This is a genomic window from Microbacterium trichothecenolyticum (assembly GCF_041938625.1).
GTDB classification, from domain to species: Bacteria; Actinomycetota; Actinomycetes; order Actinomycetales; family Microbacteriaceae; genus Microbacterium; species Microbacterium trichothecenolyticum_D.
In genome coordinates, this window is sequence record NZ_CP169427.1 from 3,582,923 (window position 1) to 3,639,372 (window position 56,450).

At 71.1% G+C, this 56,450-nt stretch carries 54 protein-coding genes (1 of these 54 cut by a window edge); 21 read left to right on the forward strand and 33 right to left on the reverse strand.

Translation table 11 applies throughout. The features are described from left to right. Positions 1-11: 11 nt before the first annotated feature. Complete coding sequence (locus tag ACEYYH_RS16675) at positions 12-710, reverse strand: GAF and ANTAR domain-containing protein (RefSeq protein WP_374975429.1); 699 nt, start codon at positions 708-710, stop codon at positions 12-14. Between the two features lie 120 nt (positions 711-830). Between ACEYYH_RS16675 and ACEYYH_RS16680 the strand changes: the two genes are divergently transcribed. Next, complete coding sequence (locus ACEYYH_RS16680; protein WP_191173235.1) at positions 831-995, forward strand: hypothetical protein; 165 nt, start codon at positions 831-833, stop codon at positions 993-995. Positions 996-1,005: 10 nt separating this feature from the next. On the opposite strand, the gene ACEYYH_RS16685 is transcribed toward ACEYYH_RS16680, so the two are convergent. Continuing rightward, positions 1,006-2,007 (reverse strand): diacylglycerol/lipid kinase family protein, encoded by a 1,002-nt coding sequence (locus ACEYYH_RS16685; protein WP_374975430.1) that lies wholly within the window; start codon positions 2,005-2,007, stop codon positions 1,006-1,008. A gap of 37 nt (positions 2,008-2,044) precedes the next feature. Next, positions 2,045-2,593, reverse strand: a complete 549-nt coding sequence (locus ACEYYH_RS16690; RefSeq protein ID WP_018170312.1) for a hypothetical protein — start codon at positions 2,591-2,593, stop codon at positions 2,045-2,047. A 716-nt stretch (positions 2,594-3,309) separates the two neighbouring features. Between ACEYYH_RS16690 and ACEYYH_RS16695 the strand changes: the two genes are divergently transcribed. Further along, positions 3,310-3,846: an AhpC/TSA family protein gene (locus tag ACEYYH_RS16695; RefSeq protein ID WP_374975431.1), complete on the forward strand. Its 537-nt coding sequence runs from the start codon at positions 3,310-3,312 to the stop codon at positions 3,844-3,846. Positions 3,847-4,063: 217 nt separating this feature from the next. Here ACEYYH_RS16695 and ACEYYH_RS16700 read toward each other — a convergent pair whose 3' ends face one another. Then, a complete protein-coding gene (locus ACEYYH_RS16700) occupies positions 4,064-5,242 on the reverse strand; it encodes a MalY/PatB family protein (RefSeq protein WP_374975432.1) in 1,179 nt (392 codons plus the stop codon). 47 nt (positions 5,243-5,289) lie between these two features. On the opposite strand from ACEYYH_RS16700, the gene ACEYYH_RS16705 reads away from it, so the two are divergent. Continuing rightward, positions 5,290-5,766 (forward strand): hypothetical protein, encoded by a 477-nt coding sequence (locus ACEYYH_RS16705; protein ID WP_374975433.1) that lies wholly within the window; start codon positions 5,290-5,292, stop codon positions 5,764-5,766. Positions 5,767-5,951: 185 nt separating this feature from the next. Here ACEYYH_RS16705 and ACEYYH_RS16710 read toward each other — a convergent pair whose 3' ends face one another. The 5 genes from ACEYYH_RS16710 to ACEYYH_RS16730 form a co-directional block, all read right to left on the reverse strand. Continuing rightward, complete coding sequence (locus tag ACEYYH_RS16710; RefSeq protein ID WP_374975434.1) at positions 5,952-7,046, reverse strand: alpha/beta hydrolase; 1,095 nt, start codon at positions 7,044-7,046, stop codon at positions 5,952-5,954. Between the two features lie 33 nt (positions 7,047-7,079). Beyond that, positions 7,080-8,462: an FAD-dependent oxidoreductase gene (locus ACEYYH_RS16715; RefSeq protein ID WP_374975435.1), complete on the reverse strand. Its 1,383-nt coding sequence runs from the start codon at positions 8,460-8,462 to the stop codon at positions 7,080-7,082. Positions 8,463-8,536: 74 nt separating this feature from the next. Continuing rightward, positions 8,537-9,592: a polyprenyl synthetase family protein gene (locus ACEYYH_RS16720; protein ID WP_374975436.1), complete on the reverse strand. Its 1,056-nt coding sequence runs from the start codon at positions 9,590-9,592 to the stop codon at positions 8,537-8,539. 55 nt (positions 9,593-9,647) lie between these two features. After that, a complete protein-coding gene (locus tag ACEYYH_RS16725) occupies positions 9,648-10,388 on the reverse strand; it encodes a demethylmenaquinone methyltransferase (RefSeq protein ID WP_374975437.1) in 741 nt (246 codons plus the stop codon). A 10-nt stretch (positions 10,389-10,398) separates the two neighbouring features. After that, positions 10,399-11,037: a DUF402 domain-containing protein gene (locus tag ACEYYH_RS16730; RefSeq protein ID WP_374975438.1), complete on the reverse strand. Its 639-nt coding sequence runs from the start codon at positions 11,035-11,037 to the stop codon at positions 10,399-10,401. A gap of 92 nt (positions 11,038-11,129) precedes the next feature. Here ACEYYH_RS16730 and ACEYYH_RS16735 point away from each other — a divergent pair, with 92 nt between their 5' ends. From ACEYYH_RS16735 to ACEYYH_RS16750, 4 genes are read left to right on the forward strand one after another with little or no spacing between them, the layout of a single operon-like run. Further along, entirely contained in the window at positions 11,130-12,887 is a 1,758-nt protein-coding gene (locus tag ACEYYH_RS16735; protein WP_374975439.1) for a S8 family serine peptidase, read from the forward strand. Further along, the gene (locus ACEYYH_RS16740; protein WP_374975440.1) at positions 12,884-13,951 is read left to right on the forward strand and encodes a phosphotransferase family protein; all 1,068 of its coding nucleotides are present in this window, start codon (positions 12,884-12,886) and stop codon (positions 13,949-13,951) included. The genes ACEYYH_RS16735 and ACEYYH_RS16740 overlap by 4 nt, the downstream gene beginning before the upstream one ends. Next, a complete protein-coding gene (locus ACEYYH_RS16745; protein ID WP_374975441.1) occupies positions 13,936-14,937 on the forward strand; it encodes a T3SS effector HopA1 family protein in 1,002 nt (333 codons plus the stop codon). Before ACEYYH_RS16740 ends, ACEYYH_RS16745 begins: the two co-directional genes overlap by 16 nt. Next, on the forward strand, positions 14,934-16,244 hold the full coding sequence (locus tag ACEYYH_RS16750) for a lanthionine synthetase LanC family protein (RefSeq protein ID WP_374975442.1): 1,311 nt from the start codon (positions 14,934-14,936) through the stop codon (positions 16,242-16,244). Before ACEYYH_RS16745 ends, ACEYYH_RS16750 begins: the two co-directional genes overlap by 4 nt. A 1-nt stretch (position 16,245) precedes the next feature. Here ACEYYH_RS16750 and ACEYYH_RS16755 read toward each other — a convergent pair whose 3' ends face one another. Next, complete coding sequence (locus tag ACEYYH_RS16755) at positions 16,246-16,554, reverse strand: hypothetical protein (RefSeq protein WP_374975443.1); 309 nt, start codon at positions 16,552-16,554, stop codon at positions 16,246-16,248. Positions 16,555-16,640: 86 nt separating this feature from the next. Here ACEYYH_RS16755 and ACEYYH_RS16760 point away from each other — a divergent pair, with 86 nt between their 5' ends. Then, on the forward strand, positions 16,641-17,939 hold the full coding sequence (locus ACEYYH_RS16760) for an isochorismate synthase MenF (protein WP_374975444.1): 1,299 nt from the start codon (positions 16,641-16,643) through the stop codon (positions 17,937-17,939). A gap of 46 nt (positions 17,940-17,985) precedes the next feature. Here ACEYYH_RS16760 and ACEYYH_RS16765 read toward each other — a convergent pair whose 3' ends face one another. From ACEYYH_RS16765 to ACEYYH_RS16775, 3 genes are read right to left on the reverse strand one after another with little or no spacing between them, the layout of a single operon-like run. Then, entirely contained in the window at positions 17,986-18,849 is an 864-nt protein-coding gene (locus tag ACEYYH_RS16765) for a PPK2 family polyphosphate kinase (protein WP_374975445.1), read from the reverse strand. Between the two features lie 27 nt (positions 18,850-18,876). After that, positions 18,877-20,700 (reverse strand): 2-succinyl-5-enolpyruvyl-6-hydroxy-3-cyclohexene-1-carboxylic-acid synthase, encoded by a 1,824-nt coding sequence (menD, locus tag ACEYYH_RS16770; protein WP_374975446.1) that lies wholly within the window; start codon positions 20,698-20,700, stop codon positions 18,877-18,879. Between the two features lies 1 nt (position 20,701). Further along, complete coding sequence (locus ACEYYH_RS16775; protein WP_374975447.1) at positions 20,702-21,196, reverse strand: PLDc N-terminal domain-containing protein; 495 nt, start codon at positions 21,194-21,196, stop codon at positions 20,702-20,704. Positions 21,197-21,297: 101 nt separating this feature from the next. On the opposite strand from ACEYYH_RS16775, the gene ACEYYH_RS16780 reads away from it, so the two are divergent. Continuing rightward, the gene (locus ACEYYH_RS16780; protein WP_374975448.1) at positions 21,298-21,606 is read left to right on the forward strand and encodes a DUF4229 domain-containing protein; all 309 of its coding nucleotides are present in this window, start codon (positions 21,298-21,300) and stop codon (positions 21,604-21,606) included. Positions 21,607-22,342: 736 nt separating this feature from the next. Here ACEYYH_RS16780 and ACEYYH_RS16785 read toward each other — a convergent pair. Further along, a complete protein-coding gene (locus ACEYYH_RS16785) occupies positions 22,343-23,326 on the reverse strand; it encodes a 1,4-dihydroxy-2-naphthoate polyprenyltransferase (protein ID WP_374975449.1) in 984 nt (327 codons plus the stop codon). An 89-nt stretch (positions 23,327-23,415) separates the two neighbouring features. On the opposite strand from ACEYYH_RS16785, the gene ACEYYH_RS16790 reads away from it, so the two are divergent. Further along, entirely contained in the window at positions 23,416-23,799 is a 384-nt protein-coding gene (locus tag ACEYYH_RS16790) for a VOC family protein (RefSeq protein ID WP_374975450.1), read from the forward strand. An 18-nt stretch (positions 23,800-23,817) separates the two neighbouring features. On the opposite strand, the gene ACEYYH_RS16795 is transcribed toward ACEYYH_RS16790, so the two are convergent. Further along, on the reverse strand, positions 23,818-24,972 hold the full coding sequence (locus ACEYYH_RS16795; RefSeq protein ID WP_374975451.1) for an AMP-binding protein: 1,155 nt from the start codon (positions 24,970-24,972) through the stop codon (positions 23,818-23,820). A 91-nt stretch (positions 24,973-25,063) separates the two neighbouring features. Continuing rightward, positions 25,064-25,978 carry a 1,4-dihydroxy-2-naphthoyl-CoA synthase gene (locus ACEYYH_RS16800; RefSeq protein WP_374975452.1) on the reverse strand — a complete coding sequence of 305 codons (915 nt, stop codon included), beginning with the start codon at positions 25,976-25,978 and terminating at the stop codon, positions 25,064-25,066. A gap of 76 nt (positions 25,979-26,054) precedes the next feature. Here ACEYYH_RS16800 and ACEYYH_RS16805 point away from each other — a divergent pair, with 76 nt between their 5' ends. From ACEYYH_RS16805 to ACEYYH_RS16815, 3 genes are read left to right on the forward strand one after another with little or no spacing between them, the layout of a single operon-like run. Beyond that, the gene (locus ACEYYH_RS16805) at positions 26,055-26,600 is read left to right on the forward strand and encodes a hypothetical protein (protein ID WP_374975453.1); all 546 of its coding nucleotides are present in this window, start codon (positions 26,055-26,057) and stop codon (positions 26,598-26,600) included. 1 nt (position 26,601) lies between these two features. After that, positions 26,602-29,505 carry an ATP-binding cassette domain-containing protein gene (locus tag ACEYYH_RS16810; RefSeq protein ID WP_374975454.1) on the forward strand — a complete coding sequence of 968 codons (2,904 nt, stop codon included), beginning with the start codon at positions 26,602-26,604 and terminating at the stop codon, positions 29,503-29,505. A 25-nt stretch (positions 29,506-29,530) separates the two neighbouring features. Beyond that, a complete protein-coding gene (locus tag ACEYYH_RS16815; protein WP_374975455.1) occupies positions 29,531-29,959 on the forward strand; it encodes a hypothetical protein in 429 nt (142 codons plus the stop codon). Positions 29,960-29,984: 25 nt separating this feature from the next. On the opposite strand, the gene metH is transcribed toward ACEYYH_RS16815, so the two are convergent. The 4 genes from metH to ACEYYH_RS16835 all read right to left on the reverse strand — a co-directional run bounded on the left by metH (position 29,985) and on the right by ACEYYH_RS16835 (position 36,098). Next, positions 29,985-33,617: a methionine synthase gene (gene metH / locus ACEYYH_RS16820; protein ID WP_374975456.1), complete on the reverse strand. Its 3,633-nt coding sequence runs from the start codon at positions 33,615-33,617 to the stop codon at positions 29,985-29,987. 226 nt (positions 33,618-33,843) lie between these two features. Further along, the gene (locus ACEYYH_RS16825; RefSeq protein WP_374975457.1) at positions 33,844-34,641 is read right to left on the reverse strand and encodes an LLM class F420-dependent oxidoreductase; all 798 of its coding nucleotides are present in this window, start codon (positions 34,639-34,641) and stop codon (positions 33,844-33,846) included. A 145-nt stretch (positions 34,642-34,786) separates the two neighbouring features. Continuing rightward, a complete protein-coding gene (locus tag ACEYYH_RS16830; protein ID WP_374975458.1) occupies positions 34,787-35,743 on the reverse strand; it encodes a permease prefix domain 1-containing protein in 957 nt (318 codons plus the stop codon). 1 nt (position 35,744) lies between these two features. Next, positions 35,745-36,098 carry a PadR family transcriptional regulator gene (locus ACEYYH_RS16835; RefSeq protein WP_374975459.1) on the reverse strand — a complete coding sequence of 118 codons (354 nt, stop codon included), beginning with the start codon at positions 36,096-36,098 and terminating at the stop codon, positions 35,745-35,747. A 135-nt stretch (positions 36,099-36,233) separates the two neighbouring features. Between ACEYYH_RS16835 and ACEYYH_RS16840 the strand changes: the two genes are divergently transcribed. Beyond that, positions 36,234-37,235: an o-succinylbenzoate synthase gene (locus tag ACEYYH_RS16840; protein WP_374975460.1), complete on the forward strand. Its 1,002-nt coding sequence runs from the start codon at positions 36,234-36,236 to the stop codon at positions 37,233-37,235. A gap of 85 nt (positions 37,236-37,320) precedes the next feature. Here the strand turns inward: ACEYYH_RS16840 and ACEYYH_RS16845 are convergent, their stop codons facing one another. After that, positions 37,321-37,959 (reverse strand): TetR/AcrR family transcriptional regulator, encoded by a 639-nt coding sequence (locus tag ACEYYH_RS16845; RefSeq protein ID WP_374975461.1) that lies wholly within the window; start codon positions 37,957-37,959, stop codon positions 37,321-37,323. Positions 37,960-38,094: 135 nt separating this feature from the next. On the opposite strand from ACEYYH_RS16845, the gene ACEYYH_RS16850 reads away from it, so the two are divergent. From ACEYYH_RS16850 to ACEYYH_RS16865, 4 genes are all read left to right on the forward strand, one after another. Next, positions 38,095-41,013 carry an MMPL family transporter gene (locus ACEYYH_RS16850; protein WP_374975462.1) on the forward strand — a complete coding sequence of 973 codons (2,919 nt, stop codon included), beginning with the start codon at positions 38,095-38,097 and terminating at the stop codon, positions 41,011-41,013. Next, entirely contained in the window at positions 41,010-43,025 is a 2,016-nt protein-coding gene (locus ACEYYH_RS16855) for a YhgE/Pip family protein (RefSeq protein WP_374975463.1), read from the forward strand. The genes ACEYYH_RS16850 and ACEYYH_RS16855 overlap by 4 nt, the downstream gene beginning before the upstream one ends. Before the next feature lie 160 nt (positions 43,026-43,185). Continuing rightward, a complete protein-coding gene (locus ACEYYH_RS16860; protein WP_374975464.1) occupies positions 43,186-43,692 on the forward strand; it encodes a nitroreductase/quinone reductase family protein in 507 nt (168 codons plus the stop codon). A gap of 154 nt (positions 43,693-43,846) precedes the next feature. Then, positions 43,847-44,785 (forward strand): hypothetical protein, encoded by a 939-nt coding sequence (locus ACEYYH_RS16865; protein ID WP_374975465.1) that lies wholly within the window; start codon positions 43,847-43,849, stop codon positions 44,783-44,785. Positions 44,786-44,794: 9 nt separating this feature from the next. Here ACEYYH_RS16865 and ccsB read toward each other — a convergent pair whose 3' ends face one another. The 7 genes from ccsB to ACEYYH_RS16900 form a co-directional block, all read right to left on the reverse strand. Then, positions 44,795-45,886: a c-type cytochrome biogenesis protein CcsB gene (gene ccsB, locus ACEYYH_RS16870; protein WP_374975466.1), complete on the reverse strand. Its 1,092-nt coding sequence runs from the start codon at positions 45,884-45,886 to the stop codon at positions 44,795-44,797. Positions 45,887-45,891: 5 nt separating this feature from the next. Next, entirely contained in the window at positions 45,892-47,610 is a 1,719-nt protein-coding gene (locus ACEYYH_RS16875; RefSeq protein ID WP_374975467.1) for a cytochrome c biogenesis protein ResB, read from the reverse strand. A 28-nt stretch (positions 47,611-47,638) separates the two neighbouring features. After that, positions 47,639-48,520 carry a cytochrome c biogenesis CcdA family protein gene (locus ACEYYH_RS16880; RefSeq protein ID WP_374975468.1) on the reverse strand — a complete coding sequence of 294 codons (882 nt, stop codon included), beginning with the start codon at positions 48,518-48,520 and terminating at the stop codon, positions 47,639-47,641. Then, positions 48,517-49,128 (reverse strand): TlpA family protein disulfide reductase, encoded by a 612-nt coding sequence (locus ACEYYH_RS16885; RefSeq protein WP_374975469.1) that lies wholly within the window; start codon positions 49,126-49,128, stop codon positions 48,517-48,519. Before ACEYYH_RS16885 ends, ACEYYH_RS16880 begins: the two co-directional genes overlap by 4 nt. Continuing rightward, entirely contained in the window at positions 49,125-49,754 is a 630-nt protein-coding gene (locus ACEYYH_RS16890; RefSeq protein WP_374975470.1) for a histidine phosphatase family protein, read from the reverse strand. The genes ACEYYH_RS16885 and ACEYYH_RS16890 overlap by 4 nt, the downstream gene beginning before the upstream one ends. Positions 49,755-49,821: 67 nt before the next feature. Continuing rightward, positions 49,822-50,499: a DedA family protein gene (locus ACEYYH_RS16895; RefSeq protein ID WP_374975471.1), complete on the reverse strand. Its 678-nt coding sequence runs from the start codon at positions 50,497-50,499 to the stop codon at positions 49,822-49,824. Positions 50,500-50,644: 145 nt separating this feature from the next. After that, entirely contained in the window at positions 50,645-51,097 is a 453-nt protein-coding gene (locus tag ACEYYH_RS16900) for a DUF6264 family protein (protein ID WP_374975472.1), read from the reverse strand. A gap of 72 nt (positions 51,098-51,169) precedes the next feature. Between ACEYYH_RS16900 and aspS the strand changes: the two genes are divergently transcribed. Next, positions 51,170-52,510 carry an aspartate--tRNA(Asn) ligase gene (gene aspS, locus ACEYYH_RS16905; protein WP_374975473.1) on the forward strand — a complete coding sequence of 447 codons (1,341 nt, stop codon included), beginning with the start codon at positions 51,170-51,172 and terminating at the stop codon, positions 52,508-52,510. A gap of 76 nt (positions 52,511-52,586) precedes the next feature. On the opposite strand, the gene ACEYYH_RS16910 is transcribed toward aspS, so the two are convergent. The 5 genes from ACEYYH_RS16910 to ACEYYH_RS16930 all read right to left on the reverse strand — a co-directional run bounded on the left by ACEYYH_RS16910 (position 52,587) and on the right by ACEYYH_RS16930 (position 54,632). Beyond that, entirely contained in the window at positions 52,587-52,832 is a 246-nt protein-coding gene (locus tag ACEYYH_RS16910; RefSeq protein WP_374975474.1) for a glutaredoxin family protein, read from the reverse strand. Positions 52,833-52,840: 8 nt separating this feature from the next. Next, positions 52,841-53,134, reverse strand: a complete 294-nt coding sequence (locus tag ACEYYH_RS16915) for a rhodanese-like domain-containing protein (RefSeq protein ID WP_374975475.1) — start codon at positions 53,132-53,134, stop codon at positions 52,841-52,843. Between the two features lie 88 nt (positions 53,135-53,222). Continuing rightward, complete coding sequence (locus tag ACEYYH_RS16920) at positions 53,223-53,321, reverse strand: 30S ribosomal protein bS22 (RefSeq protein WP_003792170.1); 99 nt, start codon at positions 53,319-53,321, stop codon at positions 53,223-53,225. Positions 53,322-53,402: 81 nt separating this feature from the next. Next, positions 53,403-53,594: a helix-turn-helix domain-containing protein gene (locus ACEYYH_RS16925; protein WP_019182077.1), complete on the reverse strand. Its 192-nt coding sequence runs from the start codon at positions 53,592-53,594 to the stop codon at positions 53,403-53,405. Positions 53,595-53,702: 108 nt separating this feature from the next. Continuing rightward, entirely contained in the window at positions 53,703-54,632 is a 930-nt protein-coding gene (locus ACEYYH_RS16930) for a TetR/AcrR family transcriptional regulator (RefSeq protein ID WP_374975476.1), read from the reverse strand. A gap of 105 nt (positions 54,633-54,737) precedes the next feature. Here ACEYYH_RS16930 and ACEYYH_RS16935 point away from each other — a divergent pair, with 105 nt between their 5' ends. Beyond that, complete coding sequence (locus ACEYYH_RS16935; RefSeq protein WP_374975477.1) at positions 54,738-55,667, forward strand: ATP-binding cassette domain-containing protein; 930 nt, start codon at positions 54,738-54,740, stop codon at positions 55,665-55,667. Then, positions 55,664-56,450, forward strand: the 5' portion of a protein-coding gene (locus tag ACEYYH_RS16940) for an ABC transporter permease (protein ID WP_374975478.1). It continues 11 nt past the right edge of the window; the window shows 787 of its 798 coding nt (coding positions 1-787); its start codon is at positions 55,664-55,666; its stop codon lies beyond the right edge, outside the window. Before ACEYYH_RS16935 ends, ACEYYH_RS16940 begins: the two co-directional genes overlap by 4 nt.

Consider the following 56,450-nt stretch of genomic DNA (forward strand, 5'->3'; position numbering starts at 1 on the left):
AAGCCTTGGGATCACAGTCTCAGGTCGAGCCGGCGTGCGATGACGTCCGCCGCGACGTCGCGCACCGGACGCCCCGCCGCGAACGCGTGGCCGCGGAGGAGCAGAAGGGCGTCGTCCACGCCGATGCTGTTCCGTGCTGCGACCATTCCGGTCGCCTGGTGAACCTCACGACGAGAGTACGGTTCGTCCCGCGCACCGTCGTCCGGCGCATCGAGACGGTTCAGCGCCCTCCTCAGGAGAGTGCTCGAGACGATGGCCGCCAGGCGGCTCATCCGTTCGATGTCAGCATCGGACAACTCGCGGGCGGTCATCGAGTAGAGGGCGATCGAGCCGATGCTGAGCGTGCTGACATACAGCGGGAACGCGAAGAGCGCTCCCACATCGAGCTCTCGCAGGGCGGCCCATGTGCCGGGCCACAACGCCCCGCCATCGACCTGCAGGTCGGACGCCGTGACAGGAAGCCTCGTGCGGAGAGCTTCCCAGGACGGCCCCTCGCCGAGGTCGATCTGGATCTCGTCGATCCGTGCGCCGAGCTTCGTGCTGGCGCACACCGTCTCTGAGCCCATCGGCGAGCCGAGTGTCGACACCACCGCGCCGGGCATCGCGACAGCCGCTCGCAACGGCGAGCACAGGTCGTCGCCGCCGGCCACGAGCGCGGCCACGGCGATCTCGAGGGCATCACCCGGCTGGTGGTCGGGACTCGTGGACATCGCTTGCGCCACCGTTCATCTCAGAATGACCAGGCGCGGGGTCTCGGTGCCCTGCTCATGAGCGTACGCGCACGGGCGGAGCTCTGTCTTCGGTCGGGCGAGGAGCGTACCGTGAGGAACATGTGGACAGTCCTTCTCATCCTGCTGGTTGCCTGGGTCGTGCTGTCGATCGTCGGTTTCGTCTTCGACGGCCTGATGTGGCTGGGCATCATCGGGATCGTGCTCTTCGTCGGCACCCTCATCTTCGGGATCCTCCGCCAGCGCGCCCGGCGCCCCAAGCCCTGAGCGAGCAGGATCACGACGCCGTCGACGGCGGGGCCACGACGCGGACGTGCAGCGCACCCGGTGCGACGCTGATGCGCGCACGGACGACGTGCCCGAAGGGGTCACCGTCCAGCTCCACCGCGTGAGGGGTTTCGAAGCGCACCTCGAACTGCCTGCCCTGGACGTAGCCGAGCGCGTGAAGGTCCGGCGACCGTGAGAGCCATCGCCGGGTGAACGGGGAGCGGCGAGCAGCGCTCTGGAGCGTCAGCCTCGTTCCGATCTGCGCCCAGCCGAACGGACCCGCCGGCCGCATGATGACGACATCCAGGAGTCCGTCGTCGATGACGGCGGCCGGGATCAGCAGCATATTGCCCGTGAGGGTTCCGCAGTTGCCCACGATGACGGTGTGCGCACGGGTGGATCTGCTGCGTCCGCCGTCGATGCGGTACGTCAGGTGGAAGAGCCGATTCGCGACGATCGATCGTGCGATCGGTGTGACGTACGCGAACCACCCGAGGCGCTTCTTCGCGACCGCGCTGGTCTCCTGCGCCATCTGGGCGTCCAGTCCGATCCCCGCCATCACCATGAACACGTGCGCCTGCCGGACGCCATCCTCGTCCTCGACCTCCGCGACACCGACATCGACCGTGCGATCGACCCCGGTGAAGGCCACCGAGACGCTGGCGGGAATGTCGTTGAGGGGTGTGCCGAGGTCGCGGGCGAGCAGGTTCCCCGTGCCTGAGGGGACCAGCGCAATCGGGATGCCCGTGTCGCGCAACTCCGCGGCCGCGGCGCGGACGGTGCCGTCTCCGCCGGCCACGATCACGACCGCCGGGTCGCCCGCGGCAGCCTGCGCCACGGCAGCTCGTCCGGCATCCTCGCTCGCGGTTTCGTACCACCGGGTCGGCTCCCACTCCATACGACGCTCATGCTCGGCAACCGCCGTGCGGATGCGTTCGACCGGCGCCTTCGTCGGGTTGTATACGACCGCCGCGTGCGGATGCCCTCCGTTCCTCTGCTCCGATCTGCTCATCTGCCGGTCCGGATAGTACCGGGCACCTGCATCGTGCTCAGCGGCTGTGCCCGCCCTCGGTTCCCCAACTATCGATCTGCTCTTGATCGGTCGCGGCCCCTGCCGTCTGATCGCCCGCAGATCCGGGCGCCTTCGCCGACGCGGATGCCTGGAAGGTGATGGACTCAGCGAGCGCCGCCACCGCGGCCGCGCGAGCCTGCTCGGTCTCCGCTGCATCGTGGAACTTCATTGCAGCGGCATCCTGGCGCGCGCGAACACCCGCACTGATCTCAGCCAGTCGATCCGCCAGGACCGCCGCGAGCCCGTCCCTGAGTTCTTCCAGATTCGTGTTCGAGATCTCCAGCCGACGGTCCGAGACCGTCACCTCGACGGTGGGGTACCCGGCCCGCGCGAGCCGGTCCCGAGTCTCGATCCCCAGGATCTCCGTGACCTCGTCGCGTTCAGGGCGACGGGTGAATACCGCCTCCACCGTGTAACGCTCCGGGGCGTGGTCTGTCAGCAGCGCAGCAGGCAACGACCCCACCAGCACTGATCCCAGGCCCAGCGCAGCGACATCGATGCCGCTCGTTCGTGTCTGTGTCTCCATGATCGAACGGTACGCCTCCTAGATGTGTAGCTCACAGGTTCGTGAACAGTCGACTATCAGCGGACCCCGCGACACGTCGTATCAGAGATGTCCTCCCGATCCGGACTGGGAACGAGAGTTGCTTGACGCCTCCAACCGCATAGCGCTGGCGCGCGCGGGCATCCACGATGAAGAGGCGTTGCAAGCCGCAGTCGAAGCCCGCGCGAGCGGGCCGGCGGCGCGGCGGAACACCGGTGAGTCGTATTACTGGGAGTTGCGCGCGAGGGTCCACCGGAATACGCCAGCAGCGGCTTAGCGAGGAAGCCATCGCCGAGGGGGCCGTGCCGGCCCCACGTACGCGGCCGAGCTCGTCCGTAGGCGGTCCGTGAACGTGCGGCAGAGTGACCACACCGGAGCGCTCGACAGGCGAAGTCACCACGGCGCCCGAATCGCCCGCCCGCGAGCATGCACGCGGACGCGCCTCAAACGAACGCGAATGTCACCGACGATGCGTCGCCCCGTTTCGATGACGACGAGCCAGGTGAGAGAGGCGAGACCGAAGAGAGAAGCGAAGCGGAAGAGAGAGGCAAGACGGAAGAGAGAGACGAGAGACGAGAGAGAAGAGAGAAGAGGAGAGAGGTGTCGGCGACAGGAGGAGAGAGGAGAGAGAGAGGACAGTAAGGACCCGGGGCGGACGCCGCCTGGGACCCGGTGACCGCGTCGGCCCGCTTTCGCTCGTGACGATCGCCGGTGACCGGCTCCGTCTTCCGAACGGTGAGGACCTTATCCACGTTCACCTCCTGCGCTTCGCGGGCTGCCCGGTGTGCACCCTTCATGTGCACGCATTCGCCGGACGGCACGCCGAGATCGAGCGTGCCGGCGTGCGCACCCTCCTCGTCTACCCGTCCACGCGACAGGAGCTCGCCCGCTACCAACCGGAGCTACCCTTCGACGTCGTCGCCGACCCGGAGAGATCTCTGTTCCGGCGCATGGGGGCGGAATCATCTGCGCGCGCCCTGCTCGACCCACGCGCTTGGGGACCGAGTGCGACTGCGATCGTTCACGCGATAGCCACGGCCACTCACCGCCGATTGGTCGCCCCGCTCAGACCGAACGGCGGCAGCCTTGGACTTCCTGCCGACCTCCTGATAGCACCTGGAGGCGAGGTCGTTGCCTCGAAGTACGGTGAGCACGCCGCGGATCACTGGACGGTCGACGATGTGATCATCGAAGCCGCAACCTGGCGCCTGGGGACGCACCGCCCGATCACCTAGGTCGGCTACCCCTGACGCGAGCCACTCGGCTTCTGGTTTCGGTCCCGAGAGGCGGACATGCGTGCGGCCGGCGCGCTGCGGGGCCGCGGGACCAGGCGCGGATCACACGCGGGAGCAGCGCTCGTCGCAGACGTCGAACACAACGGCCACGAGGAGCACTGGCCCCTTCACGACCCGCTGCCACTCGATGCCGTGCCCATGATCGAGATGTCGTCGTTCAGGACGCCTGATGATCGGTCGGCAGCGATGCGGCGGCGAGCCGCCGCACCGCCTCGGTGATGGTCTCGGGAGAGCAGGCGAGGTTCATCCGCGCATACCCCCCGCCCTGCCGGCCGAACGCGGGGCCGTTCGACAAGGCGACGCGCGCCCGCTGTTCGGCGATGACGGCGGGGTCGTCCCCCCAGCCCAGGGCCGACATATCCAGCCACGCCAGATAGCTCGCCGATGGGCGACGGAGCCGCACCGCAGGCAGATGTGCCTCGAGCTCGGCCTGCAGATGGTCGACGTTGGCCTGCACGGCGGCGACCGTGCCGGCGAGCCACTCCCGGCCGTGGGCGAACCCCTCCCGCGTCGCGATCAGCCCGAACTGGCCGGTCCGGAAGGCGACCTCCTCCGGCAGCGAGCGGATGAGGTCGGTCATGCGGTCCGACGCTGACACGAACAGCGCGGTCTTCAGCCCCGCGAGGTTGAACGCCTTGCTGCCCGACTGGGCGGCGATGCCGTGCGCCCGCGCCTCGTCCGAGACGGCGAGGTAAGGGGTGAACGCCACGCCGTGATGGGTGAGCGGCGCGTGGATCTCGTCCGCGACGACGAACCCGTCGTTCGTGGCCACGATGCGGGAGAGTTCTTCGAGCGTCGCCCGGTCGTGGACGAGTCCGACGGGGTTGTGCGGGCTGCACAGCAGCACGCCCTGGGCACCCGCGGCCAGCGCCCGGTCGATGCCGTCGAGGTCGAGCGCGTACGAGGATCCGTCGTCACGCAGCGGCACCTCGACCACCACCCCGCCGGCCTCGGGGATGAGGTCGTAGAACGGCGGATAGATCGGAGGCGTGATCACGACCCCGTCGCCGGGTTCGATCAGCCGGCGCAACGACTCCACGATGACGACGCTGACATCGGTCGTGGTGCCCATCCGCTCGACATCCGGCTCCCATCCCCACGCGGCCGCGGCGTAATCGCGGAACGCCTCCCGGGCGCCGGGATCCAGAGGATTCACGTAGCCGGTGTCGCCGAGGTCGATCGCCTCGTGCAATGCCCTCTGGATCGCCGGCGCGAGCGGGAAATCCATCTCGGCGACGAACATCGGCAGCACGTCGTCGGCGTAGACGCCCCACTTCTCGCTGGTGCGCCGGCGGAGAGTCGTCATGGCATCGGCCGACGTGGGGATGATGGGCATCGTCGTTGCTCCTCGGTCGCGGTGGAATCCGACCCTACACTCGGGCCATGCGCTTCCTCCGGGCCGTGTTCTCGGCCGTCGTCGCGACGCTGCCGGTCCTGGTCGTCCTGCTCGTCCCCTCGCTCGTGCGCAGCGACGTCGACGGGGGCTCGGCCGTCGGGGTCGGCACCGCGATCCTCAACGCCGCGTTCATCGCGGCGATCATCCTCATCCCGAAGGTGAACGGGTGGCTCGACCCTGAGGTGCCGGACTGGACGTCGTCGACCGCGATGGCCGTGACCGGCCGGGTGTGGCGCAGCCGCATCTGGCTCGCGCTGCTCGCCGTGCTGGCGCTGCTGGCGATCCTCGCCGCCGGGCAGACGGCGGCGTTCCTGATGGGTCAGAGCTCCCCCGCGGTCGTCGACGGGGTGCTCGACTACAGCCGCTTCCTCGCTCAGGAGCTCGTGGTGTACCTCGTCGGGTACGTGCTGTCGCTCACCACGTACGTACTCCTCTTCCGTGTCTTCGCCCGCACGGCTGAGTGAGCGGACGGGCCGCCTGAGCCGCAGCCTGCACCTCGCGCCAACGATAAGAGGCCCCGGGTGCTGGGGACACCCGGGGCCTGTCGTCGTCTGCTCTCGCATCACCAACCCCCCGGTTAGCGGCGCGTGACGACGGATGGGAAGGATTCTTGGGGAGGGCCTTCCCTGAGATGCTGGGGACATCTCCCCTACAGCTTAACCCGACTGTCTACAAGAGCGGTGTCCCCTCTTCGGGGGACATTTTCGTCCGGGACGACATACGCGCGAGCCCATCGGTCGAGAGCATCGTATGCGATCGCGCGAGCGGCAGGGCGCGAGAGGAAGACGTCGTGGATGGCGCCGTCGACCCGGGCGATCGTGACGAGCTCCCCGATCCTGGTGGACGCCCGGGCGATGTCGTCGACCACGAGCACGGAGTCCGTCGACGTCATGGACTCCTTCCACGACAGCGGCGTCGTCGATCCGGCCGACAGCAGCACCATCGCCGGGCAGCCGACGTCGACGCCGGCTGCCACGCGGCGGTGCCCCTCCATCACGGCCGACAGCCACCCCGGAGCGGTCGGAAATCCGCGTTCCGGCCGCCAGAGCGCACGGTGCGCGTCCTGCGGCAGCGTGCCGATCTCATCCTGTGCCCGCGTGTAGTACCCGAAGTCCACGGCGGGCTGTGCGCCGCGCGGATCCAGCCTCGCCCGCATGTCGACGAGCGGCGCCAGCGCCTGCCTGCCGAGGGTACCCAGCTGAAGCTCGAGCCAGGGGCTGTTGAGCACGACCGCGTGCGCGCGGCCGGGGTGTCGCGCGGCCCACAGGGTGAGCGTGAGGCCGCCGGTCGAGTGACCCATGAGGACCAGCTTGCGACCTCGGGAACGCGAGTCCGGTTCGCCCGACCCAGATCGTCCGGCCGGGTACGGCGCGTGCCCCATCGCCCGCAGCGCCGCCGCGATGTCGACGTCGTAGTCCTCGAGGGAGTCGATGTACCCGGGCGTCTCCCCGTCGCGCAGGCTCCGGCCGTAGCGGCGCAGGTCGAGCGCGTAGAACCGCGCGCCGCGCGCCGTCCAGAAGCGCGCGAGGTCGCGCTGGAAGAAGTAGTCCGACCAGCCGTGCACATAGAGCACATCGACGTCGCGCAGCGGCGCGAACAGCGTCGTCAGGAACGGATTCGGGATGCTGCGCACCAGCGTGGCGACGAGCGGCCCCTGCTCGCCGTCCACGCCGAGCGGCAGCGTCAGCTGCTCGAACGGCTTCCCGAGGATGTCGGGGACCCACGTGAGGGATGGCCCGGCCATGCCGCTCAGCCTAAGGGCGGCGTTTCGACAGGCTCAACGAGCGGGGGTGCCGCGGGAGATCGTCACCATCTCGTCGCGCGGCACGACCTTGATGCGCGCCCGCTCGTGGGGTGCGCCCAGCGCCATCTCGTGCTCGTCGAGGCGGTGCCAGCCGTCGAGGTCGGTCCAGGCCACGCCACGCTCGGCGAGGAGAGCCGGGATGGCGGCCTCCGACGGGTCGGCCGGCTGCCACCAGGTGCCCTGGTCGTTGATGAGGTGACGGACCGTCTCCATCGCGTCGGACTTGGTGTGGCCGATGAGGCCCACCGGTCCGCGCTTGATCCAGCCGGTGGCGTAGACGCCGTTGACGCGCTGGTTGGAGTCCTTGCTCAGCACCTGGCCCTCGCGATTGGGGATGACCCCGTGCCGGTCGTCGAACGGCACGCCGTCCAGCGGCGATCCGAAGTAGCCGACGGCCCGGTACAGCGCCTGGATCGGCACCTCGCGCAGCTCGCCGGTGCCGACGACCCCGCCCTCCCCGTCGGGACGGGTGCGCTCGTAGACGAGTGCGGACACGCGGCCGTCAGCATCCGTCTTCACTTCCAGCGGCTTGGCGTAGAAGTGCAGGTGCAGGCGGCGCGACGCCGTGCCGCCGTTGTTGTTGACCGAGTCGCGCGTGCGCCACGACTGCAGCACGCGGTCGATCACCATGACCTGCTTGTTGCTCGCGATGGCGGCGCGGGCCGCGTCGTCGTAGTCGAAGTCCTCGTCGTAGACGACCATGTCGACGTCGCGCAGCTCGCCGAGCTCGCGAAGCTCGAGGGGGGTGAACTTGACGTTCGCGGGACCGCGACGGCCGAAGACGTGCACGTCGGTCACGTTCGAGGCGGCCAGACCCTGGTGCACGTTGTCGGGGATCTCGGTCGGCAGCAGGTCCTCGGCGTGCTTGGCCAGCATGCGCGACACATCGAGTGCGACGTTGCCGTTGCCGATGACGGCGACGGATGCTGCGTCCAGCGGCCATTCCCGCGGCACATCCGGGTGCCCGTCGAACCAGCTCACGAAGTCGGCCGCGCCGTAGGATCCGACGGCGTCGATGCCGGGGATGTCGAGGTCCGTGTCGCGGATCGCGCCGGTGGCGAAGATGACCGCGTTGTAGTGGTGCTTGAGGTCGTCGAGGGTGATGTCCTCGCCGAAGCGCACGTTGCCGAAGAGGCGGATGTCGCCGCGGTCGAGCACCTCGCGCAGGGCCGTGATGATGCCCTTGATGCGAGGGTGGTCGGGGGCGACGCCGTAGCGGACCAGGCCGTAGGGGGCGGGCAGCTGCTCGAACAGGTCGATCGACACGTCGAACTTGCGCTCGGCCTTGAGCAGGATGTCGGCGGCGTAGATGCCCGCCGGTCCTGCGCCGACGATCGCCAGCCGGAGCTTGGTCATGGTGGTCCTTTCGGATTCCGGACTCGCCTCGGCCCCGGTCGTCGAACGAGCGAGGGAGACGAAACGTGTGAGGTCTAGCTGGAGCGGTCGGCGACGGCCTGGGCGAACCGGGTGAGGGCTTCCCGCACCGGGCCATCCGGCAGCGGCGCGAGCGCCTCGATCGCCTCGGTCGACCACGCATTGGCGAGGTCGAGGGTCGCCTGCGTGGCCTCGTGGTCGCGCAGCTGCGCGAGCGGCTCATCGAGGATCGCGGGGTCGGCGCCGTCGGCGATGCGCGCCACACCGTCGTCGATGCGTTCGCGCAGCTCGAGGGACGCAGCATCCGTCCGCTGTCCGAGCACGAGGTACGGCATCGTCGGAACGCCCGCGCGGAGGTCGGTGCCGGGAACCTTGCCGGTCTCGTCGGGGTCGGCCGACAGGTCGATGACGTCGTCGAGCAGCTGGAACGCGACACCGGCCTTCTCGCCGAACGTCACCATCGGCTGCTCGAACTCCGTGGGCCCGTTCGAGAAGACGATGCCCGACTGCGCGGCGGCCGCGATGAGCGAGCCCGTCTTGTCGGAGAGCACCTGCAGGTAGAACGCGACACGGTCGTCGCCGTCCTGTGGCCCGACGGTCTCGTGCATCTGCCCGAGCACGAGCCGCTCGAACGTGTCGGCCTGGAGCTGGATCGCCTCGTCGCCGTGACGCGCCATGATCTGGCTCGCCCGCGAGAACAGCAGGTCGCCCGTGAGGATCGCGATGCTGTTGCCCCACACGGCGTGCGCACTGGGGACGCCGCGGCGCTTGTCGGCGGCATCCATCACGTCGTCGTGGTACAGCGATCCGAGATGCGTCATCTCGAGTGCCGTCGCGGCGTCGATCACCTCGTCCGTCGCGCCGTCGCCGAGCTGGGCGGTCAGCAGCGCCAGCATCGGGCGGATCCGCTTGCCACCGGCGTCGTAGAGGTAGCGGCTCGTCACGTTGGCCAGCGTGTCTGCCACCCGCAGCTCACGCTCGAGGGCGCTGTCGACGCGCTTGAGCCCCGCCTCGACGGTCTTGAGCAGGCCGCGCGATCGCGCGCCCGCGAAGATGCGGTCGGTGAGGCCCAGCTTGCCCGCGATATGCGAGCCCGGCGCTGTCGGTGTCACGCGTCCAGCCTACCGGGGGCGCGTTTCGTCGCGGTCCGCCGCCCGTCGATGGCCGCTAGGCCTGGGGTTTCGTGGCGCGGTGCAGCGCGACGATGCCCATCGAGAGGTTGCGGTGCGCGACATCCGTCCATCCGGCCTGACGGATCCATGCCGAGAGCGTGCGCTGGTCGGGCCAGTCGCGGATCGACTCGTTCAGGTAGTCGTAGGCCTCGGCGTTCGAGCTCACGGTCTTCGCGACGACCGGCAGCACGCGGTCGTTGTAGAAGCGATACAGGCCGTTGAACGCCTTCGACGGCGGGTGCGAGAACTCGCACACGACGAGTCGGCCGCCGGGCTTCGTGACGCGCAGCAGCTCGCTCAGCGCCTTCTTGGGCTCGTGGACGTTGCGCAGCCCGAACGACATCGTGACCGTGTCGAACTCGTGGTCGCCGAAGGGCAGGGCGGTGGCGTCGGCCTGCACGAAGGACAGATTCCGGATGCTGCGGTGCCGGCGCTCACCCTCGGCGATCATGCCGGGCGAGAAGTCGGCGGCGACGACCGTGGCGCCCCGGCCCGCGAGCGCGACGCTGGAGGCGCCCGTGCCCGCGGCGAGGTCGAGGATGCGCTGGCCCGGCCGGGGGTCGACCGCGCGCGTCGTCGCCGCACGCCAGAACCGGTCGTTGCCCATGCTCAGCACGGTGTTGGTGCGGTCGTAGCCGGCCGCGACCTGGTCGAACATGCCGCTCACGCGCGACGGGTCCTTGTGGAGGTCGGCGCGGTTCGGCTCGTGATCGGAGGGGTGGGATTGGGATGCCACGGCTTCGAGTCTAGGCGGCGGTTCCGCCCGTGCCGGGGCCGGCGTCGCTCGCGCTCGCGAACGAGACCGGTGGCGGCGGCGCCACTCCGTCGTAGGAGGCGAGACGGCTGAGCCACCCGTTCGGGGTCGCATCGTCGAACGGCGCCTCCGCCGCCGCGACGCGTCGCTCGAGATCGACGGCGAGCGCCTCGAGCCGGTCGACGAGGTCGAGCGGGTAGCCATAGGCGACCCGATGCTCGTCCCATTCATCGCGGTCGTCGATGAACAGCCCGCGCCCGTCGATCGCCTTCACGACGTCGAGGTCCATGTCGATGCCGCGCGGCTCGCGCCGGTCCCAGCGGATGTCCCACGCGACGTCGATGTAGATGCGCACTCGTCGCGGGGCGCCGTGCACGGTCATCGCGTAGTCGCCGCTCGGCGGGATGAGCGTGACGTTGGGACCGTCTGCGAGGAACTCGAGCCCCGGGCGGACGTTCCGCCAGCCGGAGGGCTGGCCGACCCAGTCGCCCCAGCGGTCGCTGCCCAGGTAGATGCAGTCGTTGACCCAGTGCGGCCCGCCGTCCCACTTGCGCCAGCGGAACTGGAGCGGGGCTCCGGGCACGGGGCGGTCGGAATTCAGGTTGCCTGGGCGCTGCGTCGGGGTCGGCACCCGGCCCAGTGTAGGGCTGTATCAGCCCCTTCCCGCCACCCCTCCTCCACGGTGGCCGCAACCTCGCGGCCCTTGACGAGAGAAGTTCGAAAATGGCTGCAACATCCGGCGGCTCGTCGCGAAAGCGCACGCCCGCTCCTCGGGCGGAACTTGGTGCGTCCGCTCCGCTTTACATCGACGGCGACGACGTCATCCCCGGCGAGGTCATCATCACGCTCAGATCCGACGCCGCCGACGTGATGACGGCATCGGTGCCCATCCATCCCGGCGGTCTCGGCCTGTCGCTCGCCGACGCGCTCGGGGTGTCGGGGGTCGACGCCGTGCTCGCCCGCCTGGGTGCGCACGACATCACGCGCCTCGCCCCGCCGTCGCAGGGCATCGCGCGCTCCGTCATGGCGCTGGACGGCGTGCCCGAACCCGAGGAGTCGATCCTCGGCCGGTCGTTCCGCGTGCGCATCGACACGCAGATCGCCCCCGACAAGGCGGCGGCCGAGCTCGCCGGACTCGACGAGGTCGAGATCGCCGAGCCCAACCGGTGGCGGGAGGCCAGCGTCATCCCGAACGACCCGCAGTTCGCGGCGCAGTGGGGGCTCACGAAGATCAACGCCCCCGACGCATGGGATGTCACGAAGGGGTCCGCGAGCGTCGTCGTGGCGGTCATCGACTCGGGCGTGGATCTCGATCACCCCGAGCTGGCGCCGCTGCTCGTCCCGGGATTCGACATGGTCGACCTGGGTCCGAACCCGACGCCGAACCCGGGGTGGCGCTTCGAAGGCGACTTCGCCGGGCGCGACCCCATCCCCGAGGACGAGGTGGGCCACGGCACGCACGTCGCGGGCACCATCGCCGCCGTGTCGAACAACGCGGTCGGCGTCGCGGGCGTCGGCTGGGAGACGCGGATCATGCCGATCAAGGCCCTCACCAGGGTCGTGCGGATCAGCGACGGCCGCGTGAGCGGCACGGGCTCGTCCGCCGACGTCGCGGCGGCCATCCGGTACGCGGCCGACAACGGCGCCCATGTCATCAACATGAGCCTCGGCAGCCCGTCGTCGACCTCTGTCGAGGCGAGTGCGGTGGCATACGCGGTGAGCAAGGGCGTGGTCGTCGTGGCCGCGATGGGCAACGACGGCAGCTCGTCACCGAGCTTCCCTGCGGCTTATCCCGACGTCATCGCGGTCGCCGCGATCCAGTCGAACGAGTCGCGCGCGGCGTTCTCGCAGACCGGACCGCACATCGACATCTCGGGGCCGGGCGTGGGCATCCTGTCGACGTACCTCGCCGGCGGCCTCGCGACGCTGTCGGGCACGTCGATGGCCACCCCGCACGTCGCGGGTGTCGCGGCGCTCGTCAAGGCGGTCAAGCCGAGCCTGACGTCGGCCGAGGTCGGCGACATCCTCCGCTCGACGGCGAAGCCGCTCCGCGACGTCGCGAGCGACCCCGTGCCGAACGACCGGTACGGCTGGGGACTCGTCGACGCCAGTGCGGCGGTGCTGAAGGCGCGGGGACCGATCGTCCTCAAGCCGACGATCACGGTCAAGCTGCGGACTCCGGTGGTGGCGTGCCTGCCCAAGACGATCAGCCTGCCGGAGTGCGGGACGATCAAGACGGTCATCCCGCTGCAGTGCAAGGTGATCAAATCGGTCCAGATCGCCTGCCCCGTGACGCCGACGATCACCAAGAAGACGACGACGATCGTGACAGGACCCGGACCGCAGCCCGGCGGCGCCGACCCGTTCGGCGTCGAGCAGGGCGGTTACGAGGCCGGCTTCGCGGCCGGCTATGCCGCAGCGATCGAGGAGCTCCAGTCCGGCGGCGGCGACGCCTACGGCGAGGGGCTGTTCGACGAGTGATCGCCGACGCGACCATGGTGCGGACGGATGCGGGCACCACCCCGCATCCGTCCGTCAGCGCTCTGCGCGCGGTGGGGCTGCTCGGTCCCACTGAGCTGCTGCGCGCCGAGCCGACCGACCTGTCCCGCGCCCACGGCGTGTGGGCCGTGCACCTTCCCGACGATCGCCGCGTGGTCGTGAAGTCCGGCGTGTTCACCGCAACCGACACGGGAACGACGGGCGCTGCGCAGGAAGGCCTCGGCGCGGAGCTGTTCGTCCAGCGCATGGCACGGTGGTGCCTCCCTCTGCAGGCGGCGATCCCGTCGTCCGCGGCCGTCGACGAGGAGCACGGCATCCTCGTCGTGGAGGATCTCGGGGCGGGGCATCCGGCGTCTCTCGCCCTCGTCTCCGACACGATCGGCGATCCCGACGCCTTCTTCCGTCTTCTCGGCGCCCGCGTGGGCGCCGTGCATCGCGCGACCGCCGGGCTGCCGCTGCCGCCGGCGCGTCCGCCCCTCGTGCTCCACGTGCTGCGCCCCGGCGAACGCACGGACGCCGCGACGGTCGGCCTCGACCTCGCCGAGGCGACGCGCGCGCTCATCGCACTCCTCCGTGCGCAGCCGGCCCTGATGGCCGCCGCCGCGCGCCTGCGCACACCGGCCGGGCGTGCGCTCGTGCACCACGACCTCAAGTGGGACAACGTCGCGGTCGCGCCCGGCCCGTCCCCCGTCCTCGTCGACTGGGAGCTCGCGGGGGCCGGCGACCCCGCATGGGACCTTGGATGCCTCGTCGCCGAGCATCTCCTGCGCGACGCGTCGACCGCGGTCGGGTTGCCGTCGCCGGGCGGCGCCCTCGTGCGAGGCTACGGCGAGGCTGCGCGGATCTCGTCGCGCGCGGCGGGCCTCTTCGCAGAGCGGGTGGCGCTGGCCTCGGTGCTGCGCCTCGCGCAGTTCGCGCTCGAGGTCGCCGAGCGGAGCGAGGGCGGCGACGAGGAGCAGGCGCACGGGGTCGTCGCGCTCGCGATCGCACGCCAGGACCACCTCGCCGTTCTCACGGAGGAGCTGCGCTCATGCCTCGCACGATGACCTCGGAGGCCTCGGCTGAAGCGTCCGCCTCGCGCGGCGAGCGCACCGCCGCGGCGACGCTGCGCGAGCTGGGCCGGGCGCTCGCGCTCGTCGAGGACTCGGACGAAGCGCGCGCACTGCGCGCGGACGCCCCGACCGGAGTCGAGATCGAGAGTCCGCTCGCGGAGTGGCTCTATGCGAACTGGTGGACCGGTCAGCCACGCGACGCGGTCGCTCCACCGGCGCGCGCCCTCGTCGCTCCGCCGATGTTCCCCCGCATCGGCCTGTTGGAGACGATGCGACGCCGCACTGCGGGCACCTCGGCGGCCTGGATCGTGCTCGCCGTGAGCGACGCGACGGTCACGGTCGTCGCATCCCAGCCTCCCTCCTCCGCCCCGCCCGGCCACCTCCGCATCGCGACGGATCGCATCGTCTCGTCCTCGCGACCGGGCTGCACCCCGGCGCCGGGCGACCTCGTGACGATCGCCCGCGGATCGTCGGGATGGGACCAGGCGTCGGGATGGTGGTGGGCGCACTCCGGCGAAGGCGTGCCCGACGGCCCGCTCGACCGCTGGTACGCGCACGCCCGCTCCCCCGAGGACTCCGCGGCCCTGCTGCCCCCGCTGATGGGCGCGTTCGCGGACGCCGGGAGCGCGTTCTCCCTCAAGTGCCTGCCGACGCCCGCCGGCTACGGCCGCCCCGACGTGCTCGTCGTCTACACGCCGCGAGCCGCCCGCGCCCGCGTGGCCGCGAGCGTCCGCCGCCGGGCCCGCGACATCGCACCGTACGTGGAGGCGTCGTTTCCGCCGACCACGCGTCGCGTCGCAGCGGGCATCGGGATGTCGGAGGACCCCGCCGACGGCACCAGCTTCGGTCAGCAGCGAACCGCACAGGTCGCCGCGATCGCCGCCCTCATCACGGACACGGATGCTGCGCCCCACCGTCTGCGCACGGCCGCGAGCACCGTCGGCCTCGATGTGACGCGCCCCTGGAAGGCACGACCATGACCGCCGTCCAGCTGGACTCTCGTACCCCGGCGACGGCGGTCCGGTCGCCCGCCGAGCTGGGAGCGGCGGCCGTCACCCTCGCCCGCCGTCTCGCCGCCGACGTCGTCGTCGACGGCCGCGGGGCGCCCCAGTGGATGGGTGACGAGATCGACCTGGCTGCGGGCGCTGACGGGTCCGCCCTGAGAACCGGCTCCGTCGACGACGGCCTCCTCACCGGACGGGCGGGCATCGCCCTCGCCCTCGCCGCGGCCGCGCGGCACGCGGGCGACGAGTCCCTTGCGCAGCTCGCGCAGGCGACGCTCGCCGACGTGCTGGACTCCCGCCGCACCGTCCGGCGCGGGCAGCTGGGCTGGCAGAGCGGCGACCTGGGGATCGCGATCGCCGCTGAACGGATCGCGGATCTGCTGGGCCGACCGGACCTCGCGGGCCGGGGCCGCGGGCTCGCAGCCCGCGCGGTCGCGGCGCTCGCGACCGCGGACGACTCGTGGCTCCCCGGGTACGCGGACCTTCTCGACGGCGCGGCGGGCCATCTGCTCGCCGTGCTGGCGGCTGCGCTGCCGCTGAGCGCGGAGCCGCACCGCGCGGCGGCGGCCGAGCGCCTCGTGTGCGACCTGCGGAACCGAGCCGTCGTCGACGTCTGCGGCGCACGGTGGCCGATGGCCGACGGCGATCGCGCCGTCACCGGCCTCGCGCACGGCTCGTCGGGAATCGGGCTGGCGCTGCTGGCCGCCCACGCAGCGGGCATCTCGGCTGCGGATCGCACGCTCACCGACGCCGCGTGGACCTGGGAAGACGCGGGCTATGGCGCCGAGGACGGCGGTTGGTACGACCTGCGCCTCGACGAGCCGATGATCGGCCTCGCCTGGTGCCATGGGGCTCCGGGGATCGGGATCGCGGCGGCGCTCCGCTCCCGCATCGGCGAGGTCGATCGGGCCGGAACCGAGGAGACGTACCTCCGGGCGCTGTGCTCGATCGAGCGCGCGCGGCGCGAGCTCCCCGACGATCCGGGCGACGACGCCACCCTCTGCCACGGTCGCTCGGGCGTCGTCGAGCTGCACCTGGCCGGGGCCGAGGCGGCGTGGTCCACCGATGCCGCCGCCCGCGAGGAGCACCGGCGCGCGGCGCGGTACGAGGCATCCGTCATCGCTTCGGGAATCGAGGCCGACGGCACCGCAAGGTGGCGCCACGGCGTGCGGGAAGGCCGGTCGCCGGCGGTCCTCGACGGCACCGCGGGCGTCGTGCTGACGCTGCTGCGCTGCGCCGGTCCTCTGGCGAGCGTCGCGCACCCGCCGCTGCGGCTGCGCTGACTCAGCGTCCGTCGTCGGCGGGCCGCTCTTCGGGCAGGTCCTCGGCGGGCATGAGACCGATGTCGCGCTGCTCCGCGTCGGCTTCTCCCCCGAAGCCGACCCACGCGTCGGGCTCGGCGACCCTCACCCCGGACACCGCCTGCGCACGGTCGGCATAGTCGGCGACCGACTCGTCGACCGTGGCGATGAACACGTCGGGCAGCTCGGGCGCGGGCGCCGCGACCGACTCGGCGCCGGCGTCGCGCAGGCCTGCCTCGACCGCGCCCTGGTCGGCATCGGGGTCGACGGTGATCAGGTAGCGCACGCTCACGGGGCCATCCTCACCCGGCGTCGCGACGGGCACAAGGGCGGCCGCGACCGGCGCCCACGCCGGATGGGCGAGTCTAGGCTGGAGTCGTGACATCTTCGCGCCGTCCGCCTGAGCTGGTGGTCGAGACCCGCGAGATCGAGCACGTCGACGACCTCCTCGCCTACGCCTCTCCCGACGAGCCTCTCGCCTGGCTGCGCCGCGGCGACGGCATCGTCGGCATCGGCTCGGCCGGCGGCTACGTGCGCGATCCCCGCGCCGTGGTCGGGATCGATCCGGCGACCCTGCCGTCGCCCGCCGATCAGTGGCGGCACCTCGCGGCCGCCGCAGAGGTCGACGACCCGGTGGGCCTGCCGGGCACCGGCCTCGTCGCGTTCGGCACCCTCGTCTTCGACGAGCGGTCGTCGGCGACGAGCCTCCTCACCATCCCCCAGGCGGTCATCGGCCGGCACCACGGGCGATCGTGGGTCACGCGCATCCGCCAGAGGTACGTCGATCGCCCCGACCCGGCGGTCGAGCCCACGCCGTACGGTCCGTATTGGTCGGCCACGCTCGGCCCGGGCACGCTCAACCCCGCCGGCTATCAGGCCGCGGTGCGCGAGGCGGTCGACGCGATCGTGCGCGGCGAGCTCGAGAAGGTCGTGCTGGCGCGCGACCTCGTCGGCACGATCCCCGCCGGCGCCGACCTGCGCCGACTCGTCCGCGCCCTCGCCGACGACTACCCCGACACGTGGACCTTCGCGGTCGACGGCCTCATCGGCGCGAGCCCCGAGACGCTGGTGACCGCCTCTCGCGGCGTGGTGACCGCACGAGTGCTCGCCGGGACGATCCCGCGCGGAACCGACGCACACGACGACACCGAGGCATCCACCGCCCTCGCGCACAGCACGAAGGACCTCGACGAGCACCGGTACGCCGTGCAGAGCGTGCTCGCGACGCTGGGCCCGCACGTCAGCCACCTGCGCGCCGACCCCGAGCCGTTCACGCTGAAGCTCCCGAACCTGTGGCACCTCGCGACCGACGTCGCGGGCGACCTCGCCGACCACGCGTCGGCCCTCGACCTGGTCGCGGCACTGCACCCCACCGCGGCGGTCGCGGGGACACCCACGGATGCTGCGCTCGACCTGATCCGCCGGCTCGAGCCATTCGACCGTGGCCGCTACGCGGGCCCGGTGGGCTGGGTCGACGGCGACGGCAACGGCGAGTGGGCCATCGCCCTGCGCTGCGCGCAGATCGGCGCGCCGCCGCCGCGCGACGACGCGACCCACAGCGCGACGATCCCGGTCGTCGCCCACGCGGGCGCCGGCATCGTCGCGCAGAGCAACCCCGACAAGGAGCTGCTCGAGACCCGGGTCAAGTTCCGCCCCATCGTCGACGCGCTCGCCTGAGCCGCGCCCCGACGACCGGACGGATCGGCAGGGGGGTCGCCGGGGATCAGGTGGCGGCGAGGCGCCGCTTCTCGACGTCGACGTCGAACGTCGCCTTCGGCCACTGCGGGTCGATGTCCTCGAGTGCCTCCAGCAGCAGATTCTGGACGGCGAGGCGGCCGTACCACTTGTGGTCGGCGGGCACGACGAACCAGGGCGCGTGCGTGGTCGACGTGCGCTCGAACACGGTCTGGTACGCCGCCATGTACTGCGGCCACAGCTCGCGCTCGTCGACGTCGGTCGGGTTGTACTTCCAGTGCTTGTCGAGGCGGTTGAGCCGCCGCATCAGCCGCTTCTTCTGCTCGTCCGGCGAGATGTGGAGCATGACCTTGACCACCCTCGTGCCGGAATCGGTCAGCTGACGCTCGAAGTCGTTGATGGCCGCGTAGCGACGCTCGATCTCCTGCTCGGGGGCGAGGCGCCTGACCCGGCCGATGAGCACGTCCTCGTAGTGCGAGCGGTCGAAGACGCCGATCATGCCCGAGACGGGAAGCCGCTGCTTGACCCGCCACAGGAAGTCGTGCTTCAGCTCTTCCTCCGTGGGCTTCTTGAACGCCGACAGCACGATGCCCTGCGGGTCGACGGAGCCCACCACGTGACGGATGATGCCGCCCTTGCCGGCGGAGTCCATCGCCTGCAGCACCAGCAGCACGGAGGCGTTCGTGGCGTCGACGCGGCTGCGGGCGTAGAGACGCTCCTGATACTCGTCGAGCTCGTCGGCACCCGCTTGCAGGTCCTCGGCCGCGTGCGCCTTGTCCTTCTCATATCCCGGCGTCGAGCGGGTGTCGACGTCGGCGAGGACGAAGCCCTCGCCCACGCGGAGGAGATCGGCGACGTCGCCGCTCCAGTGCTTCTGACTCGAGGCGATCATGGAGCCATCATGGCGGATGCCGCAGGGTCAGCGCTCGAGCGGAACCTCGATGAGCTGCCGCCCGCCGACGGGCGACGTGAGCGCCTGGTCGAGGGCCGTGCGCGTCGTCACGCGGCGGTACTCCCAGCCGAACGCGAGCGCCAGCTGCTCGAGGCGCACGGTGTGCGGGGTCAGCAGCACCCGATCCATGACGTCGGCGCCCGCGACGGCCGCCACCTCGAGTCCGTCGAAGATCGTGCCGCCGCCGTCGTTGCCCACGATGAGCTGGATGCGCGGCTCGTCCTCCTGCGGTGGCAGCAGCATCGCTCCGGCGTCGTGCAGCAGCGCGAGGTCGCCCAGGATCACGCGCGTGACGCCCGCGCCTCCGCCGGACTGGCTCGCCAGCGCGACGCCGGTCGCCGTCGCGATCGTGCCGTCGATGCCGGCGAGCCCGCGGTTGGCGTGCACCGGCACCTTCTTGCCCGCAAGCACCTGGTCGGCGACGCGCACGAGCCGCGACGAGCCGAACACCAGGCGATCGTGGGGCCACGTCGCGCGCCACACGGCGTCGACGAGCGCGGCACGGTCGACGGGCGCGCGGATCACACCGAGCTCCGCCGCGATCGCACCGAGCCGCTCCCCCGGCACCGCCGACGACAGGCCGTCGGCGTCGGGAGCCGGCGGAGTGAGGTCGACGGATGCTGCGCGCGAAGCCTGCAGCCACTCCCCGAGCCACTCGCGATCGGGGTCGCCGGTCGCGACGGCGACGCTGTCGGCCGCGATCGTCGCGCCGTTGAGGTTGAGCGGCTCGCCCGGACCCCGGACCGCGATGACCTCGATGCCGGGGTCGGAGAGCAGCGCTGCCGTCTCGCGGGCGAGGGTCGGATGCCCCAGTACCACCACGCGTTCGATGCGGCCGCCGAGCTGCGGGTCACGCAGCAGCGCGCGGTACCCGTGAACGAGGTGCCGACCGAAGCGCGCACCGCTCACGATCTCGGCGATGAGCGGCCAGGTGCCCACGTGGGCGAGCTCCTCGGCGTCGGGGCCGGCGTCGGCACCCGCCAGCACGATGGTGCGTGGGCCGCGCTCGAGCACGAGCGGCGCTTCTTCGGGCTCGGCCGGGAGGTCGGCCTCGCCGATGCCGCCACCGCCCTGATAGAGCGCACCGGATGCGTCGTCCTCGGCGTCGACCGCCACAGGGGGCCCGTCGGGGTCGTCGACGATCGCCGTGTCGAGCTCGGCGGCGGGCACGCCCATCCACACGGGGAGGGAGCCCGACAGCGGCTCGCGGTACGGCAGGTTCAGGTGCACGGGACCCGGCGATCGCGTGCCTGCGCCGAGCGCGGCGGCGACCGCATCCTCGGCGAGCAGCCGCAGCATCGCGCTCTGCTCATGCGTGCCGTCGGGGTCGTGGGCCTCGGGCACCGGCACGTCGGCCTCGAGCCGCACCGTAGGCGCGAACATGCCGGGCTGGCGCGTCGTCTGGTTCGCGCCGACGCCGCGCAGCTCCGGCGGGCGGTCGGCGGTGAGCAGCAGCAGCGGCACGCCGGCGTGATGGGCCTCGAGTGCGGCGGGCAGCAGGTTCGCGACCGCGGTGCCCGACGTGCAGACGACGGCCGCCGGCATCCCGGTCTCTCGTCCGATGCCGAGGGCGGTGAAGCCCGCGACGCGTTCGTCGATGCGCACGTGCAGGCGGATGGCGCCGCGCCGTTCGAGTTCAGCGGCGACCAGGGCGAGAGCCTGCGAGCGCGAGCCCGGGCTCAGCACGACGTGGCGCACCCCCAGCTCGACGAGGCGGCTCAGCAGCGCCGCGGCGGCGTCGGTCGCGGGCGCGGGCGCGAGCACGCCCCCGGCGCTGTCGGAGTCGGTCACGTCAGCCGATGGCTCCGCGCTGACCGCGGGCGTCGTCGTCGCCGTCCGCGGGGCGGATCGGCGGCTTCGGCTGCGGCGGGGTGCCCGGCGTCGCGGTGCCGCCCGCGGCGGCGGCGCTGCCGGGTGCGGTGGCGTCGTCGGATGCCGCGGGCTCGGTCGGCGGGTTGTAGCGCGGGTCGTCGCCCTCGGCGTCGAGCTGCGCGAGCTCCTCCTCGAGGCGGCGGATGCGCTCGTCCTGGTCGCTGATCGTGCCGATGCGGCCGAGGAACTCGGGGTCGTCGTCGGGGGCGCGACGCGAGGCGACGGACGACGCACGCCCGCGGCCGACGATGAGCCAGAGAAGGCCGCCGAGGACGGGCAGCAGGACGACGATGAGGATCCAGACGGGCTTGCTCACGCCACGGTGGCGGGTCGGGGGCTGGACCGCGCAATCGACGATGGTGAAGACCCAGAACGCGGTCGCCACCAGGGCCAGAATCAACAGCACCCGAGGCATCTTCCCATCCTAGGCGGGCGGGGCCGCAAGTGGGCGGTCGCAGGCGCTCCGTGACGCAACCGTCGCCGAAGCCCCCTCGCCACGGAACGTAGGATGGATGGGTGAAAGCGCGCTCTGCCATCGTCTATTCGGTGCTGCGGCTGCTGGCATTCCTCGTGCCGTTCGGCATCCTGATGCTGTTCCCGATCATGCGCGAGTACTACTGGCTCGCCGCCATCTTCGCCGCCCTCATCGGGCTCAGCCTCTCCGTGCTGTTCCTCCGCAAGCCCCTCGACGACGTCACCTCGGGCCTCGCCGAACGCCGTGCCCAGGCGCGCGCCGCCGCGAGCGACGAGGAGGCGGAGGATGCCGCGGCCGACGCCGCCGCCCCCGCGACGCCCGACGGCGAAGCGCCGGGCACCCGCGGCTGACGCGATCTCGCAGACCCGAGGCGTTTCGACGTCGGGCGCCAGAGCGCGCTCCGCTCAACGACCGGGATTCGGACTACTTTCCCGCTGCTTCCCGATCGTTGAGCGAGCGAGGAACCCGTTCGTCGCACAACCACGGGTGCCCGGCCCTTCCCCGGTCGTTGAGCGAGCGAGGAACGAGCGAGTCGAAACGCCACGAGCGCGGCGCACGACCACGAGTGCCGGCCCTTCCCCGGTCGTTGAGCGAGCTTGCGAGTCGAAACGCCACGAGCGCGGCGCACGACCACGAGTGCCCGGCCCCTTCCCCGATCGTTGAGCGAGCTTGCGAGTCAAACGCCACGAGCGCGGCGCACAACCACGAGTGCCCGGCCCTTCCCCGGTCGTTGAGCGAGCTTGCGAGTCAAACGCCACGAGCGCGGCGCACAACCACGAGTGCCCGGCCCCTTCCCCGATCGTTGAGCGAGCTTGCGAGTCAAACGCCACGAGCGCGGCGCACAACCACGGGTGCCCGGCCCTTCCCCGGTCGTTGAGCGAGCGAGGAACGAGCGAGTCGAAACGCCACGAGCGCGGCGCACGACCACGAGTGCCGGCCCTTCCCCGGTCGTTGAGCGAGCTTGCGAGTCGAAACGCCACGAGCGCGGCGCACAACCACGAGTGCCCGGCCCTTCCCCGGTCGTTGAGCGAGCTTGCGAGTCGAAACGCCACGAGCGCGGCGCACAACCTAGGGGCGCAGCATCCGTCAGCCGATGAAGGCCCACATCAGGAAGGCGCCGTAGGCGACCGACGTCAGCGACGTGAGGCCGAGGGCGACGACGAGTTCGCGGGGGTCGCGGTACGTCCACACGATGAGGATCGCCGGCGCGCCGGCCAGGAGCGCCAGCAGCGTCAGCCACGCGATCGGGTAGCCGATCCACGCGAGGAACGCGGCGATGGCGAATGCCACCAGCACGAACACCGTGAACAGCCAGCGCGTGGCGGTGCGGCCGATGAGCACGGTGAGCGTCCGCTTGTGCGCGGCGCGGTCCTGGTCGATGTCGCGGAGGTTGTTGGCGAGCAGCACCGCGCACGCGATGAGGCCGACGCCGACGGCGCCGAACCACGCCTCCTGCGGCAGCACGAACGCCTGCACCCAGGTGGTTCCGAGCGTCGCGACCAAGCCGAAGAACACGAAGACGAAGAGCTCGCCGAGGCCGTAGTAGCCGTACGGGCGCTTGCCGCCGGTGTAGAACCACGCGGCGACGATGCAGACGGCCCCCACCGCGATGAGCCACCACTGCTGTGTGCGGATGGTGATCGCAAGGCCCGCGAGCGCGGCGATCGCGAAGAACGCCAGCGCGACCATGAGCACGGTGCGCGGCTTCACCCTGCGGCTCGCCGTGAGGCGGGCCGGCCCCACGCGGAAGTCGTCGGTGCCGCGGATGCCATCGCTGTAGTCGTTGGCGTAGTTGACGCCGATCTGCAGCGACACCGACACGATGAGGCAGAAGAGCGCGATCACCCAGTGGAAGACGTCGACCACGAGGATCGCAGCGCCCGTGCCGACGAGGATCGGCGTGATCGCGAGCGGCAGCGTGCGCAGGCGCGCGGCGCCGATCCAGTCGCGCGCCGTGGGCTTCTCGACGTGCGCGGGGTCTCGCGAGACGTGCGCCTTCTGCGGGTTCCCGCGAGACTGCTGCTTCTTGCGTCCGGCGCTGGCGCGCTTCTTGCTGGGGGTTCCTGCCACGAATGCACATCATAGGGGCCGAGACGATGAGCCACGCGCATCGGTCAACCCCCTGACGGATGTCGGCGCCGAGGGCGAGGATGAAGCCCATGCTGAGCATCGGGTCCATCGTCCTCACCGTGGAAGACATCGGTCGCGCCGGCGACTTCTGGCGCGCCGCCCTCGGTTACGTCAACCGCAAGGAGCCCTCCGACGACTGGGTGATCCTCGATCCGCCGGGCAAGGCCGACTGGGCGGCGCCCGGCGCGAGCCTCGCGCTGTCTGTCACCGGGTATCCGCAGCACTATCCGCCGCGCATCCACCTCGACCTGTACGCCGAGGACCAGGCGGCCGAGGTCCAGCGGCTGGTCGGCCTCGGCGCGCGCGAGGTCGATTGGCATGACTACCCCGACGACGCCGACTGGACCGTGCTCGAAGACACCGAGGGCAACCGCTTCTGCGTCGTCGGCACCGGGCCGTACCCGCCGGGCTGACTCCCGTGGCGCGCCGCGTCAGTGCAGCGACATCACCGCGCGGCGGATCGCCTCGCGGTCGGGCTTGCCCGACGGCAGCGTCGCGAGCTCGTCGACCAGCACGAGCCGGGCCGGGCGGGCGTGGGCGCCGATCTCGGCCTGCACGGCGGCGCGCGCCTCTTCGAGCTGGACCGCTTCGCTCCGGCGCAGCGCCTCGCCCCGGGAGGCGACGACCACGGATGCCTCGCCCCACCGCTCGTCGGGAACCCCGACGACGACGGCGAGAGCGAGGCCGGGGATCCCCCGCACGATCCGCTCGACGCGGTCCAGCGAGACGTTGATGCCGCCCGACACGATGACGTTGTCGAGGCGTCCGCGCACGCGCAGGACCCCGTCCTCGATGAGACCCGCGTCGCCGGTGCGGTACCACCGGGTGCCGTCGCGGTCGCGGAGGAACGCAGCATCCGTCCGCTCCTCGTCGCCGAGGTAGCCGTCCGCCAGGACGGCGCCGGAGACCTGCACCTCGCCGCGCTCGATGCGCAGCCGCACGTTGCCGAGGGCGACGCCGTCGTAGACGCATCCGCCGCTGGTCTCGGTGGAGCCGTAGGTGCGCACGATGCGGGCCCCCGCGGCCTCGGCGCGCTCGAGCGTCGCGGCGGGGAGCGCCTGACCGCCGACGAGGATCGTCTCGAAGGAGCGGAGCGCGGCGAGCACCGACGGGTCGTGCCCGGCAGCGTCGAGCAGCTTCGACAGCTGCGCCGGAACGAGCGACGTGTAGGTCGGCACGCGCTGCCCGCCCTCCGTCGACACCATCGTGAGCGCGGCGGCCGTGAATGCCTGCGGAGTGAACGCCCCCGACAGGATCGCGGGCTCTCGGCCCTGGACCAGCGAGCGCACGAGCACCTGGAGTCCCGCGACGTAGCTCGCGGGCAGTGCCAGCAGCCACGCCCCGTCGCCGATGCGGTCGGCCGTCGACATCGCGCTCGCGGTGAGCGCGTCGCGGCTGAGCACGACGCTCTTCGGGACCCCGGTGGACCCGGAGGTCGTCACGACGACCGCGGTGCCGGCCCGCACCTCACCGGGCAGCCCGCTGACGAGCCCGAGCCCGAGCGCAGGTCCGGCGCCGTGGAGCGCGCCGCGGAGTCCCCGCAGGATCTCGCGGGGATCGTCGCCGACGACGGGTACGAGCTTCACGCGGGCACCAACTCCTCCAGAACCTGCCGGCGCGGGCGGCTTCGCCGCACTCGCGGGCCCAGGCCACGGGATATTGAGGAGTTGGTGCTCATCAGAAGTGCCAGGGGTAGGGCGACCAGTCGGGATCGCGCTTCTCGAGGAACGAGTCGCGGCCCTCGACCGCCTCGTCGGTGCCGTAGGCGAGGCGCGTGGCCTCCCCGGCGAAGACCTGCTGCCCGACTAAGCCGTCGTCGACGGCGTTGAACGCGAACTTGAGCATGCGGATCGCGGTGGGCGACTTGGTGAGGATCGTGCGGGCCATCGCCACGGCCTCGCGCTCGAGGTCGGCGTGGGGCACGACCCGGTTGACGGCGCCCATCTCGTAGGCGCGCTGCGCCGAGTACTCCTCGGCGAGGAAGAAGACCTCGCGGGCGAACTTCTGCCCGATCTGCCGGGCGAAGTAGGCCGAGCCGTAGCCGGCGTCGAACGAGCCCACGTCGGCATCGGTCTGCTTGAACCGGCCGTGCTCGGCGGAGGCGATCGACAGGTCGCACACGACGTGCAGCGAGTGCCCGCCGCCCGCAGCCCAGCCGGGGATCACGGCGATGACGACCTTGGGCATGAACCGGATCAGCCGCTGCACCTCGAGGATGTGCAGCCGGCCCGCGCGGGCCTGCGCGTCGGCGGGGACGGCCGCCTCGTCCTCGGAGTACTTGTAGCCGTCGCGGCCGCGGATGCGCTGATCGCCGCCCGAGCAGAACGCCCAGCCGCCGTCCTTCGGGCTCGGTCCGTTGCCCGTGAGCAGCACGACGCCGACGCGCGGGTCCTGGCGGGCGATGTCGAGGGCGCGGTAGAACTCGTCGACGGTGTGCGGCCGGAAGGCGTTGCGCACCTCCGGCCGGTCGAACGCGATGCGCGCGATGCGGCCGTCCTTCGAGACGTGGGCGGTGATGTCGGTGTAGCCGCCGTCCGGCTGGCCGGGGGCCCGCTGCCACTCGCTGTCGTCGAAGAGTTCCGAAACGCTCACCCGGCCAGCCTACGGTGGGCTCCGCGCGAGCGTCATGTGCAACCGGACACCCGGGGCCTGGGCCTAGCCTGGATCGGTGACTTCGACTCTTCGCGCCGTGGCGGCTGCCGCGGCATCCGCTGCCCTGCTGTTCGCCCTCGCCGCCTGCGCGTCCGACGCGCCGGAGGCTGCGCCCACGGCCTCCGAGACGCAGGCCGTGCAGGTCGGAGACGAGGCGTGCGCGGACGACGCCGGCATCACGGTGGCCGTCGACGCGTCGGCCCTCGAGGAGGACAGCAAGGCGTGGTGCATCGACACCGACGAGACGCTCGCCGCCGCTGACGCGCTGACACTCGTCGGCGTCGAGACCGAGGGCAACGTCGAGTTCGGCGAGGACGCCGTGTGCCGCGTGAATGGCGTGCCCGCCGAAGACCTCGCGATCCCCGCCGAGGACGGCTCGGACTACTTCGAGACGTGCGAGGCGATGTCTCCGGCGTTCGCGTACTGGTCGATGTGGGTCAAGCCTGCGGGCGGCGAGTGGGGCTACGCCCAGGAGGGCATCTCGACCCTCGAGCTCGAGCCGGGCGAGTCGCTCGAGCTGCTCTTCACCCTGAACGGAGAGCCGGCAGCGCCGACATCCTGACATGACGTTCCGACCCGGTCCCCTGCGAGCCGCGGCGATCCTCGCCGCAGGGTTCGTGGCGGCCCGGGTCGTCTACCGCATCCTCTTCCACGGCGCCGACGGCGACGGCTTCGTCCTGCTGGACCTCCCGGCAGTGCGACTGCCGTCGCCGTTCGCGCACGTGGTGCTGCTGGGCCCCGTCACGGTCGACGGACTGTGGGATGCTGCGGCCAGCGCCCTGCCCATCGCGATGGCCATCCTGGCCTTCGGGGTGGTGAACGCCGTCGTCGACCTGCATCGGGCGTTCGCGCGGGCTTCGCGACGCGGCCCTCTTCGCGGAATCGCGCGTGCGCTCGCGATCGCCGCGGCGACCCTCCCCTCCCTGGCCGACGGCGCCCGAGCGGTGCGGTTCGCGCAGCGACTCCGCGGCGAGCGCGGCGGGGCACGGATGCTGCTGCCCCTCCTGGAGCGCACGCTCGAGCGCGCCGGGGCCGTTGCCGCGGCGCTCGAACTCCGCGGCTTCGCGGGACGCGGACTCGTCGGGGACTGCCTCGCACCCGTGGAGGCCGAGGGCGTCGAGATCGGATTCGGCGACGGCGCCGCGGGAGACGGGGCTGCGGGACGCGGCATCCGTCTGCCGTCCTCGCTCGCGCTCGAAGCCGGCACGCTCATCCTCGTGTCGGGGCCGACCGGGTCGGGCAAGTCCACCCTGCTGCGCGCCGTCTCGGGGCTGCACACGCACACCGACGGCGGCTGGATCTCCGGGTCCTTGCGGGTCGTCGGACACGACCGCGTGGCCGTGCCTCCGCGCGACCTCGCGCAGCGCGTGGGCGTGGTGCTGCAGCATCCGCTTGAGGCGTTCGCCACCGAGCGCGTGCGCGACGAGATCGGGGTCTCGCTCGAGCTGCGCGGCGTCGCGCCCGTGATCACCGCCGCGCGCGTGGCCGAGATCGCCGACCGCGTGGGGGTGACGGCACTGCTCGACCGGCCCACGCGTGGACTCTCGGCGGGAGAAGCGACACTCGTCGCGATCGCGGCGGCGATCGTGGAGCACCCGATCCTGCTGCTCATCGACGAGCCCCTCGCCGACCTCGACGCCGACGCCCGCGTGCGGGTCGCCGGGCTGCTCGATGCCCTGGCGCACGAGGCCGGGATGTGCGTCGTGGTGGCCGAGCACCGCGTCGACGCGCTCACGGCGATCGCCGACACGGTGCTGCGGATCGACCACGGGGCGGTCGCTCCCCTGGCAGCTATCCCGGGTTTGGGGCGCACGACGGACGCGTGGGGCGCACCGCGTACGCCCCGAGCGCACGGGACGCGCCCCGAACCCGAAGGAACCCGGGAGCGCGTACTCCGCGCTCGCGGAGTCACGGTGCGTCACCGCGACACCGTCGCCGTGGCCGGAGCGGAGCTCGAACTGCGGGCCGGCGAGATCGTCGCGCTCGTCGGGCCCAACGGCGCCGGCAAGTCGAGCCTCCTCGCGGCGCTCGCGCTCCCCGCGCGCGGGATGGAGATCGAGACGAGCGGACATGCGGCGCTGGTGCCCGACGCCTCGGACGACCTCTTCGTCTCCGACACCGTCGCCGCCGAATGCCGTCGAGCCGACCGCCGGGCCAGCCGCCGCGACTCGGGTGCGGCGACGGCGACTGCCGCGCGGTTCGCGGGGTTCCTGGGTCTCGATCCCGAGGGCCCGGCGTTCGCGGCGCGGCTGGCACGGCACCCGCGCGACCTCTCGGCGGGCGAACGACGCTGCCTTGCGCTGGCGATCCAGCTCGCGGGCTCCCCGCGGGTGCTCATGGTGGACGAGCCCACGCGGGGCCTCGACCCCGCCGCCCGCGACCTGGTCTGGTCGGCGCTGACCTCGCTCGCTGTGACCGGCACCGCGGTGCTGGTGGCGTCACACGAGCCCGACTTCACCGCCCGCGTCGACCGGACGCTGACGATGCGGGCGGGCGTGCTGGCCGCAGCATCCGTCTCCCTCCCCAATCGGGGTCTATCTGCGCCGGTGACGAAGCGCGCCCCGTTCGCCATTCAGGAAGAAATGCGGGAAGGTCGTCCCGCCGATGCGATTCTTGCGAACCGTCCTGAATTGCGAGCAGGCGAGCCGGCGCCCAGCTCCCGACGCCGCCTCGGCGGCCGCCTGCCGCTCCTCGCGCTCGCGGCTGCGAACCTCGTCGCGCTCGGGGCGTTCTGCTGGCCGCTCGTCGCAACCGCCGTGCCCGAGCAGGCCTACGCGGCCGTGCCGATCGCTGCCCTCGCACTCGTGCCGCTCGCCGCGCTCGTGGTGGTCGCGACGCTCGACGGCAGCGTGCGGTCGGCGCACATGCTCGCACTCCTCGGCACCCTCGCCGCGATCGGCGCAGCCGTGCGCATCGCGGGCACCGGTGTCGGAGGCGTCGAGGCCGTGTTCATCCTCCTGATCCTCGCCGGTCGCGCGTACGGCGCGAGGTTCGGAATGCTGCTCGGCATGGCGACGATCGCGCTGTCCACCCTCATCACGGGCACGTTCGGGCCATGGACGCCGTTCCAGATGTTCGCGTGCGCGTGGGTCGGTGCGATCGCCGGGCTCCTCCCCCGGCGGGTGTCCCGCCTGGGCGAGATTGCGATGCTCAGCGTCTACGGCGTCGTCGCGTCGTACGCATTCGGCCTGCTGATGAACCTGTGGTTCTGGCCGTTCGCCGTCGGCTACGGCACGGGCATCTCGTACGATGGCAGCGCGCCGCTCGACGTGAACCTCTCGAGCTTCCTGCTGTACTCGCTCGTCACCTCGACCCTCAGCTGGGACACCCTCCGCGCGATCACCACCGTCATCGGGATGGTCGTCGTGGGCCGCCCGATCCTCGCGGCACTGCGCCGCACCAAGCCACTCGCGACGCGCACGCAGCCCGTGCCCGCCCCGCGAGAGCACACTTCTGCCCTATCGTGAGGGTCACGTGCCCGGAGGAGCCGACGTGACAGCTGCGATCGCGACGACGCCGACGTCAACCCTGATCGGTGCCTACGTTCCCGAGATCATCTCGCTCGCGAAGCGCGGCCTCCTGTGGGCGGTTCTCTACGGCATGTTCACGCATGCTTCGCGGGGCGGATGCCTCGACCCCGCCTCCGGCGGCGACCCGATCTGCTACACCGCGACGCTCCGCCCCTCGCCGCTCACGTGGCTCGTCATGGCCCTCGTGTTCATGGTGGCCCTGAACCGAGCCGCGAAGGCGACATCGACCGCGAACATCACGCGCATCCTGTCGCTCGCGGCCACAGCGATGTGGGTCGTTCCCCTCCTGGCCGCGATCCTCGGCGTGCTGTCGTTCGTGACCGCGTCACCCGAGACGTGGGTCGAGGGCGGCGTCCCCTCGAACGTCGGTTTCGAGATCACCCGGGACTGACGGATGGCGCGGGCCGCAGCATCCGTCAGACCGAGAAGTACTTCGCCTCGGGGTGGTGGAAGACGAACGCGTCGGTCGACTGCTCGGGGTGGAGCTGCAGCTCCTCGCTGAGCTCGACGCCCATGCGCTCGGGACGGAGGAGCTCGACGACCTTGCGGCGGTCCTCCATGTCGGGGCACGCGGGGTAGCCGAGGGAGAATCGGGCGCCGCGGTACTCCAGCTTGAAGAGGCCGGCGGTCTCGGTCGGGTCCTCGTGCGAGAACCCGAGCTCCGAGCGGATGCGGGCGTGCCAGTACTCAGCGAGCGCCTCGGTCAGCTGCATCACGAGGCCGTTGAGCTCGTAGTAGTCGCGGTACTTGTCCTCGGCGAACAGCTTCGCCGTGACCGAGTCGATGTTCGCGCCCGCGGTCACGAGCTGCACCGGCAGCACGTCGACCTGTCCCGACTCCCGCGAGCGCACGAAGTCGGCGAGGCACAGGTGGCGGTCGCGGCGCTGGCGCGGGAAGTGGAAGCGCAGCCGGTCGGTGCCGAGCGTACCGCCCGACCCGCCGTCGGGGGCGAGGAGGCCGGCGGCCCCGAGGGCGCCCGAGGGGTCGTCGGCGTGGTGCAGCACGACGACGTCGTTGCCCTCCGACACGACCGGGAAGAACCCGTAGGCGACCGAGGCGTCGAGCATGCCCTCGGCGAGGATGCGGTCGAGCCAGTACCGCAGCCGCGGCCGGCCCTCGGTCTCGACGAGCTGCTCGTACGTGGCGCCGTCCTCGCCGCGGCCGGGCTTGAGGCCCCACTGGCCCATGAACGTCGCGCGCTCGTCGAGGAACGCCGCGTAGTCGTGCAGCGCGAGGCCGCGGACGATGCGGGTACCCCAGAACGGCGGGGCGGGGACGGGATTGTCGGATGCCACGTCCGATCGCGACGGCATCGCCTCGGGCTCGGTCAGCGTGAGCTTGGACCCCGCCGCGTGGCGGCGCTTCTTCAGTGCCGGCAGCCCGACCGACGACGGGTCGGCGCCGCGGGCGATCTTCACGAGCGGCTCCATCAGCGCGAGCCCCTCGAACGCATCGCGGGCGTAGCGCACCTCGCCGTCGAAGAGTGACGCGAGGTCGTCCTCGACGTAGGCGCGCGTGAGCGCCGCGCCGCCGAGGATCACCGGCCACTTCTTGCCGAGGCCCCGCGAGGTGAGCTCCTCGAGGTTCTCCTTCATCACGACCGTGGACTTCACGAGCAGGCCCGACATGCCGATGACGTCGGCGTCGTGCTCCTCGGCCGCCGCGATGATGTCGGCGATCGGCTGCTTGATGCCGAGGTTGATGACGTCGTACCCGTTGTTGGTCAGGATGATGTCGACAAGGTTCTTGCCGATGTCGTGCACGTCGCCGCGGACCGTCGCGAGCACGATGCGACCCTTGCCCGAGGCATCCGACTTCTCCATGTGCGGTTCGAGGAGCGCGACCGCGTTCTTCATGACCTCGGCCGACTGCAGCACGAACGGCAGCTGCATCTCGCCGGCGCCGAACCGCTCGCCGACGATCTTCATGCCCTCGAGCAGGTGGTCGTTGATGATCTGCAGCGGTGACAGCCCGCCCTCGCGGGCGAGGTCGAGGTCGGCCTCCAGACCCTTGCCCTCGCCGTCGATGATGCGGCGCTCGAGCCGCTCGCCCACCGGGAGCGCTGCGAGCTCGGCCGCGCGCTGGTTGCGCAGGGCCGCGGTGTCGACGCCGGCGAAGAGGTCCAGCATCCGTGCCAGCGGGTCGTACGTGACGTTGCCGTCGGCGTCGTACTCGCGGCGATCCCACACCAGATCGAGCGCGACCTTGCGCTGCTCCTCCGAGATCGAGGCGAGCGGCACGATCTTCGCGGCGTCGATGATGCCGCTCGTGAGGCCGGCCTGCACCGCCTCGTGCAGGAACGCGGAGTTCAGCACGCTGCGCGCGGCCGGGTTGAGGCCGAACGACACGTTCGAGACGCCGAGCGTCGTGTTGATGCCGGGGTACTTCTCGGTGATCTGCCGGATCGCCTCGATCGTCTCGATCGCGTCGCGGCGGGTCTCCTCCTGGCCGGTGGCGATCGGGAACGTCAGGCAGTCGACGATGATGTCGTTGACGCGCATGCCCCACTCGCCGACCAGCTCGTCGACGAGGCGCGAAGCGATGCGCACCTTGCCCTCGGCGGTGCGGGCCTGACCCTCCTCGTCGATGGTCAGGGCGATGACCGCGGTGCCGTGCTCCTTCACCAGCGGCATGATGCGGCCGAAGCGGGAGGTCGGGCCGTCGCCGTCTTCGTAGTTCACCGAGTTCACGACCGGCCGGCCACCGATGAGCTCGAGCCCCGCGGCGATCACCGCGGGCTCGGTCGAGTCGACCACGAGCGGCAGGGTCGAGGCCGAGGCGAAGCGCGAGACGACCTCCCGGATGTCGGCGACGCCGTCGCGGCCGACGTAGTCGATGCAGACGTCGAGCAGGTGCGCGCCCACGCGGATCTGGTCGCGGGCGATCTCGACGCAGTCGTCCCAGCGCTGTTCGAGCATCGCCTCGCGGAACGCCCTCGAGCCGTTCGCGTTGGTGCGCTCGCCGATCGCGAGGTACGAGGCGTCCTGCTGGAACGACACGTGCTGGTACAGCGAGGCGACCCCGGGGTCGAGCTCGGGCCGACGCGCCTCGGCGCCGCCGACGGGACGCAGGCGCTCGACCACCGCGGCGAGGTGCTCGGGCGTGGTGCCGCAGCATCCGCCCACCAATCCCAAACCGAACTCGCGCACGAACTGCTCGTGCGCCGTCGCGAGCTCGACGGGCGTGAGCGGGTAGTGCGCGCCGTTCGCGCCGAGCACGGGCAGCCCGGCGTTGGGCATGCACGCGATCGGCACCGTCGCGTGCTTCGAGAGGTGCCGGAGGTGCTCGCTCATCTCAGTCGGGCCGGTGGCGCAGTTGAGGCCGATGGCGTCGACGCCGAGCGGCTCGATGGCCGTGAGCGCCGCGCCGATCTCGGAGCCCATGAGCATGGTGCCGGTCGTCTCGACGGTCACCTCGACGAAGATCGGAAGACGGATGCCGCGGCTCACGATCGCCTGACGGCAGCCGTTGATGGCGGCCTTGGTCTGGAGGAGGTCCTGGCTCGTCTCCACCAGGAAGGCATCGGCACCGCCGTCGATGAGGCCCTCGGCCTGCAGCGCGAACGTCTGCTTCAGGTTGTCGTAGGTCGTGTGCCCGAGGCTCGGGAGCTTCGTGCCCGGACCCATCGAGCCGAGCACCCAGCGCACGCGGCCGTCGCGAGCCTCGGCGGCCTCGACCCGGTCGCGCGCGATGCGCGCGCCCTTCTCGGCGAGCTCGGCGATGCGATCGACGATGCCGTAGTCGTCGAGGTTCGACCAGTTCGCACCGAACGTGTTGGTCTCGACGGCGTCGACGCCGACCTCGAGGTATGCGTCGTGGATCTCCCCCACGACGTCCGGGCGCGAGACGTTGAGGATCTCGTTGCACCCCTCGAGACCGTGGAAATCGCCGTCGATCGACAGGTCGTAGCGCTGCAGCATCGTGCCCATCGCGCCGTCGGCGATCACGACCCGCTCGCGCACGCCGTCGAGCAGCTGCTGCGAGCGCTCGGGGCGCGGGACCCCGTCGATGTCGAGGCTGAACCGGGGTGCGGGCGGTGCTGCGGTCACCCCCGCGATTTTAGTCGCCGGCCCGTCTTGTGGTCCGGTTCGTGACGCACGCCCGGCCCCGGCGCCGCCCAGGCCCCGCCGGTCCGCGAGAGTGCAGCTGGTCGCCGAGAGGTAGGGAACCAACCGCCATCTCGGCGACGAGCTGTACTCTCGCGGTTCAGGTGAGGAGGACGGATGCTGCGGCCCGGCGCGGTGCACCGGGCGGCAGCATCCGTCCAGAAAAGCGTCAGGCGTTCTTGGCGTCGCGCCAGGCCAGCCACCGTCGGATCAGGTCGTAGTCCCAGTCGGGGCCTTGGAAGCCGAGGGTGAAGAGTCGCACACCGGCGTCGTAGAGGTCGTCGGCGAAGGATTCGTCGCGGCGGTGCAGCTCGTTCGAGATGACGAGGTTCGAGGTGTCGCGCTGCTCGCGCTCGGCCCACTTCGCGATGACGTCGAGCTTGTGCGGCAGCTCGTCGGCGTGCACGAAACTGTGCCAGATGTCGGCGTGGCGCGCGACGAGGCGCAGCGTCTTCAGCTCGCCCTTTCCACCGATCATGACCGGGATCTCGCGCGTCGGCGCCGGGTTGAGCTTCTGCCAGCGCGCCTCGATGCGCTCGAGTCCGGCGGCGAGGTCGTTGAGGCGCGAACCGGCGGTGCCGAAGTCGTAGCCGTACTCCTCGTAGTCGCGGGCGAACCAGCCCGAGCCGGTCGCGAAGATGAAGCGGCCGACGCCGTCCTTCGCCGAGATGTGGTCGATGGTGCGGGCCATGTCGGCCTGCAGGTCGGGGTTGCGGTAGCTGTTGCAGTTCACCAGGGCGCCGAACTCCACGCGCTCGGTCTGCTCCGCCCACGCGGCGAGCATCGTCCACGACTCGAAGTGCAGGCCCTCGGGGTCGCCGGACAGCGAGAAGAAGTGGTCCCAGTTGAAGAGGATGTCGACGCCCATCTCCTCGAGGCGGAGCACCGCGTCTCGGAAGGCGGAGTAGGGGGCGTGCTGGGGCTGCAGCTGCACGCCGAAGCGCACGGGAGTATCGAGGAGGGGCATGGGGAAAGCGTACGGCCGGCCCGAGGGGGTCGGCCTCGTTCGAGGGAATGTCCGTGAGGCCGGCGGCACCAACTCCTCAACAAAGGGCCCTCAGCCGCGATCTTCGGCCGAGAGCCCTCCGTCAGGCCTCGAAGTTGAGGAGTTGCTACACCCGGCGCGCACGCGCCGCCTTGAGCGCGGCATCCACCGTGTCCCAGATCGCGACGCCCGCGATCACGAAGCCGACGATGATGGAGAGGATCTGGCCGACGTCGTCACCGCCGTCGGGGATGATCGTCGGGAAGTACGCCGGGTTGATGAGGCGCCCCTCGAACAGCAGCCACAGCGCCGGCACCGCGATGACGAGATTCAGGATCCCGTTGACCACGGCGAGGCCGACGGTCCAGCGTCCGACGGCGTAGACGACGATCGCGAGCACGGCTTCGAGGGCCATGACGGCGAACAGCGCCAGGATCCACCAGGGCCAAAGGCCCGGGTCGAGGAAGGACAGTCCCGGTTCGGTGGGCACGAAGCCGACGAACAGGTCCCACAGCACAACGCCGACCATGATCCCGAGGAACGCCAGCGACGTGATCATGTCGCCCAGTCCGACGCCCTTCTGGCGCGGTTCGGGGAGCTGGTCGGGCGTCCAGGGCTGGCCGTTCAGCGTCTCGTGGCCGGTGCGCTCGAGGATGACGAAGACCAGCGTCGTCCAGAACGCGAGGTGCACGACCACCGAGAGCAGCAGCGGCACCAGCGCGCCGATGATCTCGCCGAACGTGGCGCCGTCGAGCACCATCGCGAGCGAGACTCCGAAGGCGGCGCACGCGGGCACGATGTAGAGCAGCAGCTTCAGCAGCCGCCACCAGTCGAGGAAATAACGCGGCCCGACGAGCCACAGCGGGCGGTCGGTGTACTGCGCGGCGAGCTTGTCGGGGTCGCCGAGCTCGATGAGCACGGCGCGCTCGGCGTCGCCCTGCTGCTCGCCCTGCTCGACGCGGGCCTCGACCTGGTCATCGATCGACGCGCGCAGCTCGGCGGCGAGGTCGGCACGCTGCGCCTCGGGCACGGTCCGCATGGCGGCATCGACGTAGCGGTCGGTGAGGGTGGCGGTGGCGGTCATGTCAGTTCTCCTCAGTGCTGATCGCTGAATCAGGGAGGGCGTCGATCGCAACGGTGATCGCGCGGAAGTCGTCGGTGAGGGTGGCGGCCAGGCGGAGGCCGGCGTCGCTGGTGCGGTAGAACTTGCGCGGACGGGACTCGTCGGTGTTCCACTCGCTCGTGAGGCAGCCCTGCTTCTCGAGGCGCCGCAGCAGCGGGTACAGCGTGTTCGCGTCGGTGAGGAAGCCACGTCTCCCCAGCTCCTCGAGCAGCCCGTACCCGTACCCCGGCGTCTCGAGCAGCCGCAGGCACGCCAGCACGACCGTGCCGCGCCGCAGCTCCTGCAGATGCGTCTCGAGAATCTCGGATTCGCTCATGCCTCACACCATACTGTGTATCACACACTATCGTCAATGACACATCGCTGTTTATAGAGCAGGCGTATATGTACGCGACACGCTGGAGTGTCGCGTATGTACGCCAACTCATCGAGGGAGGGACAGGATGAACGGGTGAGCAGTGCAGCAGCTTGGCCCGACCTCGCGGAGATCCTCGATTCCGCGCACGTGGTGGCGCTGCCGCTCGCGACGCGGTTCCGCGGCATCGATGTGCGCGAGGCGCTCCTCTTCGAGGGCCCCGAGGGCTGGGCCGAGTTCTCGCCGTTCGCCGAGTACGACGACGTCGAAGCCGCGACGTGGCTGGCTGCCGCCATCGAGGATTCACGGATGCCGCGCCCCGCCGCCCGCCGGGAGCTCATCGGCGTCAACGCCACCGTGCCGGCCGTGGCCGCGGCATCCGTTCCCGACGTGCTCGCGCGGTTCGACGGCTGCCGCACCGCGAAGGTCAAGGTGGCCGAGCCCGGTCAGGTGCTCGCGGACGACGTCGCCCGCGTGCGCGCGGTGCGCGAGGCGATGGGGCCCGAGGGGCGCGTCCGCGTCGACGCGAACGGCGCGTGGAACGTCGACGAGGCGGAGCACGCGGTCCACGCCCTCGCCGAGTTCGACCTCGAGTACGTCGAGCAGCCGTGCGCGAGCGTCGAGGAGCTCGCGGAGCTCCGCCGACGTGTGAAGTACATGGGCATCCCGATCGCGGCGGACGAGAGCGTGCGCAAGGCCGCTGATCCGCTCGCGGTCGCCCGGGCCGGGGCGGCCGACCTGCTGGTGATCAAGGCGCAGCCGCTCGGTGGCCTGCGGCGAGCGCTCGAGATCGTCGGGGAGGCGGGGCTGCCCGCGATCGTGTCGAGCGCCCTCGACACGTCGGTGGGGCTGTCGATGGGCGTCGCGCTGGCCGCGGCGCTTCCCGAGCTCGACTACGACTGCGGACTCGGCACGGCGTCGCTGTTCACGGCGGACGTCGTCGACCCTCCGCTCACGCCGCGCGCCGGCGTACTCACGGTGGGTCGGGTCACCCCCGACACGGCGCTGCTCGCCGAGCATGCAGCATCCGCCGCCCGCCGCCAGTGGTGGCTCGACCGGCTCGCCCGCTGTTACGCGGTGGTTCGCTCCGCGGAGTGATGCCGGCGGGGCTCAGTGCCGCGGAAGGCTCGGGTGCGTTTCGACTCGCACGCTCGCTCAACGACCGGGAGAGAGCCCGAGGAGATCAGAGCGGGTCGACCAGCGCCGTCGCGAGGCGGGCGGTGCGCTCGTTCACGAGGGCGTGCATCGCGGGAGTGCTGAGGCCCGACATGATGGCGTAGGCCGACGTGTCCTCCCACGTCTGCAGGATGACGCCGGCGAACTCCTGCGCGGGCACCCGCAGGCGGAAACGGTACGTGAGGGCGAGCTCCTCGATGAACGAGCCGACGCGCTCGACCATCCCCGCCTGCCACGCGAGGTAGGTCTCGGCGAGCCGCTGATCGCGCATCGCACGCGTGCGGATCTCGCTGGTCAGCAGGATGCCCTGCTTCTTGTCGAACGCGACGTCGAGCAGCTGGCGCACGAGGGCGCCGGGCTCGAGGTCCTCGCCACGCTCCTGCAGCTGGGCGACGCGCTCGGCGACCTCATCGATCTTCTCGCCGGCGACCCGTTCGGTCAGGGCGAGCATGAGCTCGTCCTTGGTCTCGAAGTTCGAGTAGAACGCGCCGCGCGTGAACCCCGCGCGCTCGCAGATCGCTTCGACGGATGCTGCGTCCAGGCCGACTTCCGCGAAGACCAGGGCGGCAGCGTCCAGAAGCTTCTGCCGGGTCGCCTCGCGACGGCGCGAGGTGCCGGTCGCTTCGGCCACGGGGGTGTCGGTCATCGATCCTCCATCTCGTCCAGTCTCACACGCACTACTCAGGTTGGGGCGGGCAACCCGCCCTACGATACACTCATGTATCCGATACAGCGCTGTATCGACGGTTCCCGAACTCTCCACCCGTAACCGGAGGCGCTGTTGTCGACTCTTCTGTATGCCCTCGGCCGATGGACCTACCGCCACCCCTGGCGGGTGCTGGTCTCGTGGCTGATGCTTCTCGGCATCGCCCTCGCCTTCGCGATCCCGCACCTGGGCGGCACAGACAACTCGTTCTCGATCCCGGGCACCGAGGCTCAGGAGGGCATCGAGCTGCTCGACCGCAGCTTCCCCCAGGCGAGCGGCACGAGCGCGCAGCTCGTCATCGTGACAGCGGACGGCGACCAGATCGACGAGGAGCCGTATGCGGGCGCGATCGACGACACCGTCGCGCACCTGGAAGATCTCGACGGTGTCATCGCGGTGACCGATCCGTTCAACGAGATGGTCACGGGCATGGTGTCGGACGACGAGTCGGCCGCGATCATCCGCCTGCAGTTCGACGGCCAGGCCACGGATGTCTCGGACGAGACCAAGGAGGGCCTCGAGGACGTCGCCGACGACCTCCGCGAGACGCTCCCCGAGGGCTCGCAGGTCGCGATGGGCGGCGACCTCTTCTCGACGTCGGTGCCCGCGCTCTCCCTCATCGAGGCGGTGGGCGTGCTCATCGCACTGTTCGTGCTCATCGTGACGTTCCGCTCGTTCGCGGTCGCGTGGTTCCCGCTCGTGTCCGCGCTCATCGGGGTCGGCCTGGCGATCGCGCTGATCTTCGTCGCCACCGCGTTCGTCTCGGTCTCGTCGACCACCCCGATGCTCGCGATCATGCTGGGGCTCGCGGTCGGCATCGACTACGCCCTGTTCATCGTCGCCCGACATCAGGACCAGGTGCGCGCGGGCGTCGAACCCGAGGAGTCCGCCGCACGGGCAACCGGCACGGCGGGGTCCGCCGTCGTGTTCGCCGGCATCACGGTGCTCATCGCCCTCATCGGCCTCGGCTTCGCCGGTATCCCCTTCCTCACCACGATGGGCATCGCCGCCGCCGTCGCCGTCGCGATCGCCGTCGTCGTCGCCCTCACCTTGACGCCCGCGCTCCTCGGCTTCGCGAAGCACCGCGTCGCGGGGTGGGGTCACGGCAAGAAGCGGAGAGGGATGCCGCTTCCCGGCGCGCGCCGCTCCACGACGCCCGGACCCGAGAGCGAGGCGGAGACCACGGACGTCGACGTGCCCGCCGACGTCTCGGCAGGTGACGGCGCCGACACGGCACTCGCGGACCACGCGCCGGCGAAGCGGACGAATCGCTGGGTGCAGCTGGTCACCAAGCACCCGATCGTCACCACCGTTGCGGTGATCCTCACCCTCGGCGTCATGGCGATCCCCGCCGCGAGCCTCGCGCTGGCGCTTCCGAACGCCGGCCAGCAGCCGGAGTCGAGCCAGGCGCGTCAGGCCTACGACCTCACGGCCGAGCACTTCGGGCCGGGGTCGAACGGTCCGCTCATCATGACGGGCACGATCGTGACGTCGACGGATCCGCTCGGACTCATGGCCGACCTCAAGGCCGAGATCGGGAAGGTGCCGGGCGTGAAGGAGGTCGCCCTCGCGACGCCGAACGAGACAGCCGACACCGGGCTCATTCAGATCGTGCCCGAGACCGCGCCCGACGACCCGGCGACCGCCCAGCTCGTGCGCGACCTGCGTGCGCTCGCCCCGGAGCTCGAGGACGAGTACGGCGTCGATCTCAAGGTCACCGGATTCACCGCCGTCGGCATCGACATCTCGGACCGCCTGGGCGCCGCCCTTCTGCCGTTCGGCGTGTTCGTCGTGGGCCTGTCGCTCGTGCTCCTCATGATCGTGTTCCGTTCGATCTGGGTGCCGATCAAGGCTGCCCTCGGCTACCTGCTGTCGGTGATGGCCGCGTTCGGCGTCGTCGCGGCGGTGTTCGAATGGGGCTGGGGTGCCGAGCTGCTGCACGTCGACCGCACCGGCCCGGTGATCAGCTTCATGCCGATCATCCTCATGGGCGTGCTGTTCGGCCTGGCGATGGACTACGAGGTCTTCCTCGTCAGCCGCATGCGCGAGGACTACGTGCACGCCCGCCGCGCCGCCGGCGGCCACGCGACGCGCGGCGGCCGCGACATCGCGGTCGGTGCCGTGCGCTCGGGCTTCACGGCCTCGGCACGCGTGGTCACCGCGGCCGCCGTCATCATGTTCGCGGTGTTCGCGGCCTTCGTGCCCGAGGGCGACTCCTCGATCAAGCCCATCGCACTGGGTCTCGCCGTCGGCATCGCCGTCGACGCGTTCCTCGTCCGCATGACGCTCGTGCCGGCCGTCATGACCCTGCTCGGCGACAAGGCGTGGTGGATGCCGCGCTGGCTCGAGCGGGTCCTTCCCCACTTCGACATCGAGGGCGAGGCCGTCGAGCGCGAGCTGTCGCTCGCCGAGTGGCCGGAGCGGAACACGACCGCCGCCGTCGTCGGCGACGGCGTCGCCGTGCGCGCGGACGCGGGCGGCTCGGCCGGCGAGGTGGTGCTGTTCGAGGACGCGGCGTTCCGCGTCGAGCCTGGCGGCACGCTCATCGCAACCGGCGACCCCCGCGCCGCACGGGCCTTCGCGCTCACGATCGCGGCGCGGCTCGCCACCACCGACGGACGCCTGCGCGTCGCCGGGCACCTGCTCCCCGAGCGCGGGGCCTGGGTGCGTGCGCACGTCGGGCTGGCGCTCCTCGCCGACGCCGACGACCGCGTGCCGGCGCTGCGCCGCGCCCTCGCCGGCAAGGCGAGCCTCGTCGTGATCGAAGGCGTCGACGCGCTCGATCACGCGGAGCGCGACCAGGCCGCCGCGCTGCTGCGCGACGCCGCGGCGGCACTCGCGGCGGTCGACGAGCGTCTGACGCTCGTCGTCACCGGACGCACCGAGAGCGCGGCTCTCGCCCTCCTCGCGGATGCGCACCGCCCCGGCGTGACCTCGATCACGCTGCACTCCGCCACCGCCCAGACCACCCCCACCGCAGAGGTGAACGCATGACCCCGAACTGGATCACCACGGCCGTCGAGCGCGCGCGCTCGACCCGGCCGGTCACGTGGCTGACGCTGATCGGCGTGCTGCTGCTGCCTGTCGTCATCGGCGGCATCCTCGTGGCCGCTCTCTACAACCCGGTGGAGCGGCTCGACAACCTCACCGCCGCCGTCGTGAACGAGGACGAGCCGGTCACGGTCGACGGGCAGCTGGTGCCGCTCGGCCGCCAGCTCACCGCCGGCCTCGTCGAGGGCTCCGACGACCTCGACAGCAACCTCACCTGGACGCTCTCGAACGCGGATGACGCGTCCGCGGGTCTCGCCGACGGCACGTACGCCGCCGTCATCACGATCCCCGAGAACTTCACGGCCGCCGCCCTGTCGACCCGCCCGGGCGAGATACCCGAGCAGGCCACGATCGAGGTGACGACGCCGCCCGACAGCCTCATCGTCGACGACGCCATCACCGCCCAGGTCGCCTCCGCGGCCGCCTCGACCATGGGCACGCAGCTGTCCACCGTCTACCTCGAGAACGTCTTCCTCGGCTTCACGACGCTGGGCGATCAGCTCGGCACCGCCGCCGACGGTGCGCAGCAGCTCGCCGACGGCGCGACCCAGGCCGCCGACGGCGCGGCGCAGCTGCCCGACGGCATCTCGCAGCTCGCAGACGGCAACGAGCAGCTGGCGAGCGGCGCCTCGCAGCTTGCGAGCGGCGCCGGGCAGATCGCGGGCGGCGCGACGTCGCTGCAGTCGGGGCTGACGACGATCGCGGGCAAGACGCGCGAAGCGTCTGCGGGTGCGCAGCAGATCGCGGACGGCGTGAACGCCGGCGCGGCCCAGCTGGAGCAGACCGGGCTCGTTCCCAGCGAGGTGTCTGATCCCCTGGACCTCTCGGCGCAGGCCGCTGCCGGAGTGCTGCAGATCGCGAATGGCTGCGCCGCAAGCGGCGCGTCCGCGACGTACTGCCAAACCCTCGTGGAGGCTGCGACGGGCGCCGACCTCGCTGCGAAGGGCTCCGTGTTTGCGGTCGACCAGTTCAACGCCGGCGCGACGGCGGAGTTCGCCAACCAGTTCCGCGAGATCGGCACGGGCGTCGGCGCGCTCGCCGGGGGTCTCACCCAGCTCGCGGGCGGCATCGACCAGTCGGCGGCCGGCGCGGGGCAGCTGGCGACCGGCGTGACCGGCATCCAGAGCGGCGCGGACGGCCTCTCCGACGGCGCATCGCAGCTCGCGTCCGGCGCGACCCAGGCCGCCGACGGCGCCACGAGCCTCGCCGACGGTGTGGCCCAGCTTGCGGACGGCACCGGCGAGCTCGCGACGGGCCTGGCCACAGCATCCGATTCCCTCCCGTCGTACACCGACGACGAGGCGACCGACCTCGCCACCGTGGTGGCGAACCCCGTCGAGGCGGAGGGCGTGGGCACGTCCTTGTTCGGTGCCTCCGCGATCCCGCTGCTCGCGACCCTCGCCCTCTGGTTCGGCGGACTCGGCACGTTCGTCGCGCTGCAGGCGGTGTCGCGCCGTGCGCTCACGTCGCGTCAGCCCTCGGCGCTGCTCGCGCTGCGGTCGTTCGCCCCGGCGGCGGCGCTCGGCGCCGTGCAGGGCATGCTGGTGGCCGGCGTCGTGCAGCTCGCCGCGTCGTACGCGTGGGCGGACTGGTGGGTGTTCGCCCTGGTGGCGGTCGTCGCCGGCATCGCGTTCGCCGCGGTGAACCAGGCCCTGATCGCCGTGTTCGGCGGTGCCGGGCGGTGGATCGCCGCACTGATCGGCGTGTTCGCCGTCGCGACCGGCGTCGTCTCGACGGTGCCCGGCGTGCTCTCGAGCGTCGCGGCGCTGCTGCCCACCGGCCCCGCCTACAACGGCATGCTCGCCGCGCTCACCTCGGCGTCGGGCCTCGGCGCTGCGGTCGCGGGCCTCGCGGTATGGACGCTGCTCGCCCTCGGCGCGACGATCCTGGCCGTCGCACGCCGGCGCAGCACGTCGGCCCGGGCGCTGCTGAAGGCGGCCCCGCTCACCGCCTGACCCCGGGTTTTGGGGCGCATTCTCTCCGTTGGGGCGCATTTCCTCCGCCCCAACGGAGAAAATGCGCCCCGAACCCGTCTCTCGGCCTCGGCCGATCGGCCGCACATCCTGGCCGATCGGCCGATTGCCCGCAGGGTGGGGGCGCGCCAGGATCGGAGCCATGAACGCCTCTGAGCCGTCACCTCGCCCGAACGAGGCGCCGCGCAACCCCGCCCGGATCCCGCCGCGCTGGTTCATCCGCGCCGCCTGGGTCGTCCATCGCGGGCTCTACCGGGTGACCGGCGGACGCTTGGGGCTGCGGCCTCCGTCCCCCACCGTCTACGGGATGATGCGCCTGCACACGGTCGGGCGTCGCTCGGGCAGCCCCCGCGTCGCGATCCTCGGGTACTTCGAGGACGGCCCCGACCTCGTCACCCTCGCGATGAACGGCTGGGGCGATCCGCCGCCGGCGTGGTGGCTGAATCTGCAGGCCCGGCCCGCGGCATCCGTCGATCTTCCCGACGGCACGCGTGACGTGCTCGCGCACGAGGCGACGGGTGCGGAACGCGAACGCCTCTGGGCCGTGTGGCGCACCCTCGAGGGCGACGCGGACCTCGACGCGTATGCGGCGCTGCGCAACCGCGAGACGCCCGTGGTCGTCCTGAGCCCCGCGCCCGCCGCGGCCTGACCCGACGACGGGACTCGCTTCGATCCGGCCGCGCGCGCGGACGAGTTCCTGACCGGCGGATGCCGCGTCCCGGCGTATCTCGGACCACCCCGCACCCCTCTCCCTTGATGAGTAGCCGTTCACCCCGGACGACGTCGAATCGGTGGGAGCCGACATGAAGGGACGTCTCGCCTCAGCTGCGCTGCTCGGCGCAGTGCTGGCCATGCTGACCGGATGCGTCGCGCCGGGAGACGCGGCGCCCCCGGACCCGGTGCCGAACCCCTCGCCGGGAGACGTCGATGGCGGCGCTCCCCCGCCGTTCCCAGGCACACCACCCGGCGAGCCCGAGCCGGTCGATCCGCACCCCACCCCGCTGCCGCCCCCGATCGGCGGCCCCGGCGATGAGGGTGAAGACATCGGCGGCGGCTCCGACGACGCCGTGGTCGCATTCCAGGAGCGCTGCGCGCACGGCGTGGAGGAATGGCGCGATGCCCTCGTCGACTACCCCGATCGCATGAGTGTGACGATCGACGTCGGCGCCAACTACAACGCGGCCGTCGATGCGCGTTCCGAGCCGCTCCCCCCGGACGAGGTCATCGAGGTCGAGGACGGCACGGCGACGAGCGAAGCCGTCCTCGTGAAGTGCACCGTGGCTGCCCGCCTGACCCCCGTCGGCCAGGCGATGGAGGTCCTCGACCAGGCGAGCGAGACGAACGCCGGATGGGTGCTGCAGGAGTTCACGCCGAGCGGCGTCATCGAGTGGTCGTGGACGGTGACGGCCCGCCACCCCGTCGACGAGCAGCTGCGGCTCGAGCTGCGACCCGCCATCGTCCTCGACGAATCGGCCGGTGATCTGGAGTACGCGGGGAAGAACGTGTCGTCCTTCACGACGGATGTGCACGTGGAGGCCTCGGCGCTCCACCACGCCGCCTACTGGGTCGACGTGAACCGGCCGCTCATCTGGACGATCGGCAGCGCGATCGGCGCGGCGACACTCGCCGTCATCGTGTGGTGGCGAAAAGCCCGCAGCCCCCGCAAGGACGCACCGACGAGTGAGCGGACCAAAGGTCCCGCTCCCCTGTCGCGAACAGCTGCTCGCGACAGCAGAACGTGACGGGTGAGCTCAGCTGAGGCCCGAGTACGCGTGCAGGCCCTTGAAGAACATGTTCACGATCGTGAAGTTGAAGATCACGGCGGTGAAGCCGATGATCGACAGCCACGCCGACCGCGCGCCGCGCCAGCCGCGCGTCGCGCGCGCGTGAATGTAGCCGGCGTAGAGCACCCAGATCACGAAGGTCCAGACTTCCTTCGTGTCGAAGCCCCAGTAGCGGCCCCACGCGTCGTTCGCCCAGATGGATCCGGCGATGAGCGTGAAGGTCCAGAAGATGAACCCGAGGATCGCGAACCGGTAGGCGAGCGACTCGAGCGCCTCGGCGCTCGGGAGGGTCTTGAGGAAGCCCGGTCCGGTCTTGGCGGTTCCGGATGCTGCGGCCTCCGCCTTCGCGAGAGCCGCGATCTTCGTCTCGCGCCGCGCCTGCATGAGCTGCAGCACCGAGAGGCCGAAGGCGAGGGCGAACAGCGCGGTCGCGAGGGACGCGACGAAGACGTGGATGACCAGCCAGACCGACTTGAGCGGGTCCATCAGGGGGACGATGTCGGTGTAGAACCAGATGGCCGTGCCGCCCAGCAGCACCACCACGAGGCCGGTGATGAACGTGCCGAGGAAGCGGAGGTCGTAGCGGAACAGCACCCCGAGGTACACGGCGACGATGAGGAGCGTGCCGGTGAGGGCGAACTCGTACATGTTCGACCACGGCACACGACCTGCGGCGATTCCGCGGGTGACGTCGCCGCCGAGGTGGAACAGGAAGCCGAGCACCGTCAGCGACGTGCCGATGCGGGCCCAGACGAGCCGCGCGCGCTTGCCGACCGGCGCGTTGAGAGCTTCCTCCGAGGCCGTCTCCTGCGCGCGCATCTGCTCGATGATGCCGATGCGCGAGCCTGCGCCCGCGCCCCCCGCGGCGACGAGCTCGCGCTCGCGCGCGATCCTGGCCGCGGCATCCTTCGCGGCGGCGTCCTTCGCGTCCACGGCGACGGCGCCGCGACGGGCCAGGTCGACCGCGTACGCGATGAACGCGAGGGCGTAGATCGCGATGGCCGTCCAGACCAGCAGCACCGAGACGTCGTCGAGGGTGAGGGGGGAGGCGTCGGGCATGGCTCTCAGTCTACGTCGGGGGTGGATTCGGGCTTGGTTGCGCGGTCGCCCGCGGTGGCGCGGTCGCCGGCGGCGGCGGGGTCGGCGAGCGACGCGAGGTGGCGCTGGGCGAACTGCTCCACGGCGCCGTCGAGCGCGGGGTCCTCACCGCGCGCGAGACCCGCGTACTCGAGGTGCACGGTGTGGCCCTGCCTGGTCGCCTTGACCCACATGCGGCGGCGCGGCACGAAGAGCGCGGCGAGCAGACCCGCCGTCGCGAGCACGGCGAACACGAGCACCCACGTCGCCGCGGCGTCTCGGTGGATCGACAGCGACACGTACCGCTTGACCGAGTCCTGGAATCCGGCGGCGTCCGGAGCCTCGTTCTCGAAGCTGATCGTGCCGAGTCCGTCGGGAAGGTCGACGGTGTCGCCGGGCTTCAGCGCGAGCGACTCGGTGCCCGAGTCGCCGCCGGCGAGTTGGGTCATCTCGCTCGGGTCGAGCGTGTACACCGACTTCGGCACGCCGCCGTCGATGCCGAGGTCCCCCGCGTAGACCCAGAACGTGAGCATCGGGTACTCGAGGTCGCCGTACACCGAGGTGTAGGCCCCGTTGGTGAGCTCCTGCGCGGTGGGATAGAAGAGGCCGACCAGGCCCACCTGCTCGCGCAGGCCGTCCGGCACCTTCACGACGCCCTGCGACGTCATGTTGTTGTCCTGCGGCAGGAACGGCACGGACTCCGAGAACACCACGTCGCCCGCGGCGCCCCGGATCGTGATGGTCGGCGCGTAGCCGTTGCCCATCAGATACACCTTGTCGCCGGCGATCGCGAGCGGGTGGTTGACGCGCACCTCGCCCTCCTGCGCGTCGGCGTCCGGGAATTGCGTCGTCAGGTGCGCGATGAAGTCGCCCGCCTGACCCGCACCCTGCTGGCCGGGCGTGACGTACGAGACGGAGAAGTCGTCGAGTGTGAGCGCGTAGGGCTCGAGCGCGTCCTCGTCGACGAACCGGCCGGGGTTGAACGACGTGTAGTCGAGCATCGTGTTGACCCACGTGCGGCCCTCGATGATGACCGTCTGGCCGGTGTAGGTGAACCCGCCGCCGATACCCACGGCGAGCAGCACCCCGACCAGCGACGCGTGGAACACCAGGTTGCCGGTCTCGCGCAGGTACCCGCGCTCCGCCGACACCGACAGCGCCTTCGCGCCGTCGTAACGGGAGACCCGGTAGCCCGCCTTCTTCAGCTGCTGCTCGGCGGCCTCGATCGCGGTCGCCGCGGCGGCGGCAGCATCCGTGTCGTCCTGGTACTCGAGGATCTCCGAGCGGTGCGCGTCCAGACGAGCCAGCCGCGCGGGCGTGCGCGGGGGCTGGGCGCGCATCGCCTTGTAGTGGTGCTTGGTGCGCGGGATGACGCAGCCGACGAGCGAGACGAACAGCAGGATGTAGATCGCCGAGAACCACGGCGACGTGTAGACGTCGAAGAGGCTCAGGTTGTCGAGCACCGGCGCGAGGTCGGGATTGTCGACGAAGTACTGGCGCACGCCATTGGGGTCCGCGCTGCGCTGCGGAACGAGCGAGCCGGGCACGGCGGCGATCGCGAGGAGCAGCAGCAGCACGAGCGCGGTGCGCATCGACGTGAGCTGGCGCCAGCCCCAGCGGAGCCACCCGACGACGCCGAGCGCGGGCTGCGTGACGTCGGATGCTGCGGAGTCGGCGTGGTCTGAAGGCCGGAGGGGGTCGGTCATCTCGTCGGTCGTCGAACCTTCCGGAGCGTCAGAGCGGGGCCGGGACACTGGCGAACACCCCCTGGAGCTGGGCCATCACAGTGGTCCAGACGCCGGTCACCATGAGAAGGCCCAGGACGATGAGCAGGACCCCGCCGATGATGTTCACGACGCGGATGTGGCGCCTGACGAACGACACCGAGCGGGTCGCCCACCCGAATCCCAGCGTGAGCAGGAGGAACGGGATGCCGAGGCCCAGCGAGTATGCGACGCCCAGCAGCGCCGCGCGCGCGGCGGAGCCGGAGTCGAAGGCCATCGTCAGGATCACGGCGAGGGTCGGGCCGATGCAGGGCGCCCAGCCGATGCCGAGCGCGATGCCCAACAGCGGCGCGCCGATCAGCCCGAGGTTGCCCCGCACCTGAGGACGCGAGATGCGCTGCGCCAGGCCGAACCACCCGATGAAGACGAAGCCCATCGCGATGATGACGACGCCGAGGATGCGCGTGATGAGGTCCTGGTACTCGAGAAGGAACCGGCCCAGCGTTCCGCCGAGCATCGCCATGCTGACGAAGACCACGGTGAAACCGGCGATGAAGAGGAGCACGCCGAGCACGAGGCGCCCGCGCGCCGGTACTCCTGCGTCCGTGCTTTGCCCACCGCTCGTTGAGCGAGCGAGGAACGCGTTCGTTGAGCGAGCCTGCGAGTCGAAACGCAGAGTGGAAACGCCTCGAGCGCTTGACGAGCCCCGGGCCGCAGCATCCGTTCCGACCGCCGTCGCCGGCCGCGGCGACACCGCGCCGCCGATGAACCCGAGATACCCCGGAACGAGCGGCAGCACGCACGGCGAGAGGAATGAGATGGCGCCGGCGAGGATCGCGATCGGGATGGCGATCAGGAGCGATCCGTCGGCGACGAGGGCGCCGAGGTTCACGACTCCTCCAGGGTGTCGCGCACGATCGTCTCGAGGATCGAGGCCTCTTCGATCTGGCCGACCAGGCGCGCGGCGACGCGGCCCTGCTTGTCGAGCACGATCGTGACGGGCACGGCGTTGAGCGGGGTCTCGCCCGCGAAGGCGAGCTTGATCGAGCCGTCCTCGATCGCCAGGGCGCTGGGGTACTCCACCCCGTACTTCTCGGCGAACGCCTGCGACGCCGCGGCGCCGTCGTACAGGTTCACCCCGAGGAACGAGACGCCCTGGTCCTGGAACTGCGCGTCGACCGCGGCCAGCTCGGGAGCCTCGACGCGGCACGGGGCGCACCCCGCGTACCAGAAGTTCACGACGAGCACCTCGCCGGCATAGTCGGCGCTCGAGGTCGAGCCGCCCGTGTCGAGCACACCCTCGAACTCGACCGGCTCGGTGCGGTCTTCGGCCGGGATCTCGACCACGCGGAAGCCGTCGGCCGCGACGAAGCCCTTGTTGTCACCCGAGCGGTACTGCTCGGCGAGGGGGTCGCTCGTGCACGCGGCGAGTCCGGCGATCAGCCCGACGACGAGGAGAGCGGATGCTGCGGCCCGCACCTTCTGGAACCGCTGACTCATACCGCCCCCACATCCACCGCGCCGGCCGTCGACGCCGGTTCGGCGTAGGCGGTCTCGGTCCAGGTGCCGTCGACCATGTCGAAGCTCGTCACGCTCGACAGCGCGCAGCGTCGCGCGCGGGGGTCGTGCCGGAGCGGAAGCCCGGCGACCGCGAGGTGGGTGATCCAGATCGGGAGCTGATGCGACACGATGACGACGTCGCCCGAGTCCGCAGCATCCCATGCGTGCGTCATCGCCGAATTCATGCGGCCCACGACGTCCGCGTACGGCTCGCCCCAGCTCGGCAGCGCGGGCTTGCGCAGATGCTGCCAGTTCCACGGGTTGAGGAGGGCCCGTGCCATGCGCTTGCCCTCGAAGACGTTGGTCGGCTCGATGACCCGCTCATCGAGGACCGGCCGGAGGCCGAAGAGCTCGGTGAACGGCTCGGCCGACTCCTGCGTGCGCTGCAGCGGCGAGCACACGAGCGCCGACACGGGACGGTCGAGCGACTGGATGTACTCGGCGGCCTGCCGCGCCATGTGGCGGCCGTCGGCGCTCAGCCCGTACCCCGGGAGTCGCCCGTAGAGCACGCGGGCAGGGTTGTGGACCTCCCCGTGGCGCACAAGATGGAGGCGAGCTGCGGGCACCGGCCCAGTCTACGTGGGGGTCTTCTGTGGACCGGCTGAGCGTTCTCCCAGGTTCGGCGGGGGCGCCTCAGTCGAGCTCGGGCTCGGGACCGCCGGAGGTGCCGCGGGACTCGAGCAGCGCGCGGACCCGCACATAGAGGAACCACGCCACGCCGATCACGGCGGCCGCGATGACGACGTACTGCAGGATGTCGGCGTACCGCTCGACGATGTGCCAGGACTCCCCGAGGAAGAAGCCCGAGAAGACGAAGATCGAGTTCCACACCAGGCTTCCCGCCGCGGTCAGCAGCGTGAACCGCCACACCGGCATGCGGGTGATGCCCGCGGGGATCGAGATGAGGCTCCGGAAGATCGGGATCATGCGCCCGAAGAACACCGCCTTTCCGCCGTGACGCCCGAACCATGCGACGGTGCGGTCGATGTCTTCCGGGTGCAGCAACGGCACCTTGGTCGCGATGGCGCGCAGCCGTGCGATCCCGAGCCACGCGCCGAGGCCGTAGAGGAGGAGGGCGCCGGCGATCGATCCGACGGTGGTCCACACCAGGGCCTCGACCAGCGAGAACGATCCGCGGCTGGCCGCGAGCCCCGCCATCGGCAGGATGACCTCGCTCGGCAGCGGCGGGAAGAGGTTCTCCATCGCTATCGCGATGCCTGCTCCCGCGGGTCCGATCACGTCCATCAGCGAGACGGCCCAGTCCGCGAGAGCGGTGATCCAGGAGCCGTCGGTCGTCGTCGCAGTCGTCATTCGTCGGATCCCCGTCCGTCGGTGGCATTCTCGTGGCGGCGGCCGCGACTCTTCGGCGCGACGTCGTCCACGCTACGGGGCGATGATGAACGATTCCCGGGTGCAGACCCCCGGAAGCCGATGAAGCGCGTTGGAGTGCGCTGCGTCAGGCGCCCGAGCTTGGTACGCCTGCGGCGGTGACGACGAAGGCGAGCAGGAGCGACAGCACGATGAGCACGGCCCCGGCGAGCGGCACCCAGAAGGCGAGGCGCCGCTTGACCATGAGGATGACGGCGACCACCACGGTGATCGCGAACGCGACCCACGGCAGGATCATGCCCATCATCCAGCCGATCGCGATCAGGCTGCCGTCGCACGTGAGGTTCCCGCACGGATCCGACGCCATCACGAGGAACATGCCCGTGACCGAGGCGAGGCCCGCGAGCACGCCGTCGGCGACGAGCAGCACGATCGTGATGACGACGTCGAGAACCTTGACCGGCCGCTTGGCGGGCGGAGCGTCTTCGTCCGGCGCACTGTATGCCGGGCCCCCGGGATAGAGAGGCGGTGCCGGCGCCGTCCCTGCCGGTGCGGGCTGCTCGGGTTCCGGCGTGGTCATGCCCGCATGGTAGCGGTGGGCGCGGATTTCGGCGAGAAGGCGCACGCGGCGCGTCACCTAGACTTGTCGCTCGTGAGTCAACGCGTCCTCGTCAAGCAGCTGCAGGGTCTCGCCGACGGCCCCGTCTCCGTCTCCGGGTGGGTCGAGACCGTCCGCGATCAGAAGAAGGTGCAGTTCGTCATCCTCCGGGATGAATCCGGCGCGGTGCAGCTGGTGAACCCCGCAACCCGTCCGGCAGACGACGGCACGGAACAGGATGCTGCGGCCCTGGCCCTCACGGACCTCATCTCCAACCTCGCCACCGGCACCTTCCTGACCGTGACCGGCGAGCTCAAGCACGACGAGCGCGTGAAGCTCGGCGGCGTCGAGATCAAGATCACCACGCTGGACATCGCTGCCGCAGCGCTGCCCGAGACGCCGATCGCCGCGGACTCGGGTCTCGACAAGCGCATGGACTGGCGCTTCCTCGACCTGCGCCAGCGCCGCAACAACCTCATATTCCGCGTGCAGACGACCCTCGAGCACGCCATGCGCACCTACTGGATCGAGCGCGATTACATCGAGGTCCACTCCCCCAAGCTCATGGCGTCGGCATCCGAGTCCAACGCCGAGCTGTTCGAGGTCCCGTACTTCGAAGACAAGACCGCGTATCTCGCGCAGTCGCCGCAGTTCTTCAAGCAGATGGCCCAGGTCGCAGGCTTCGGCAAGATCTTCGAGATCGCGCCCGCCTTCCGCGCCGATCCCTCCTTCACGAGCCGTCACGCGACCGAGTTCACGTCGATCGACGCCGAGATCAGCTGGATCGACTCTCACGAGGACGTCGCCGCGATGCAGGAGGAGCTCCTGCAGACCGCGTTCCAGGCCGTGAAGGACAAGCACGGCGCCGAGATCGAGGAGCTCTTCGGCCTCGAGGTGCAGGTGCCCGCGATCCCGTTCCCGCGGATCCCGCTGGCCGAGGCGCGCGAGATCGTCAAGAGCCGCGGCTACGAGATCCCCCGTACGGACGGCGACCTCGACCCCGAGGGCGAGCGCCAGATCTCCGCATACGTCGAGGAGACCTACGGCCACCAGTTCGTCTTCATCACCGACTACCACCCCGAGATCCGCGCGTTCTACCACATGCGCGACGAGGAGACCGGGCTGACCAAGTCGTACGACCTCCTCTTCAAGGGCGTCGAGATCACGACGGGCGCACAGCGCGAGCACCGCGTCGACGTGCTGATCGAGCAGGCGAAGGAGAAGGGGCTGGGGGCCGAGCACCTCGACTTCTACTTCGACTTCTTCCGCTACGGCGCCCCGCCCCACGGCGGGTTCGGCATGGGCCTCGCGCGTGTGCTCATGCTGCTGCTCGGCCAGGACTCGATCCGCGAGGTCACGTATCTCTTCAGAGGCCCTACGCGCCTCGCCCCTTGAGCCCGGAGGTGACGGATGCCGCGGCCCGCGGCATCCGTTCTCTGCTGCTCATCACGTGCCGCGTGCCGTACCGGAATCAGGCGGTCAGCGCCGCGCGCAGGCGGTCGGGCGACACGCGCCAGTGGCCGTGCAGCTCGCCGTCGATGAGCACGACGGGGATCTTCTCCCACCACTGCGCGTAGAGGGAGGGGTCGTCGGCGATCGAGAGCTCCTCGACGTCGACCGAATCCTCGGGCAGCTCTGCCACGACGGTCTCGACGACCTCACGTGCGACGTCGCACAAGTGGCAGTCGGGCTTGCCGATGAGGGTGACGGTTCTCACGCGGGTGGTCACGCCTCGACCGGGTAGCCGGCCGCGACCCACTCGTTGGTGCCGCCGTCGACGTTGGTCACGTCGTAGCCGCGTGCCTCGAGGGCCTCGACCACGCGGCCGGACCGGCCGCCGATCGCGCAGATGACGTCGAACGCGCCGTCGGGCAGTTCGTCGAGGCGGCCGCCGATCGCCGACATCGGGATGTTGACGGCGCCGGGCACGTGGCCCGCGGCGAACTCATCGACCTCGCGGACGTCGATGAGCGGGGTGTCGACGCGGTCGCGCAGCTGCTGGACGGTGATGGACTTCATGACGGCCTCTCGGGTCGCGGGCTCTGCCGGTGGGAGCAGGGATACACGAAGCGCCCGTCCGGAGACAGGCGCTTGGTGCGGATGCCGCTTACTTCTTGTTGCGGCGCTGGTGGCGAGTCTTGCGAAGCAGCTTGCGGTGCTTCTTCTTCGCCATGCGCTTGCGGCGCTTCTTGATGACAGAACCCACGGAAACCTCACTAGATCGGGGTCTGGACGCGGTCTCGCCGCGCCCGGGAACGGGGCAAAAGGAAAAATGCCTCGGAACAGTCTAGCCGACGTCGGCGATCGGCCGTTGCAGGGCTTCGGTGACCGCGGACTCCGGCACGCGATAGCTGCGCCCGAAGCGCACCGCGGGCAGCTCGCCCGAGTGCACGAGGCGGTAGACCGTCATCTTCGAGACGCGCATCAACTCGGCGACCTCGGCCACCGTGAGGAAGCGCACGTCCGGCAGTTCAGCCATGTCGATTCCCCTTCCCCAGAAGTACTGCAGTCACTCTAGAACGCGCGCGACCCGCGTGTAAACACAGAGACTGGTGTGAATCACGTGACGCGTGGTGCCGGTGAGGCATCACTCGGCCGGCCGCTGTCGAGCGCGGCGCTCGCGCGCCTCGCGCGCGGCCTGCCGCTCGAGCTTGTGCGCGTCGCGCAGCGCCTTCTCGGCCTCGCGCACCGCCTTGCGCGCCTCGCGGAACTTCTTGTCGTCGGCGATGTCGGCGTCGTCGGGCACGACCCACGACCGCGGCCGCTCCCGGCGGCCCTCCGCCGTCGCGGCGATGTAGTCGCTGACCCCCTCGAGCCCCCGCGCGAGCGCGAAGGAGAACGGATCGGAGTCGTCGAGGAACGCCCCCGCCTCGATCGCGGCGCGGAGCTCCGGGTAGGCGTCGGCCGTGATGAGCGTGCGGAACAGTGCGTCCTCGCTGCGGCTGATGGCGTCGCCGTCCACGCCCCGTTCGCGCTCCATGCGCGCGTACCCGGCGAGGACCGTTCCGGCCCAGTGGGCGGTCCCGGTGACGAGCAGCATCACCGCGAGGCGCTCGGTGTACGTGAGGCCGGTGTCGGCGAGCGCGCTGAGACCCGCATCCATCCACGCGGCAGTGTTGGGGGTCGCGGGCACACCGGAGATGGGCACGTCGAGCACCCACGGGTGCGTCAGGTAGTGGTGCAGCTGCTCGCGGTACAGCGCTTCGAGGCGCTCCCGCCATCCCCCGGCGGTCCGGGTGGCTTCGGAGGGGGCGCCGGTGGCCTCCTCCTGCATCAGCAGGATGAGGTCCTCCTTCGCGTTGACGTAGCGGTAGAGCGACATCGGCGTGAAGCCCAGGCGCGCCGCCACAGCGGCCATCGACACGGCGCCGAGGCCCTCGGCATCCGCGATCTCCACCGCCGCCTCCACGATGCGCTCGACGCTCATCTCGCGCTTGGGGCCGCGCTGCGGGTTGGCCGCCACGCCCCAGGCGAGGGCGATGCCCCGCGGAAGCTCGGGTTCGGCTGCATCGGTCATGGCGTCAGTCTAGGACTGTTTATTCCATAAACAGTGTGTTAGCGTCATAAACAGTTACTGCCATAAACAGTTTCTCCCCTACACGGTCACTCGGAAGGATGTCCCATGCCCGACCGCACCGCACCGCCGGTCATCGTCGTCGAAGGCCTGCGCAAAGCCTTCGGCCGCCAGCAGGTCCTCGACGGACTCGACCTCGAGGTCGCGCGGGGCGAGGTCTTCGCACTGCTGGGCCCGAATGGCGCCGGCAAGACCACGACCATCAACGTGCTCACCACGCTCGTCCGCCCCGACGCCGGCATCGCCACCGTCGCCGGCATCGACGTCGTTCGCGACCCCGAGCAGGTCAAGCGGCGGATCAGCCTCACCGGCCAGTCCGCCGCCGTCGACGACGCGCTCACGGGCACCGAGAACCTCGTCATGCTCGGGCGGCTTTCGGGCCTGTCGCGGCGGACCGCCCGCGCGCGTGCCGCCGAGCTGCTCGAACGCTTCGGGTTGACTGATGCCGCCAGCCGTCGCGTCGGCGCCTACTCGGGCGGCATGCGCCGACGCCTCGACCTCGCCCTGAGCTTCGTGGTCGCCCCCGAGATCCTCTTCCTCGACGAGCCGACGACGGGCCTGGACACCCGCAGTCGCCGCGAGCTGTGGGGCGTTATCCGGTCGCTCGCCGACGCGGGCACCACTGTCTTCCTCACCACGCAGTACCTCGAGGAAGCCGACCAGCTCGCCGACCGCATCGCCGTGCTCGACGACGGCCGGGTCGTCGCCGCCGGAACGGCCGGGCAGCTGAAGGCGCGCATCGGCGGCGACGCCGTCGAACTGCATGATGCGCACGGGGTGCTCCTGCGCCAGGTGCCGACCGACGGCTCCGTGTCGGGAGTGCGGCGTGCACTCGACCTCCTCGACGAGTCCGGCGCCGAGGGGGTCGTGACGCTCCGGCGCCCGAGCCTCGACGACGTCTTCCTCGCCCTCACCTCCCCCGACGGCCGCGGCGCCCGCCGCGCCACGTCGGCCGAAACCGTCAAGGAGCCCGCATGACCGCCATCGCCCCTGCGCCGACCCTGCGCCCGCGCATCTCGGGCCTGACCGCCGAGCGCGTCTTCGTCGGCCGAAGCCTGCTGCACTCCCTGCGGGACGGAGAGTCGCTGCTCATGGCGATCATGCTGCCGGTCCTGCTCATGGTGCTGTTCACATACGTCTTCGGCGGCGCCATCGATCCCTCGGGCGGGTACGTGAACTACGTCGTGCCGGGCATCATCCTCCTGTGCGCCGGCTTCGGCGCCGCCTCGACGGCGGTGTACGTCGCGAACGACATGAAGGCCGGCATCATCGACCGGTTCCGCACGATGCCGCTGCGGGCGAGCGCCGTCCTCACCGGGCACGTGGTGGCGAGCCTGCTGCGCAACCTGCTCGCCACCGCCGTGGTGATCGGCGTCGCGCTGCTGGTCGGGTTCCGCCCGACGGCCGACGTCTGGGGCTGGATCGGCGCCGTCGCGCTGATCGCGCTGTACATCCTGACGATCACGTATCTCTTCGCCGCCATCGGGCTCGCCGCGGGAAGCCCCGAAGCGGCGAACGGCTACGGGTTCATCATCCTGTTCCTGCCGTACCTGTCGAGTGCGTTCGTGCCCGTCACGACGATGCCCGAATGGCTGCAACGGGTGGCCGAGTACCAGCCGGTGACGCCGATCATCGAGGCGCTCCGCAGCCTGCTGATGGGCACGCCGATGGGCGAAGCCGGGTGGTGGGCGATCGGCTGGTGCCTCGTCATCCTCGCGATCTCGTTCGCGTGGGGCGGGTGGCTGTTCCGCCGCAAGGCCG

What these genes read in the sequence shown, in the direction of transcription:
- ACEYYH_RS16675 (WP_374975429.1), bottom strand. Translation starts at nt 710, where the DNA reads ATGTCCACGAGTCCCGACCACCAGCCGGGTGATGCCCTCGAGATCGCC.
- ACEYYH_RS16680 (WP_191173235.1), top strand. Translation starts at nt 831, where the DNA reads ATGTGGACAGTCCTTCTCATCCTGCTGGTTGCCTGGGTCGTGCTGTCG.
- ACEYYH_RS16685 (WP_374975430.1), bottom strand. Translation starts at nt 2,007, where the DNA reads ATGAGCAGATCGGAGCAGAGGAACGGAGGGCATCCGCACGCGGCGGTC.
- ACEYYH_RS16690 (WP_018170312.1), bottom strand. Translation starts at nt 2,593, where the DNA reads ATGGAGACACAGACACGAACGAGCGGCATCGATGTCGCTGCGCTGGGC.
- ACEYYH_RS16700 (WP_374975432.1), bottom strand. Translation starts at nt 5,242, where the DNA reads ATGCCCATCATCCCCACGTCGGCCGATGCCATGACGACTCTCCGCCGG.
- ACEYYH_RS16705 (WP_374975433.1), top strand. Translation starts at nt 5,290, where the DNA reads ATGCGCTTCCTCCGGGCCGTGTTCTCGGCCGTCGTCGCGACGCTGCCG.
- ACEYYH_RS16710 (WP_374975434.1), bottom strand. Translation starts at nt 7,046, where the DNA reads ATGGCCGGGCCATCCCTCACGTGGGTCCCCGACATCCTCGGGAAGCCG.
- ACEYYH_RS16715 (WP_374975435.1), bottom strand. Translation starts at nt 8,462, where the DNA reads ATGACCAAGCTCCGGCTGGCGATCGTCGGCGCAGGACCGGCGGGCATC.
- ACEYYH_RS16735 (WP_374975439.1), top strand. Translation starts at nt 11,130, where the DNA reads ATGGCTGCAACATCCGGCGGCTCGTCGCGAAAGCGCACGCCCGCTCCT.
- ACEYYH_RS16745 (WP_374975441.1), top strand. Translation starts at nt 13,936, where the DNA reads ATGCCTCGCACGATGACCTCGGAGGCCTCGGCTGAAGCGTCCGCCTCG.
- ACEYYH_RS16750 (WP_374975442.1), top strand. Translation starts at nt 14,934, where the DNA reads ATGACCGCCGTCCAGCTGGACTCTCGTACCCCGGCGACGGCGGTCCGG.
- ACEYYH_RS16765 (WP_374975445.1), bottom strand. Translation starts at nt 18,849, where the DNA reads ATGATCGCCTCGAGTCAGAAGCACTGGAGCGGCGACGTCGCCGATCTC.
- ACEYYH_RS16775 (WP_374975447.1), bottom strand. Translation starts at nt 21,196, where the DNA reads ATGCCTCGGGTGCTGTTGATTCTGGCCCTGGTGGCGACCGCGTTCTGG.
- ACEYYH_RS16790 (WP_374975450.1), top strand. Translation starts at nt 23,416, where the DNA reads ATGCTGAGCATCGGGTCCATCGTCCTCACCGTGGAAGACATCGGTCGC.
- ACEYYH_RS16810 (WP_374975454.1), top strand. Translation starts at nt 26,602, where the DNA reads ATGACGTTCCGACCCGGTCCCCTGCGAGCCGCGGCGATCCTCGCCGCA.
- ACEYYH_RS16825 (WP_374975457.1), bottom strand. Translation starts at nt 34,641, where the DNA reads ATGCCCCTCCTCGATACTCCCGTGCGCTTCGGCGTGCAGCTGCAGCCC.
- ACEYYH_RS16830 (WP_374975458.1), bottom strand. Translation starts at nt 35,743, where the DNA reads ATGACCGCCACCGCCACCCTCACCGACCGCTACGTCGATGCCGCCATG.
- ACEYYH_RS16835 (WP_374975459.1), bottom strand. Translation starts at nt 36,098, where the DNA reads ATGAGCGAATCCGAGATTCTCGAGACGCATCTGCAGGAGCTGCGGCGC.
- ACEYYH_RS16845 (WP_374975461.1), bottom strand. Translation starts at nt 37,959, where the DNA reads ATGACCGACACCCCCGTGGCCGAAGCGACCGGCACCTCGCGCCGTCGC.
- ACEYYH_RS16855 (WP_374975463.1), top strand. Translation starts at nt 41,010, where the DNA reads ATGACCCCGAACTGGATCACCACGGCCGTCGAGCGCGCGCGCTCGACC.
- ACEYYH_RS16860 (WP_374975464.1), top strand. Translation starts at nt 43,186, where the DNA reads ATGAACGCCTCTGAGCCGTCACCTCGCCCGAACGAGGCGCCGCGCAAC.
- ACEYYH_RS16865 (WP_374975465.1), top strand. Translation starts at nt 43,847, where the DNA reads ATGAAGGGACGTCTCGCCTCAGCTGCGCTGCTCGGCGCAGTGCTGGCC.
- ccsB (WP_374975466.1), bottom strand. Translation starts at nt 45,886, where the DNA reads ATGCCCGACGCCTCCCCCCTCACCCTCGACGACGTCTCGGTGCTGCTG.
- ACEYYH_RS16875 (WP_374975467.1), bottom strand. Translation starts at nt 47,610, where the DNA reads ATGACCGACCCCCTCCGGCCTTCAGACCACGCCGACTCCGCAGCATCC.
- ACEYYH_RS16885 (WP_374975469.1), bottom strand. Translation starts at nt 49,128, where the DNA reads ATGAGTCAGCGGTTCCAGAAGGTGCGGGCCGCAGCATCCGCTCTCCTC.
- ACEYYH_RS16895 (WP_374975471.1), bottom strand. Translation starts at nt 50,499, where the DNA reads ATGACGACTGCGACGACGACCGACGGCTCCTGGATCACCGCTCTCGCG.
- ACEYYH_RS16900 (WP_374975472.1), bottom strand. Translation starts at nt 51,097, where the DNA reads ATGACCACGCCGGAACCCGAGCAGCCCGCACCGGCAGGGACGGCGCCG.
- ACEYYH_RS16915 (WP_374975475.1), bottom strand. Translation starts at nt 53,134, where the DNA reads ATGAAGTCCATCACCGTCCAGCAGCTGCGCGACCGCGTCGACACCCCG.
- ACEYYH_RS16925 (WP_019182077.1), bottom strand. Translation starts at nt 53,594, where the DNA reads ATGGCTGAACTGCCGGACGTGCGCTTCCTCACGGTGGCCGAGGTCGCC.
- ACEYYH_RS16930 (WP_374975476.1), bottom strand. Translation starts at nt 54,632, where the DNA reads ATGACCGATGCAGCCGAACCCGAGCTTCCGCGGGGCATCGCCCTCGCC.
- ACEYYH_RS16935 (WP_374975477.1), top strand. Translation starts at nt 54,738, where the DNA reads ATGCCCGACCGCACCGCACCGCCGGTCATCGTCGTCGAAGGCCTGCGC.